The sequence below is a fragment of the Croceitalea sp. MTPC6 genome (assembly GCF_036985525.1).
Taxonomy (GTDB): Bacteria; Bacteroidota; Bacteroidia; order Flavobacteriales; family Flavobacteriaceae; genus Croceitalea.
Genome location: NZ_BTGR01000002.1, coordinates 1 through 55,822, shown reverse-complemented (window position 1 = coordinate 55,822; position 55,822 = coordinate 1). Strand labels below are relative to the sequence as shown.

At 36.6% G+C, this 55,822-nt stretch carries 66 protein-coding genes and 1 tRNA gene (1 of these 67 cut by a window edge); 30 read left to right on the top strand and 37 right to left on the bottom strand.

Annotation, left to right across the window (positions count from 1 at the left end; genetic code table 11):
• Positions 1 to 255, bottom strand: partial view of a universal stress protein gene (locus tag AACP56_RS04670; protein WP_339336314.1) — the beginning only. 543 nt of this gene lie to the left of the window's left edge; 255 of the gene's 798 nt are visible here — the first part of the coding sequence; its start codon is at positions 253 to 255; its stop codon lies off the left edge, out of view.
• 53 nt (positions 256 to 308) lie between these two features.
• On the opposite strand from AACP56_RS04670, the gene AACP56_RS04665 reads away from it, so the two are divergent.
• From AACP56_RS04665 to AACP56_RS04645, 5 genes are all read left to right on the top strand, one after another.
• Complete coding sequence (locus tag AACP56_RS04665; protein WP_339336312.1) at positions 309 to 809, top strand: GNAT family N-acetyltransferase; 501 nt, start codon at positions 309 to 311, stop codon at positions 807 to 809.
• 12 nt (positions 810 to 821) lie between these two features.
• Positions 822 to 2,156: an MATE family efflux transporter gene (locus AACP56_RS04660; protein ID WP_339336310.1), complete on the top strand. Its 1,335-nt coding sequence runs from the start codon at positions 822 to 824 to the stop codon at positions 2,154 to 2,156.
• Positions 2,157 to 2,183: 27 nt separating this feature from the next.
• Positions 2,184 to 2,951 (top strand): enoyl-CoA hydratase/isomerase family protein, encoded by a 768-nt coding sequence (locus AACP56_RS04655; protein WP_339336308.1) that lies wholly within the window; start codon positions 2,184 to 2,186, stop codon positions 2,949 to 2,951.
• 12 nt (positions 2,952 to 2,963) lie between these two features.
• Positions 2,964 to 3,440 (top strand): DUF4199 domain-containing protein, encoded by a 477-nt coding sequence (locus AACP56_RS04650; RefSeq protein WP_339336306.1) that lies wholly within the window; start codon positions 2,964 to 2,966, stop codon positions 3,438 to 3,440.
• 215 nt (positions 3,441 to 3,655) lie between these two features.
• Complete coding sequence (locus tag AACP56_RS04645) at positions 3,656 to 4,441, top strand: UDP-2,3-diacylglucosamine diphosphatase (protein WP_339336304.1); 786 nt, start codon at positions 3,656 to 3,658, stop codon at positions 4,439 to 4,441.
• A gap of 224 nt (positions 4,442 to 4,665) precedes the next feature.
• On the opposite strand, the gene AACP56_RS04640 is transcribed toward AACP56_RS04645, so the two are convergent.
• The 4 genes from AACP56_RS04640 to AACP56_RS04625 are packed head-to-tail and all read right to left on the bottom strand — an operon-like array spanning position 4,666 to position 8,469.
• A complete protein-coding gene (locus tag AACP56_RS04640; RefSeq protein ID WP_339336301.1) occupies positions 4,666 to 5,925 on the bottom strand; it encodes an MFS transporter in 1,260 nt (419 codons plus the stop codon).
• 6 nt (positions 5,926 to 5,931) lie between these two features.
• Positions 5,932 to 7,620 carry a single-stranded-DNA-specific exonuclease RecJ gene (gene recJ, locus AACP56_RS04635; protein ID WP_339336299.1) on the bottom strand — a complete coding sequence of 563 codons (1,689 nt, stop codon included), beginning with the start codon at positions 7,618 to 7,620 and terminating at the stop codon, positions 5,932 to 5,934.
• A 34-nt stretch (positions 7,621 to 7,654) separates the two neighbouring features.
• On the bottom strand, positions 7,655 to 8,005 hold the full coding sequence (locus AACP56_RS04630) for a four helix bundle protein (RefSeq protein ID WP_339336297.1): 351 nt from the start codon (positions 8,003 to 8,005) through the stop codon (positions 7,655 to 7,657).
• Positions 8,006 to 8,043: 38 nt separating this feature from the next.
• Positions 8,044 to 8,469, bottom strand: coding sequence for an OsmC family protein (locus AACP56_RS04625; RefSeq protein ID WP_339336295.1), 426 nt, complete (start codon positions 8,467 to 8,469; stop codon positions 8,044 to 8,046).
• Positions 8,470 to 8,527: 58 nt separating this feature from the next.
• Here AACP56_RS04625 and AACP56_RS04620 point away from each other — a divergent pair, with 58 nt between their 5' ends.
• Positions 8,528 to 9,130 carry a carboxymuconolactone decarboxylase family protein gene (locus tag AACP56_RS04620; protein WP_339336293.1) on the top strand — a complete coding sequence of 201 codons (603 nt, stop codon included), beginning with the start codon at positions 8,528 to 8,530 and terminating at the stop codon, positions 9,128 to 9,130.
• 6 nt (positions 9,131 to 9,136) lie between these two features.
• Here the strand turns inward: AACP56_RS04620 and AACP56_RS04615 are convergent, their stop codons facing one another.
• The 4 genes from AACP56_RS04615 to AACP56_RS04600 form a co-directional block, all read right to left on the bottom strand.
• A complete protein-coding gene (locus AACP56_RS04615) occupies positions 9,137 to 9,700 on the bottom strand; it encodes a uracil-DNA glycosylase family protein (protein ID WP_339336291.1) in 564 nt (187 codons plus the stop codon).
• Positions 9,700 to 10,371 carry a 16S rRNA (cytidine(1402)-2'-O)-methyltransferase gene (gene rsmI / locus AACP56_RS04610; RefSeq protein ID WP_339336289.1) on the bottom strand — a complete coding sequence of 224 codons (672 nt, stop codon included), beginning with the start codon at positions 10,369 to 10,371 and terminating at the stop codon, positions 9,700 to 9,702. Before rsmI ends, AACP56_RS04615 begins: the two co-directional genes overlap by 1 nt.
• Before the next feature lie 104 nt (positions 10,372 to 10,475).
• Entirely contained in the window at positions 10,476 to 10,829 is a 354-nt protein-coding gene (locus AACP56_RS04605; protein ID WP_339336287.1) for a DoxX family protein, read from the bottom strand.
• Positions 10,830 to 10,876: 47 nt separating this feature from the next.
• A complete protein-coding gene (locus tag AACP56_RS04600) occupies positions 10,877 to 11,560 on the bottom strand; it encodes a hypothetical protein (protein WP_339336285.1) in 684 nt (227 codons plus the stop codon).
• Between the two features lie 160 nt (positions 11,561 to 11,720).
• Between AACP56_RS04600 and AACP56_RS04595 the strand changes: the two genes are divergently transcribed.
• The 3 genes from AACP56_RS04595 to mscL all read left to right on the top strand — a co-directional run bounded on the left by AACP56_RS04595 (position 11,721) and on the right by mscL (position 13,945).
• Positions 11,721 to 12,365: a thymidine kinase gene (locus tag AACP56_RS04595; protein WP_339336283.1), complete on the top strand. Its 645-nt coding sequence runs from the start codon at positions 11,721 to 11,723 to the stop codon at positions 12,363 to 12,365.
• Positions 12,358 to 13,464 carry an alanine racemase gene (alr, locus tag AACP56_RS04590; RefSeq protein WP_339336281.1) on the top strand — a complete coding sequence of 369 codons (1,107 nt, stop codon included), beginning with the start codon at positions 12,358 to 12,360 and terminating at the stop codon, positions 13,462 to 13,464. The genes AACP56_RS04595 and alr overlap by 8 nt, the downstream gene beginning before the upstream one ends.
• Positions 13,465 to 13,543: 79 nt before the next feature.
• The gene (mscL, locus tag AACP56_RS04585) at positions 13,544 to 13,945 is read left to right on the top strand and encodes a large-conductance mechanosensitive channel protein MscL (RefSeq protein WP_339336279.1); all 402 of its coding nucleotides are present in this window, start codon (positions 13,544 to 13,546) and stop codon (positions 13,943 to 13,945) included.
• 292 nt (positions 13,946 to 14,237) lie between these two features.
• On the opposite strand, the gene AACP56_RS04580 is transcribed toward mscL, so the two are convergent.
• Together AACP56_RS04580 and AACP56_RS04575 are read right to left on the bottom strand one after the other, a co-directional pair.
• A complete protein-coding gene (locus AACP56_RS04580) occupies positions 14,238 to 14,969 on the bottom strand; it encodes a LytR/AlgR family response regulator transcription factor (protein WP_339336276.1) in 732 nt (243 codons plus the stop codon).
• A complete protein-coding gene (locus AACP56_RS04575) occupies positions 14,966 to 15,997 on the bottom strand; it encodes a sensor histidine kinase (protein ID WP_339339855.1) in 1,032 nt (343 codons plus the stop codon). Before AACP56_RS04575 ends, AACP56_RS04580 begins: the two co-directional genes overlap by 4 nt.
• A gap of 221 nt (positions 15,998 to 16,218) precedes the next feature.
• Here AACP56_RS04575 and AACP56_RS04570 point away from each other — a divergent pair, with 221 nt between their 5' ends.
• From AACP56_RS04570 to arfB, 7 genes are all read left to right on the top strand, one after another.
• A complete protein-coding gene (locus tag AACP56_RS04570; RefSeq protein WP_339336272.1) occupies positions 16,219 to 17,502 on the top strand; it encodes a DUF5686 family protein in 1,284 nt (427 codons plus the stop codon).
• Positions 17,503 to 17,665: 163 nt separating this feature from the next.
• Positions 17,666 to 18,655: an aspartate-semialdehyde dehydrogenase gene (locus AACP56_RS04565; RefSeq protein ID WP_339336270.1), complete on the top strand. Its 990-nt coding sequence runs from the start codon at positions 17,666 to 17,668 to the stop codon at positions 18,653 to 18,655.
• A gap of 1 nt (position 18,656) precedes the next feature.
• The gene (locus AACP56_RS04560) at positions 18,657 to 18,956 is read left to right on the top strand and encodes an antibiotic biosynthesis monooxygenase (protein ID WP_339336268.1); all 300 of its coding nucleotides are present in this window, start codon (positions 18,657 to 18,659) and stop codon (positions 18,954 to 18,956) included.
• Between the two features lie 130 nt (positions 18,957 to 19,086).
• Positions 19,087 to 21,237 carry a prolyl oligopeptidase family serine peptidase gene (locus AACP56_RS04555; RefSeq protein WP_339336266.1) on the top strand — a complete coding sequence of 717 codons (2,151 nt, stop codon included), beginning with the start codon at positions 19,087 to 19,089 and terminating at the stop codon, positions 21,235 to 21,237.
• 71 nt (positions 21,238 to 21,308) lie between these two features.
• A complete protein-coding gene (locus AACP56_RS04550; protein ID WP_339336264.1) occupies positions 21,309 to 22,295 on the top strand; it encodes an ABC transporter ATP-binding protein in 987 nt (328 codons plus the stop codon).
• Positions 22,296 to 22,378: 83 nt separating this feature from the next.
• A complete protein-coding gene (locus AACP56_RS04545) occupies positions 22,379 to 23,185 on the top strand; it encodes a hypothetical protein (protein ID WP_339336262.1) in 807 nt (268 codons plus the stop codon).
• Between the two features lie 36 nt (positions 23,186 to 23,221).
• A complete protein-coding gene (gene arfB, locus AACP56_RS04540; protein ID WP_339336260.1) occupies positions 23,222 to 23,626 on the top strand; it encodes an alternative ribosome rescue aminoacyl-tRNA hydrolase ArfB in 405 nt (134 codons plus the stop codon).
• Here arfB and AACP56_RS04535 read toward each other — a convergent pair.
• The 9 genes from AACP56_RS04535 to pdxA form a co-directional block, all read right to left on the bottom strand.
• Positions 23,623 to 23,994 (bottom strand): SnoaL-like domain-containing protein, encoded by a 372-nt coding sequence (locus AACP56_RS04535; protein WP_339336258.1) that lies wholly within the window; start codon positions 23,992 to 23,994, stop codon positions 23,623 to 23,625. The two genes, arfB and AACP56_RS04535, sit on opposite strands and share 4 nt — an antisense overlap.
• A gap of 85 nt (positions 23,995 to 24,079) precedes the next feature.
• Positions 24,080 to 24,523, bottom strand: coding sequence for a 3-oxoacyl-ACP synthase (locus AACP56_RS04530; protein ID WP_339336256.1), 444 nt, complete (start codon positions 24,521 to 24,523; stop codon positions 24,080 to 24,082).
• Positions 24,524 to 25,636 (bottom strand): NAD(P)/FAD-dependent oxidoreductase, encoded by a 1,113-nt coding sequence (locus AACP56_RS04525; RefSeq protein WP_339336253.1) that lies wholly within the window; start codon positions 25,634 to 25,636, stop codon positions 24,524 to 24,526. It lies immediately after the preceding gene.
• A gap of 33 nt (positions 25,637 to 25,669) precedes the next feature.
• Positions 25,670 to 27,022, bottom strand: a complete 1,353-nt coding sequence (accC, locus tag AACP56_RS04520; protein ID WP_339336251.1) for an acetyl-CoA carboxylase biotin carboxylase subunit — start codon at positions 27,020 to 27,022, stop codon at positions 25,670 to 25,672.
• 91 nt (positions 27,023 to 27,113) lie between these two features.
• A complete protein-coding gene (gene accB, locus AACP56_RS04515; RefSeq protein ID WP_339336249.1) occupies positions 27,114 to 27,602 on the bottom strand; it encodes an acetyl-CoA carboxylase biotin carboxyl carrier protein in 489 nt (162 codons plus the stop codon).
• A gap of 24 nt (positions 27,603 to 27,626) precedes the next feature.
• Positions 27,627 to 28,619, bottom strand: coding sequence for a beta-ketoacyl-ACP synthase III (locus tag AACP56_RS04510; RefSeq protein ID WP_339336247.1), 993 nt, complete (start codon positions 28,617 to 28,619; stop codon positions 27,627 to 27,629).
• 173 nt (positions 28,620 to 28,792) lie between these two features.
• Entirely contained in the window at positions 28,793 to 28,993 is a 201-nt protein-coding gene (gene rpmF / locus AACP56_RS04505; protein WP_339336245.1) for a 50S ribosomal protein L32, read from the bottom strand.
• A gap of 6 nt (positions 28,994 to 28,999) precedes the next feature.
• On the bottom strand, positions 29,000 to 29,530 hold the full coding sequence (locus AACP56_RS04500) for a YceD family protein (protein ID WP_339337024.1): 531 nt from the start codon (positions 29,528 to 29,530) through the stop codon (positions 29,000 to 29,002).
• A gap of 100 nt (positions 29,531 to 29,630) precedes the next feature.
• Positions 29,631 to 30,683 carry a 4-hydroxythreonine-4-phosphate dehydrogenase PdxA gene (pdxA, locus tag AACP56_RS04495; protein WP_339336243.1) on the bottom strand — a complete coding sequence of 351 codons (1,053 nt, stop codon included), beginning with the start codon at positions 30,681 to 30,683 and terminating at the stop codon, positions 29,631 to 29,633.
• 59 nt (positions 30,684 to 30,742) lie between these two features.
• Between pdxA and AACP56_RS04490 the strand changes: the two genes are divergently transcribed.
• Positions 30,743 to 31,333: a riboflavin synthase gene (locus AACP56_RS04490; RefSeq protein ID WP_339336241.1), complete on the top strand. Its 591-nt coding sequence runs from the start codon at positions 30,743 to 30,745 to the stop codon at positions 31,331 to 31,333.
• Here AACP56_RS04490 and AACP56_RS04485 read toward each other — a convergent pair.
• Together AACP56_RS04485 and AACP56_RS04480 are read right to left on the bottom strand one after the other, a co-directional pair.
• Entirely contained in the window at positions 31,330 to 32,415 is a 1,086-nt protein-coding gene (locus tag AACP56_RS04485) for an acyltransferase family protein (RefSeq protein ID WP_339336239.1), read from the bottom strand. The two genes, AACP56_RS04490 and AACP56_RS04485, sit on opposite strands and share 4 nt — an antisense overlap.
• 9 nt (positions 32,416 to 32,424) lie before the next feature.
• Positions 32,425 to 34,233 carry a sodium:solute symporter family protein gene (locus AACP56_RS04480; RefSeq protein WP_339336237.1) on the bottom strand — a complete coding sequence of 603 codons (1,809 nt, stop codon included), beginning with the start codon at positions 34,231 to 34,233 and terminating at the stop codon, positions 32,425 to 32,427.
• Between the two features lie 112 nt (positions 34,234 to 34,345).
• Between AACP56_RS04480 and AACP56_RS04475 the strand changes: the two genes are divergently transcribed.
• The 7 genes from AACP56_RS04475 (at position 34,346) to AACP56_RS04445 (ending at position 40,168) form a co-directional block, all read left to right on the top strand.
• On the top strand, positions 34,346 to 35,089 hold the full coding sequence (locus AACP56_RS04475; protein ID WP_339336235.1) for a sulfite exporter TauE/SafE family protein: 744 nt from the start codon (positions 34,346 to 34,348) through the stop codon (positions 35,087 to 35,089).
• Positions 35,090 to 35,145: 56 nt separating this feature from the next.
• A complete protein-coding gene (locus AACP56_RS04470; protein ID WP_339336232.1) occupies positions 35,146 to 35,526 on the top strand; it encodes a TonB-dependent receptor in 381 nt (126 codons plus the stop codon).
• Positions 35,527 to 35,776: 250 nt separating this feature from the next.
• Positions 35,777 to 35,953, top strand: coding sequence for a hypothetical protein (locus AACP56_RS04465; protein ID WP_339336230.1), 177 nt, complete (start codon positions 35,777 to 35,779; stop codon positions 35,951 to 35,953).
• A gap of 274 nt (positions 35,954 to 36,227) precedes the next feature.
• The gene (locus tag AACP56_RS04460; protein ID WP_339336228.1) at positions 36,228 to 37,478 is read left to right on the top strand and encodes a site-specific integrase; all 1,251 of its coding nucleotides are present in this window, start codon (positions 36,228 to 36,230) and stop codon (positions 37,476 to 37,478) included.
• Between the two features lie 252 nt (positions 37,479 to 37,730).
• Positions 37,731 to 38,486, top strand: coding sequence for a hypothetical protein (locus tag AACP56_RS04455; RefSeq protein ID WP_339336226.1), 756 nt, complete (start codon positions 37,731 to 37,733; stop codon positions 38,484 to 38,486).
• 9 nt (positions 38,487 to 38,495) lie between these two features.
• A complete protein-coding gene (locus AACP56_RS04450) occupies positions 38,496 to 38,864 on the top strand; it encodes a VOC family protein (RefSeq protein WP_339336224.1) in 369 nt (122 codons plus the stop codon).
• Between the two features lie 182 nt (positions 38,865 to 39,046).
• Positions 39,047 to 40,168 carry a helix-turn-helix domain-containing protein gene (locus tag AACP56_RS04445; RefSeq protein ID WP_339336222.1) on the top strand — a complete coding sequence of 374 codons (1,122 nt, stop codon included), beginning with the start codon at positions 39,047 to 39,049 and terminating at the stop codon, positions 40,166 to 40,168.
• A gap of 26 nt (positions 40,169 to 40,194) precedes the next feature.
• On the opposite strand, the gene AACP56_RS04440 is transcribed toward AACP56_RS04445, so the two are convergent.
• From AACP56_RS04440 to AACP56_RS04425, 4 genes are read right to left on the bottom strand one after another with little or no spacing between them, the layout of a single operon-like run.
• Positions 40,195 to 40,530: a hypothetical protein gene (locus AACP56_RS04440; protein WP_339336220.1), complete on the bottom strand. Its 336-nt coding sequence runs from the start codon at positions 40,528 to 40,530 to the stop codon at positions 40,195 to 40,197.
• 17 nt (positions 40,531 to 40,547) lie between these two features.
• Positions 40,548 to 41,216 carry a CPBP family intramembrane glutamic endopeptidase gene (locus tag AACP56_RS04435; RefSeq protein WP_339336218.1) on the bottom strand — a complete coding sequence of 223 codons (669 nt, stop codon included), beginning with the start codon at positions 41,214 to 41,216 and terminating at the stop codon, positions 40,548 to 40,550.
• A gap of 6 nt (positions 41,217 to 41,222) precedes the next feature.
• Complete coding sequence (locus AACP56_RS04430) at positions 41,223 to 41,591, bottom strand: DoxX family protein (RefSeq protein ID WP_339336216.1); 369 nt, start codon at positions 41,589 to 41,591, stop codon at positions 41,223 to 41,225.
• Between the two features lie 11 nt (positions 41,592 to 41,602).
• On the bottom strand, positions 41,603 to 42,472 hold the full coding sequence (locus AACP56_RS04425; protein ID WP_339336214.1) for a TolB family protein: 870 nt from the start codon (positions 42,470 to 42,472) through the stop codon (positions 41,603 to 41,605).
• 149 nt (positions 42,473 to 42,621) lie between these two features.
• Between AACP56_RS04425 and AACP56_RS04420 the strand changes: the two genes are divergently transcribed.
• On the top strand, positions 42,622 to 43,152 hold the full coding sequence (locus AACP56_RS04420; protein WP_339336212.1) for a hypothetical protein: 531 nt from the start codon (positions 42,622 to 42,624) through the stop codon (positions 43,150 to 43,152).
• A gap of 285 nt (positions 43,153 to 43,437) precedes the next feature.
• Here the strand turns inward: AACP56_RS04420 and AACP56_RS04415 are convergent, their stop codons facing one another.
• From AACP56_RS04415 to mce, 9 genes are all read right to left on the bottom strand, one after another.
• Positions 43,438 to 44,439 (bottom strand): alpha/beta fold hydrolase, encoded by a 1,002-nt coding sequence (locus AACP56_RS04415; RefSeq protein WP_339336210.1) that lies wholly within the window; start codon positions 44,437 to 44,439, stop codon positions 43,438 to 43,440.
• Positions 44,436 to 44,801 (bottom strand): VOC family protein, encoded by a 366-nt coding sequence (locus tag AACP56_RS04410; RefSeq protein ID WP_339336208.1) that lies wholly within the window; start codon positions 44,799 to 44,801, stop codon positions 44,436 to 44,438. The genes AACP56_RS04415 and AACP56_RS04410 overlap by 4 nt, the downstream gene beginning before the upstream one ends.
• Before the next feature lie 9 nt (positions 44,802 to 44,810).
• Positions 44,811 to 45,671, bottom strand: coding sequence for a TolB family protein (locus tag AACP56_RS04405; protein WP_339336206.1), 861 nt, complete (start codon positions 45,669 to 45,671; stop codon positions 44,811 to 44,813).
• Positions 45,672 to 45,776: 105 nt separating this feature from the next.
• Positions 45,777 to 46,595, bottom strand: a complete 819-nt coding sequence (locus AACP56_RS04400) for a relaxase/mobilization nuclease domain-containing protein (protein ID WP_339336204.1) — start codon at positions 46,593 to 46,595, stop codon at positions 45,777 to 45,779.
• Positions 46,553 to 46,849 carry a mobilization protein MbpA gene (gene mbpA, locus AACP56_RS04395; protein WP_339336202.1) on the bottom strand — a complete coding sequence of 99 codons (297 nt, stop codon included), beginning with the start codon at positions 46,847 to 46,849 and terminating at the stop codon, positions 46,553 to 46,555. The genes AACP56_RS04400 and mbpA overlap by 43 nt, the downstream gene beginning before the upstream one ends.
• Complete coding sequence (locus AACP56_RS04390; protein WP_339336200.1) at positions 46,846 to 47,796, bottom strand: toprim domain-containing protein; 951 nt, start codon at positions 47,794 to 47,796, stop codon at positions 46,846 to 46,848. Before AACP56_RS04390 ends, mbpA begins: the two co-directional genes overlap by 4 nt.
• Positions 47,797 to 47,807: 11 nt before the next feature.
• The gene (locus AACP56_RS04385) at positions 47,808 to 48,095 is read right to left on the bottom strand and encodes a helix-turn-helix transcriptional regulator (protein WP_339336197.1); all 288 of its coding nucleotides are present in this window, start codon (positions 48,093 to 48,095) and stop codon (positions 47,808 to 47,810) included.
• A gap of 372 nt (positions 48,096 to 48,467) precedes the next feature.
• A tRNA-Ile gene (locus AACP56_RS04380) sits at positions 48,468 to 48,541 on the bottom strand.
• 35 nt (positions 48,542 to 48,576) lie between these two features.
• Complete coding sequence (mce, locus tag AACP56_RS04375) at positions 48,577 to 49,008, bottom strand: methylmalonyl-CoA epimerase (protein ID WP_339336195.1); 432 nt, start codon at positions 49,006 to 49,008, stop codon at positions 48,577 to 48,579.
• A gap of 40 nt (positions 49,009 to 49,048) precedes the next feature.
• On the opposite strand from mce, the gene rbfA reads away from it, so the two are divergent.
• Together rbfA and AACP56_RS04365 are read left to right on the top strand one after the other, a co-directional pair.
• Positions 49,049 to 49,441 (top strand): 30S ribosome-binding factor RbfA, encoded by a 393-nt coding sequence (gene rbfA, locus AACP56_RS04370; protein ID WP_339336193.1) that lies wholly within the window; start codon positions 49,049 to 49,051, stop codon positions 49,439 to 49,441.
• 2 nt (positions 49,442 to 49,443) lie between these two features.
• Positions 49,444 to 50,652 carry an ABC transporter permease gene (locus AACP56_RS04365; protein WP_339336191.1) on the top strand — a complete coding sequence of 403 codons (1,209 nt, stop codon included), beginning with the start codon at positions 49,444 to 49,446 and terminating at the stop codon, positions 50,650 to 50,652.
• 4 nt (positions 50,653 to 50,656) lie between these two features.
• On the opposite strand, the gene dusB is transcribed toward AACP56_RS04365, so the two are convergent.
• Entirely contained in the window at positions 50,657 to 51,649 is a 993-nt protein-coding gene (gene dusB, locus AACP56_RS04360) for a tRNA dihydrouridine synthase DusB (protein ID WP_339336189.1), read from the bottom strand.
• Positions 51,650 to 51,725: 76 nt separating this feature from the next.
• Between dusB and AACP56_RS04355 the strand changes: the two genes are divergently transcribed.
• The 3 genes from AACP56_RS04355 to AACP56_RS04345 all read left to right on the top strand — a co-directional run bounded on the left by AACP56_RS04355 (position 51,726) and on the right by AACP56_RS04345 (position 54,245).
• Positions 51,726 to 52,484 carry a prolipoprotein diacylglyceryl transferase gene (locus AACP56_RS04355; protein WP_339336186.1) on the top strand — a complete coding sequence of 253 codons (759 nt, stop codon included), beginning with the start codon at positions 51,726 to 51,728 and terminating at the stop codon, positions 52,482 to 52,484.
• The gene (locus tag AACP56_RS04350) at positions 52,456 to 53,850 is read left to right on the top strand and encodes a radical SAM protein (RefSeq protein WP_339336183.1); all 1,395 of its coding nucleotides are present in this window, start codon (positions 52,456 to 52,458) and stop codon (positions 53,848 to 53,850) included. Before AACP56_RS04355 ends, AACP56_RS04350 begins: the two co-directional genes overlap by 29 nt.
• 185 nt (positions 53,851 to 54,035) lie before the next feature.
• Positions 54,036 to 54,245: a hypothetical protein gene (locus AACP56_RS04345; RefSeq protein ID WP_339336181.1), complete on the top strand. Its 210-nt coding sequence runs from the start codon at positions 54,036 to 54,038 to the stop codon at positions 54,243 to 54,245.
• A gap of 2 nt (positions 54,246 to 54,247) precedes the next feature.
• Here the strand turns inward: AACP56_RS04345 and AACP56_RS04340 are convergent.
• Positions 54,248 to 55,822 (bottom strand): outer membrane beta-barrel family protein (locus tag AACP56_RS04340; RefSeq protein WP_339339850.1); only part of this gene is annotated, 1,575 nt, incomplete at its 5' end.

Below are 55,822 nucleotides of genomic sequence, written 5' to 3'. Positions count from 1 at the left end.
AATATCTCCATTGTAAGAAGCTATCTTTACGTCAAGTCCTTTTGTATCTATTTTAGCTACTATTTCTTTAATATTCTCCCTACTGCTTTCCGCCACCTTTTGTTGAACATTTCCAAGACTTCCCGTTCCTGAAGTAACGGTGAAAACATCCATTATATAAATATTTGCTCCAAAATCAGCAGCAAAGTCTACTGCGTATTGTAATGTTTCATTTGAATCTGGAGATGTGCCTAAAGGAACCAATATATTATTCATGGTCAGGTTATTAAGATTATACTATAAATTTACAACTTAATCCAAGTCATTTGATGATACGACGTGCAAAGATATCCGATTTAGACGATATCCTATCCATCACTAAGGTTTGTGCTGCATTTATGGTTGCCAATGGAATTTACCAGTGGAATGAACATTATCCTTCCAAAAAAGCCTTTTTAAATGATATAGAACGTAAGGAACTTTATGTACTGACTCATAAAAATAAGGTTATAGGTACCATAGTTATTTCTACACATATGGATGATGAATACCTACCTGTAAAATGGCTCACCAAAAATGGGAACAACAGTTACATTCATAGGTTGGCTGTACACCCAGATTTTCAAGGTAAGGGCTATGCTAGACAATTAATGGATTTTGCTGAAAGCTACTCAACACAAAAAAACTTTGCCTCTGTTAGGTTAGATACATTTTCCCAAAACAAACGAAATCAAAAATTCTATGAAGCTCGGGGATATCAAAAACTAGGGGATATCTTTTTCCCAAAACAAAGTGAATATCCTTTTCACTGTTACGAATTGGTGCTGTAACTTGCGGCCAATTTGAAGACCTCAGTTAACTTAAAGACCATTAACAATCTTGCGATTCCTGCAACTATTTCTGGAATTGCAGAACCTATCCTTTCCATAACAGACACCGCGATAGTGGGCAATATCCCAATTGATGGATTAGAGTCTTTGGCAGCAGCAGGTATCGTCGGCTCTTTTCTATCAATGTTAATTTGGGTTTTAGGACAGACTAGGAGCGCTATTTCGGCAATTATATCACAGTATTTAGGCGCAGGTAGAATAAATGAAGTTTCTGACTTACCTGCTCAGGCTATCTTTTTTAATATTCTTTTGAGTCTAATAATTCTATTTTCTACCATTTTTATTGTTGAGGATATCTTTAAGCTTTTTGAGGCATCCGGTAAGATTCTGGAATACTGTGTTTCCTATTATTCCATTCGTGTATGGGGTTTTCCATTGACTCTGTTCACTTTTGCAGTTTTTGGTATCTTTCGCGGACTCCAAAACACGTATTATCCTATGCTTATTGCCATTATTGGCGCTGCCCTGAACATTGTTCTTGATTTTATTTTTGTTTACGGAATAGAAGGTTTTATCCCCGCTATGTACCTAGAAGGTGCTGCTTGGGCAAGTTTAATCTCCCAAGGTGTCATGGCAATTCTGGTATTTTTCTTACTTAAGGCAAAAACAGATATTAGTTTAAAACTTCGTTTTCCACTGAACAAAGAGCTAAAAAAACTCGTTTTTATGAGTTTGAATTTATTTATTCGTGCATTAGCACTAAATGCTGCATTGATTATTGCCGTTCGTGAAGCCACTGCCCTAGGGGATCGCTATATAGGTGCTCACACCATAGCTATTAACCTATGGTTGTTTTCCGCATTTTTTATAGATGGCTATGGTGCAGCAGGAAATAGTATGGGTGGTAAATTACTGGGCGAAAAGGACTATAATGGGTTATGGAGGCTAGCCAAAAAGATTATAAAATACGGAATGGTGGTAAGCTTTGTTTTGATGGCGGTAGGATTCATTTTCTATTATCCTCTAGGCAGAATATTTTCAAATGAAGAAATTGTACTCCAAACCTTTTATGGTATCTTTTTTATGGTGATTTTAGGACTTCCCATGAATACTTTGGCCTTTGTTTTCGATGGTCTATTTAAAGGTTTGGGAGAAATGAAATATTTAAGAAACGTACTATTATCTGCTACTTTTTTAGGCTTTATCCCATCTCTATACATAGGAAGATATTTTGGGCTAGGTTTTTATGCCATTTGGATTGCCTTTGTGGTATGGATGGCAATCCGTGGTGGAGCTTTGGTTTTTAAGTTTAGGCGAAAATTTCGTCCCCTCTTACAAAACCAGTAATTTTAATAAAGAATAACTAAATCAGCTATGGGTACAGATAGGCAAAATGGAAGTCTTTATACTAATATCAACAACCAAATTGCAACAGTAGAATTTGGACACCCTGCAAGTAATTCTTTTGTTTCTGAACTATTGCAGCGATTAACAAACGAAATAAATCAACTTTCAACAAATGACAAGGTTTCTATTATTGTATTAAAATCTGAAGGCGATAGAGCATTTTGTGCCGGTGCCTCGTTTGATGAATTAGTGGCCATCTCCAATTTAGAAGATGGGAAGGCCTTTTTTAGCGGTTTCGCCAATGTTATCAATGCGATGCGTAAATGTGATAAGCCCATTATTGGGCGTGTTCAAGGAAAAGCTGTTGGTGGAGGGGTTGGACTAGCTTCGGCATGTGATTATGTTTTTGCTACGGAAGCAGCATCAATTAAATTATCCGAAATTTCCATTGGTATCGCTCCTTTGGTAATTGCTCCAGTAGTAGAAAGAAAGATTGGCAAAGATGGACTTGCAGAACTGGCATTTGCCCCTACCGAATGGAAAAACGCATATTGGGCAAAAGAAAAAGGACTCTTCTCAAAAGTATTTGATTCCATTAAAGATCTTGATAAGGAACTTGAAGATTTTAGTTTAAAGCTAGCATCATACAACCCTGAAGCACTAACTATAATGAAAAAAGCGCTTTGGGAAGGTACGGAGCACTGGTCTGAACTTTTAATTGAAAGAGCAAAAAAGTCAGGTAAACTGGCATTATCCAAAGCTACCAAAGCAGCCTTAGCAAAATTTAAAAAATAGAATTTTCCAAACATGAAAAAGTTCGTAACCGAAATAAAATGGGGTATCATTTTTACTATTGCAGCCTTGTTATGGATGGTATTGGAAAAAGCTCTAGGTTGGCATGATACTCATATAGAGAAGCATGCTATCTACACCAACTTCTTTGCTATAATAGCAATTGTAATATTTGTATTTGCCATCCGTGAAAAACGAGATAAAGATTTAGGGGGTAAAATGACTTGGTTTCAAGGTGTTGCTTCTGGTATAATCGTAAGTGTAGTAGTTGCTATTTTAAGTCCACTTTCACAATACCTAACACACGAATTTATAACTCCAGATTACTTTAAAAACGCTATCGCTTATGCAGTTGAAAGTAAAGGTCTGAGTCAAAAAAATGCTGAAACATTTTTCAGCTTCAAAAGCTACCTTATTCAATCAGCATTTGGTGCTTTAGGAATGGGAACAGTTACTTCTGCAATCGTTGCATTATTCTTAAAGAAAAAATAAACGCACACAAAATCCGTTGTTATTTTGTAGTAATTAATGCGTCTTACAGTAATGTTATTACTAACAATAAAACAAAATGGATATACTTTCCGTCCTCAATAGCGATTTAGTGCTCCCAATAGTAGCCTTGCTCGTAATTGCTATTTATATATTTCAGAGAGCAAGAAATAGAAGAAGATTTAAACGTTAAGAAGCAATAGCTATCTTTGCGTTAAATGAATACCCTTACCGTACCAAAAGGCAAAAAAGTCTACTTCGCCAGCGACAATCATCTAGGTGCTCCTACAAATAAAGAGAGTTTGCCAAGAGAAAAAAAGTTTGTGGCTTGGTTAGATAGTATTAAAGATGATGCCGCAGCCATTTATTTAATGGGGGACTTGTTTGATTTCTGGTTTGAGTATAAAAAAGTTGTCCCTAAAGGATTTACACGCACACTTGGTAAATTGGCAGAGCTTTCGGATTCAGGAATAGCCATTACTTATTTTGTGGGCAATCATGACCTATGGATGAACGGTTATTTTGAGGAAGAGCTTAACATTCCTGTTTTCCATAAACCACAACAACTTAAAATTAATGACACTTCTTTTTTTATTGGTCATGGCGATGGTCTAGGTCCGGGTGATAAAGGCTTTAAGCGTATGAAGAAGGTTTTTATAAACCCTCTGAGTAAGTGGTTGTTTCGATGGTTACATCCAGATTGGGGAGTTCGTTTAGGACAGTATATGTCCGTAAGCAATAAAATGATTTCTGGTGAAGAAGATGCTGAGTTTTTAGGGGAAGACAAAGAATGGTTGGTACAATACTGCAAACGTAAATTGGAGTCAAAACATTATGACCATTTTATCTTTGGACATAGACACCTTCCACTAGAGATTAAGCTTGGCGAAAAATCGCTTTATACCAACTTAGGAGATTGGATTTCTTATTTTACCTATGCCGAATTTGATGGTGAGAAACTTGAATTGAGAAAGTACACTCCAAAAGACTCATCAATAATATAAATATATTGTAATCTTTTTCCTACAACATATTTTAGCCAATTCACAACAATAATTTAGAAACTTGGCAATCGTGCCATACATTTACAGTGTTGTTAGTTTCAGAGCAGTTCCCAAATCCATACTAACCTATTTGAGGCAGAGCAACGACCCAAATCTTTTTAAAACCTACATTAAAAGATTAGCCCTTCTCCCCAAAGAAGGGCTTTTTTGTGTTAATGATGTTCCTAAGTCTCATTTTCATGCTCCTCTACATCTTTTGATAAATCAAGCTTTCTAAATGTAGGTGAAACCAAAGCGATTGTTCCAACTGTTAACAGGGTCATACATCCGCCAAACACCACTGCGGTAACCGTTCCCAAAAGTTTTGCTGCCAGGCCGCTTTCAAAAGCACCTAATTCATTTGAAGATCCCACAAATATTGAGTTAACGGAAGCTACCCTACCACGCATTTCATCCGGAGTTTTTAGTTGTAAAATCGTTTGCCTAATGATCATGGAAACTCCATCCACTGCACCGCTTAAAAATAAAGCAATAACAGAGATCCAAAAAGAGGTAGAAATACCAAAGACTATAATACAAATTCCGAATGCAAATACTGCCCACAATAACTTCTTCCCTGCATACTTATGTAATGGAAATCTTGTCGAGCCCAACATCGTAATAGATGCTCCAACTGCAGGAGCTGCTCGTAGAATTCCAAAACCTTCAGAACCTACATGTAGAATATCCTGTGCGTAAATGGGCAATAGCGCTACCGCTCCGCCAAAGAGAACAGCAATCATATCTAAGGTTAGTGCACCAAAAACGGCTTTACTATTAAAAACGAACTTTAACCCATCCTTTAAGCTCTGGAGAACAGGCTCTCCAATTTTTGGATTTAAAATGGGTTTCTTTGATATGCGAAAGAGAAACAACAAGGCAAGCACAGCAAACCCAAAAATAACGCACATGGACCAATGCACTCCAATCCAACTAATGGAAAATCCCGCAAAAGCTGGTCCCAAAACAGAAGCCATTTGCCAAGTGGAACTGCTCCAAGTTGCCGCATTTGGATATATTTTTTTAGGAACAATCAAAGCAATCAACGAAAAAATTGTTGGCCCAATAAAGGCTCGTACCAAGCCTCCCAGAAAAACCAATCCATAAATACTATAAAGAATGGTCTTTTGAGCATAGCTTGCCTCTACTGTTGGAAGCGTGATGAAAAAAAGGCCTAAGCTGACCACAGAAAAACCAAGAATACATTTGACCAAAAGATTTCGTTTTTCACTTTGGTCCACGATATGCCCAGCAAATAATGCGATGCTAACTGCAGGAATTATTTCCATTAAGCCAATAATACCTAAAGAAAGTGGGTCTTTGGTTAAGGAATAAACTTGCCACTCAATGACAATAAATTGCATGGACCAGGCAAAAACCATTGCAAAACGGACTCCCAAAAAAATATTGAATTCTTTAAAACGTAAAGCTGCGTAGGGATCCATTACAAACTATCGGAGGTCTTTAAGTTTTAGCTGTAGGTTTACATTGCCTTGCCATTCATTTTCATCTAAAGTAAAAGCAATATCAAAACGATTTTTGATTTTCACCTGTCCTATTTTTTTTCCTAGATTAAAGCCTATGGCACCAATAGGTTTTGAGCCTTTTTGAGTCACTGTTACTTTGAGATGCTTCTCATCCTCTCCAACTCCTTTTCCATACCCTGTATCTTGAACATGTTCTGCCATAAAGGTAGGGGTCATATTCCCCGGTCCAAATGGAGCAAATTGTTTGATTATCCGCATTAATTTTGGAGTAATTTGATTCAGCTCTATTTGGGTATCAACGATAAGTTCTGGAGTTAATAATTGTGGGTCAATAGTTTCAGAAACTACTTTCTCAAACTGTGTTTTAAAATTTTCATATTGCGTTTCTAAAAGTGTCAATCCAGCAGCATATTTATGCCCCCCAAACTGTTCTAAACAATCAGCACAACTTTGCAAAGCATTATACACATCAAAGCCTTTTACAGAACGTGCAGAAGCTGCTAACTTATCACCACTTCTGGTAAAAACAAGCGTTGGGCGATAATAGGTTTCTGTGAGACGTGAAGCTACAATACCTATGACTCCTTTATGCCATGTTTCATCATAAACAACAGAGGTAAAGCGTTTTTCTTCTTTGTTTTCTTTTATCTGCTTTAAAGCTGCTTCCGTAATATCTTGGTCCAAACTTCTCCTATCTGTATTAAATTGTTCTATTTCACTGGCAAAAGTTTCAGCTTGTTCCAAATTGGTTTCTGTCAATAAATTGACTGCATGCTGGCCATGTTTCATTCGCCCAGCAGCATTTATTCTTGGGGCAATGATAAAAACAACATCCGTTATGGTAAGCTCCTTTTTCTTAATTTGGTTGATAATAGCTTTAAACCCAATTCTAGGATTAGAATTTATAACCTGCATTCCAAAATAGGCCAAAATCCGATTCTCGCCAGTTATGGGAACAATATCTGCTCCAATTGCAGTAGCCACCAAATCTAGATAGGGGATTAAATCGTCTATTGTCTGCTCTTTTTTTGATGCTAGGGCCTGTATCAATTTAAAACCAACTCCACAACCACAAAGTTCGTCATAAGGGTATTCGCAATCAACTCTTTTTGGGTCTAAAATAGCGACTGCATCTGGTAATTTTTCTCCAGGACGGTGGTGGTCGCAGATAATAAAATCGATTCCTTTTTCTTTGGCATAATTTACTTGGTCAATCGCCTTAACCCCACAATCCAGAGCAATAATCAACGAGAAACCATTGTCTTCTGCAAAATCAATTCCTTTTAACGAGACCCCATAACCCTCATCATACCGGTCAGGAATATACGTAGCCACATTGGGGTAGGTTTCCAATAAATAGGAAGATAGTAAAGCCACCGCTGTAGTGCCGTCTACATCATAATCCCCATAAACCAATATATTTAGCCCTGCCTCAATTGCCTTTTCTATTCTTGAAACAGCAATATCCATGTCTTTCATTAAAAATGGGTCATGTAAATCGGAAAGCTCCGGACGAAAGAATTTTTTTGCATCCTCATATGTGGAAATCCCACGTTGCAAAAGTAATTGCGCAACCAAAACATCAACCTTTAGCTCAGTGCTTAATCGGTCAATATCGTTTTGTTCCGGTTTGGGTTTTATGGTCCAGCGCATTATTTAAGTTCAAGAGCAAGAATGAAGTTCAACCTCAATTATTTTTATTTTTAATTACCGTTGCAATAATCTTGATTAATTGCTCTACTTCATTCAATAATTGATTTCTGACATCAACTGATCTATAGTTTATTTTGCTTAAAATCTTTAGGTTAACTCGTGATTCTTTTAATTCTTTTAAAGAAATTGAAGCTTTATTTATATAGTCCCTTTTAGTATTAGTTCCCTGGGCTTCGCCAAAGTTTAAAGCAGAACTTCCTCCAGAACGCAATAGTTGATTTCCATAATATTCCCCTGTCATATCGGATGGTAAATCTTTACAAAAAACAGCAACTTCAGCAGCAAAACTTACCAATCTGTCTTCAAGGTCAAATTTTCTGTCCATACTGCTTTTCTTTTGAATTTGAATCTTGAGCTTGAACTTTAGCTGTGAAACAAAACCTTAATCTCCAGTTCCGCAAAGCGTCTAAACATCTCCATGACTCCACAATACTTTTCTACCGACATATCCACTGCTTTTTGAAGTTTTTCCTCTTTCAAATTTGAGCCATGAAAATGATACTCAATCACGACAGAATCATAATATTTTGGGTGTTCGTCAGTAAGGTTTGCAATGGTTTCAATTCGGAATTCATCAACCTCCAACTTCATTTTTTTAATAAGGGAAGCAACATCCAAACCTGAGCAACCAGCTAATCCGGACAACATTAATGCCTTTGGTCTATAACCTTCGCCTTTACCACCATCCTCTGGTCCTGCATCTATGGTTAAATTCAGTCCTGATGGATTATTACTTTCAAAGGCCATTTGACCTTTCCATTTGGTGGTAATATGATTTGTCGTACCCATAATTTTTATGTTTCTTGTAAAAATTAAAAATACACTAACTCTACCAAACAAACACATAATGGCCTTAGTAAATCCCCTGGATCCAAATCACGATAAGGAAACCAAAGAATTAGCAGAATTCTTTAATGAAACTTTGGGCTTTTGTCCTAATTCTGTTTTGACCATGCAGCATAGACCTGCAATATCCAAAGCTTTTATTAATTTGAACAAAGCAGTAATGGCCAATGAAGGTCGCGTAACCTCAGCTTTAAAACGAATGATTGCTTGGGTTAGCAGCAATGCTACTGGTTGTCGCTATTGCCAGGCCCATGCGATACGTGCTGCGGAACGCTATGGTGCCGAGCAAGAACAATTGGATAATATTTGGGAATATAGAACACATGATGCTTTTTCTGAAGCAGAACGTGCCGCTTTGGATTTTTCATTAGCTGCTTCTCAAGTACCTAATACTGTAAATGCCGATATTAAAAAACGTTTACACGAATATTGGAATGATGGTGAAATTGTTGAGATGCTCGGTGTAATTTCACTTTTTGGTTATCTAAACCGTTGGAACGATAGCATGGGAACCGAAATAGAAGATGGAGCTGTTGAAAGTGGTGACCAATATTTAGGAAAATATGGCTGGGAAAAAGGAAAGCATGATGGGAGTAGGTACTAAGACTTACTAGAGTTTTATTCTTTTTTTCAATTCTGGCAAAACCTCACTCTCAAACCAAGGGTTTTTACTTAACCAAAAGCGGTTCCGCGGAGATGGATGTGGTAATGGAAAATACTTAGGCAAATAGTTACGGTAAGCTCTAACAGTTTCTGTCAGGTTCTTTTCCATTTCTCCTTTTAGGTAATAGCTTTGAGCATAAGTGCCAATTAGAATTATTAGCTCCAAATTCGGCATACTATCCCATAATTGTTGATGCCATAAAGGAGCACATTCTTTTCGTGGGGACAAATCCCCGCCTTTTCCCTTACCAGGGTAGCAGAAGCCCATAGGTACTAAAGCTATTTTAGTTTCGTCATAAAAGACTTCATCAGAAACACCCAGCCATTTGCGTAATTGCCTTCCACTTGGGTCGTCCCAAGGCACTCCTGTTTCATGAACTTTGGTTCCCGGTGCTTGACCAATAATTATAATTTTAGCATCAGGGTGAGCAGCAACTATAGGTCTTGGTCCTAAAGGCAAATGTGCTGTACAAACTTCACAAGCTCTTATTTGGGTAAGAAGTTGCTCCATTATTTCTTTCCGCCAACGATAATAACCAATTCTCCTTTAGGTGGCTTTTGGGTGTAGTGTTCCAAAACCTCAGCCACTGTCCCACGCACTGTTTCCTCATATAATTTGGTTAATTCACGAGATATGGAGACTGGTCTGTCTGCTCCAAAATATTCAGAAAATTGCCCTAAAGTCTTCAATAATTTATGTGGTGATTCGTAAAAAACCATCGTTCTGGTTTCTTCGGCCAAAAACTCCAATCTGGTTTGTCTTCCCTTCTTTAGGGGCAGGAATCCTTCAAAAACAAAACGGTCATTCGGCAATCCACTGTTTACCAAAGCAGGTACAAAAGCAGTAGCTCCAGGTAAACATTCAACTTCAATGTTATTTTCTACACAAGCTCTTGTCAACAAAAAACCAGGGTCGGAAATAGCAGGAGTCCCTGCATCAGAAATCAAGGCTAGGATAGTGCCACTTTTTAATTTTTCTATGAGCTTTTCAATACTTCTATGCTCATTATGCATGTGATGGCTTTGCGTGGGTGTACCAATTTCAAAATGCTGTAACAATTTTCCGCTGGTGCGTGTGTCTTCGGCAAGAATAAGATCTACTTCCTTTAAGACCTTTATCGCCCTTAGTGTAATATCCTCTAAATTACCGATTGGTGTAGGCACCAAATATAACTTCCCCATAATGAGTAAACAGCCTCAGGGCAAACCCATGAGACATTCCGTTTGAAAATTCTTAAAAAACGAGACAAACCTCGAAATAAATAAATCTCGATTATCGAGCAAAGTTAAGGTCTTACTTCTTTTCCTGTAAAATAAGATGCCAAAACTGCAATAAAAGCTATAACTGCGCCCATATGCTCTCCATCACTTAACATATAATGTGCAAAAAACGCCAAAAGCGTATTAAAGAAAAAACCGGCATAGGCCCATTCTTTTAACCATTTGGAAAAATTGCCCCAAACAGCTACTAAGCCTAAAATCTTTGCAATTGCCAAAGGATAAATCAGGTAGGTGGGATAGCCCATATTTTCAAAGAAAGCCACTATAGCAGCATTATTGAAAAAGTAGTTGTAGACGGAAAAAAACATAATGAGCGTCAACATTCCAGTTGAGACCCAATAGATAATCTTTTTTACCATGAGAATATATTTAGTTGGTTCAACTAAATGTACTACAATTTGAAGAATTAGGCGAACTTGCGCTCTATGAGCGACATAAAGCGAGTTTCATACTCATTTTTTCCTTCCCAGTTATTGTACTCTGGCTTCACCATATTATTGATAAAAGCAATGGAACGCTCTTCTGTATCAATAGTATTCAATTGTGAAAGCACACGATTGTAATCTTCCACATTATCACGGAAAAGGTGTTTTACAAAAGCCAATTTATCATTTAGACCTATTTGAAGTTCTTTGGTCAGTTTATCATTTAAAGATTTTGCCTTTGGGGTCTTATTTTCCAACTTTGATTCAGGCGCAAGAATTTCTTTTTCGTTCTTCATCGTTTCTGGCTTTGCAATGAAATCTCCAAATATATGTTCTATTGCCTCGGTTGGCATTTCAGAAACCATATCCTTTATGGTATCCATACCGGGATGTGTTATAATATCCTCTTCATGAGGGTTGTTTTCAGGAACTCCTGTATTCCCGCTCATCACAGAGCTAGCTAACTTTTCAAAACGAGACGCAAGCACGTTTTTAGAAACATCCACCTCAACATCACTTAGCTTTTCATCTATAAACTTTAAAACCGCTAACTTTTCATATAACTCTTTAGCTACTTCATACAACTCGGCAAGTTCCCTGTCTTCACGAGAAGTTATAATATCAGTAGACAGCTTTATCAATTGTTCCCTTATCTGTCGTTTCATCCAATTAATCTTTAACTATATAAATGTACTACCAAAATCTATGCCCCTTTTAGAACAAAAGGTTAAATTTTATTGTAAAGTTGAGGCATATTTTTTTAGTAATTTTACTGCTTCTGTAACAAGAACGAATAAACCTCTTATTTTCGTTTAAAAGTACAATATGTTTCTCGAAAACACAGTAAACCATAAAGAACAGTTTGGATGGATAGAAGTCATCTGCGGTTCCATGTTTTCTGGAAAGACCGAGGAATTGATTCGAAGGCTTAAACGCGCCCAGTTTGCCAAACAACGTGTAGAGATTTTTAAACCACAAGTGGATACGCGATATAATGAGGAAATGGTAGTCTCGCATGATGCCAATGAAATACGTTCTACGCCCGTCCCTGCAGCAGCAAACATTCGTTTACTGGCTGATAATTGCCAAGTAGTGGGGATAGATGAAGCTCAATTCTTTGATGATGAAATTGTTACCGTATGCAATGATTTAGCTAATCGCGGGGTTCGTGTTGTTGTTGCTGGATTGGATATGGATTTTAAAGGAAATCCTTTTGGTCCTATGCCAGCTTTAATGGCCACTGCAGAATATGTGACCAAAGTACATGCAGTATGTACTAGAACAGGAAATCTTGCCAACTACAGTTTTCGAAAAGCTGATAATGATAAATTGGTTTTATTGGGAGAATCTGAAGAATATGAGCCACTCAGCCGTGCGGCTTTTTATAAAGCTATGCTCAAAGAAAAAGTGAGTCAGATGGATGTTGATGCCGAAGAAATTACTTCTAAGAAAAAAGCGGCCAATGGGTAATATTGGCGAAACTACCCTAGAAATTGACCTTTCCGCACTGGAACATAATTTCAATTTTCTTAAAGCTAAGCTCAAAAAAGAAACTAAATTCTTGGCGGTTGTAAAAGCCTTCGCTTATGGGAGCGATATGGTAACCGTGGCAAAAAAACTGGAAAGTTTAGCCGTTGATTATTTTGCCGTCGCATATGTAAAAGAAGGTGTTTTATTAAGAGATGCAGGAATAAAATCACCAATCTTAGTGTTGCATCCCCAACCTACAAATTTTGGAGAACTTATCGACCGTTGTTTGGAGCCAAGCCTATATTCTCCAAGAATTTTAAAGTCTTTTCTAAAAACCGCTCAAGAAAAAGGACAAATCAATTATCCAGTTCATTTAAAATTCAATACCGGTCTTAACCGACTTGGATTTTGGGAAAATGATGTCGATTATATCTTAGAACAGCTAAAAAACAGGAGTGAGGTTAGAATTGCATCTGTATTCTCCCATCTTGCGGCTTCTGAAGACGAAAACGAGCAAGAGTTTAGCCTCAACCAAATTGAAAATTTCAAGAAAACAGCTACCCAACTGAGCAAAAAATTAGGTTATGCCCCAATTCGACATATGCTCAACACCTCTGGTATCATAAATTATCCAGAGGCGCAATTTGAAATGGTTCGTAGTGGTATTGGACTTTACGGATATGGAAACCATCCAGAAATTGATGCTAAACTAAAGCCGGTAGCTTCTTTAAAAACTATTATTTCTCAAATCCATAAAATTGAGCCAGGTGAAAGTGTAGGTTATAATCGCGGTTATAAATCAGATGGTTATAGAACTACTGCTACCTTACCAATTGGTCACGCAGATGGCATCTCTAGACAATATGGTAATGGGAAAAGTTTTGTTTCTGTAAAGGGTGAAAAAGCGCCTATTATTGGGAATGTGTGTATGGATATGATTATGATTGATATCACTGGAATTGATTGCAAAGAGGGTGATGAAGTGCTCATTTTCGGAGAAAATTCATCTGCGGAGAACTTTGCAAATGCAGCAAATACCATTTCTTACGAAATATTGACTGCTATCTCTCAAAGGGTTAAACGAACAGTAATTGACTAGCTTTTAGTCACCACAAATTGACAACAAGCATTTTTTTAACTACTTTGTAGCTCTATTAACCACATAAACTATAAATACGATGCTTAAAGAATTCAAAGAATTTGCAATGAAAGGAAACCTGGTAGATATTGCCGTAGGTTTCGTAATGGGTGCTGCTTTTAATAAAGTAGTGGCTTCTTTCACAGGTGGAATTGTTTCTCCACTTATTGGATTGTTATTTGATGCAAACTTTAATGACCTAAAATATGTTATAAAAGAAGGAGCTATGAACGACGCCGGAGAAAAAGTAGGTGAGGTCGCTGTACTTTACGGAGAGTTTTTAACTAATGTGATTGACTTTATTATTGTTGCCTTTGTAATGTTCATGGTCGTAAAAGGAGTTAACAAAATGAAGAAAAAAGAAGAGGAAGCTCCAGCAGAACCTGCAGGACCGACTCAAGAAGAGTTGCTAATCGAAATTCGCGATGCTTTAAAAAAGTAATACAACTTAATTTCTGAATCTGGTTCAGGAACATACCGCTGCACCACGTTCAACTTAAAAACCGCCAATTTGTTTCGCTAACAAGTTGGCGGTTGCTTTTTTAATTCCTGCGTCGCAGGAACCTTATTTGATGTGCTATCTTAATTACGCACATAAAAGAAATATAAATCATTTATGCTATTATAACCAATTTTACAAACGAGCTACGAGTTTAGTTATTTAACACAAAATCAAACCTTTAGATTTATTGTTTGAAAACAAAAAGAATAAATAATCATCACTTTAGTAAAAACTAGACTATGAGTTTCCTGATATTGTCCAAGTAGCTTCTACTAACCTTGACTATATCGCCACTGGTCATTATAAGCTCATAACTCGAAGGGTAACTGTATGCTTCCTTTACATTATTGATATTGATGACCGTGGAGCGATGTACCCTGATGAACTGTTGCGGGTTTAGCTTTTCTTCCAACTTTGATAAACCGTAGCTAGTTAAATGCGAGCTTTTTTCAAGAATCAGTTTCGCATAGTTGCCATCAGCCTGAATATAGATGATATCGTTTACGGGAATATTGATGAGTTTATTCCGTACCGATACCAAAATATTGGTCAGATGGGTTTCCTGTTCGTTCAAGCCATTGACCAAAGTTTGTATTTGATTGAGATAGCTCTTATCGTTGGTCATAATCTTTTCAATGGCCTCGTCAAAGCGTTCCTGCTTAAAAGGTTTGAGCAGATAATCCACGGCGTGTACTTCAAATGCCTTGAAAGCATACTGGTCATAGGCAGTGGAAAATATAATCTGGGGCATTTCATTCAGTCGCTGTAAGACCTCAAAACCTGTAAATCCTGGCATCTGAATGTCCAAAAAGACCAAATCCGGTTTAAAGGTATTGATGGCCTTTACGGCATCGACCCCGTTGTTACATTCCTCGATGATGACCAAGTCTTTGTGGGATTCCAAAAATTCTTTAATCAACTTTCGAGCTGGGGCTTCGTCATCTACGATAATTACTTTTTTCATTGTTGTTCTAATGCTGTATTTATTGGAATCGAAAATGAAACGCAAAGTCCCGAAGGCTCATTATTGTTCAATTCAAGTCCTTTTCCATATAGTTTTATAAGTCGTTCGTTGGTGTTTGAAAGTCCGACACCTTTTTTCAATAATTTCGAATGTTTTTGTCCATCGATTCCCCTGCCCGTATCACAAATCGTAAAATTCAAGTTCTCATTAAGACGGCTCACTTCAACTTTTATAAGTCCACCTTTTATTTGGGGCGAGATTCCGTGCTTTATAGAATTTTCGACAAGGGGTTGGATAATCATAGGAGGTATCAAAACATCCTCTAAACCTTTTTCAATATCAATTTCATATTGAAGGCGTTCGCCGAAACGCTCTTTTTCCAAATCGAGGTATTTCTGGGCAAATTCCAGTTCTTCTTTTACGGCAACCATATCTTCACGAGAAACCTTTAATTGATATCGGAACAAATCGGACAGTTCATTGACCATATTCCGCGCATTTTTTGCCGTTGCGGGTATCGCCGAATTAATCGTATTGAACACGTTATATAAAAAATGAGGATTGAGCTGTGCCTTTAATGCAGATAGTTCGCTCTGCGCATTGAGTTTGCTCAGTTCTGCCGATAGCAATTCCTGTTTCTTCAACTTTTTGGAATACATATAGAGGTGAAAAAAACCAAACTGAATGCTATAGAAAAGTATGGTCAAGTACACATCCCATACTTCCCGGGAACCGCGTAACCTAAAAAGACCAAAACTATCACAGAGTGCATAGTATATAACAATCCAGACGTATATAAAAAGAGGCATAGTAACTAGGTGTAACAATCCTATTTTCCAAATGGGGTATTCGTTCAGTTTTTTAAAGTAGAGCCATAATAACGGAATGGTCAACACTGCTTTGAGTACATAGTTTAAGAATACCCAGGAAAGCCCGAGCCACTTCCCAATATCAATGGCTGACGTGGCGTATTGTAAAATGCCCATTACAATGTAAAATGTCAATATGAGTATGATTTCTTTTTTCAATTTTTCCAAATCTATTTATGTGACAAAATATTAATAATTGACTGAACGACAAATATTTAAAATAAATAGAGTTAGTCCTATTAGAATCTTTTGAACTGCAATATAGCGTGGTGAACGTACAATTGCAGTTTACAAGATTATATGTCCGTTCAACACAAAACGCTTCCTTACCCCTCGAATCCGTCATTCCTTTGCGGAGTCAATTATTAAATCGAATTCTTATGAAAGCAATTAAAAAGTATCGCAATAATGTATATGCCGTTTTAGTTTGTATTCTTTTTACACAAATAACACAGGCACAAAATGAAGATGTGCCTCAAAAAAAAGGAACGAATAAGATTAGTGTCCCACAGGTTCTTTTCAGAGGTGTATTATTTGAGAATCAAGAGAAAAACCAAGTTTGGTACATTCCAAATGTCTTTGAACTGTTTCCTGCAAATACGGTAGAAGGGTTTGTATTTAATCCACAAGTAAAGTTTACCCAAAACTATGAGAATGGTCGATTTTTAAGCTTGAATCCGAATCTTAGATACGGATTCGGAAACGAGCGATTTCAAGCGCAGTTAAAATCTCAATACTATTACAGCCCAAAAAACTTTGGGTTATTGGAACTCTCTGGAGGGCGAGCCATAGAACAATTGTACAATGAGAGTACACTAAGTGCTTTTAACAACACCTTGTCAACTTTCGCTTTAAGCGAAAACTTCCTAAAAATTTATGAACGTACTTATGTAGAATTAGGTCATACGTTTTCACCATTAAAGAATTTTCTTTTTACGACATCCGTAAGCTGGAACGAGCGAAACCCGTTAACCAATCTTGAAAAATATGAAAACGATGAGGATTTTACGCCAAACGCCCCCGAAAACCTAGAATTGGATAATACCGCTTTCGCGAAAAATACTGCTGTGCTTTTTGATGCAAAACTAAGATGGCAACTAGGTCATCGCTTAGAAAGACAAAGGGGGCAACTGGTGTCCAAAGGAAAATACCCAGCGTTGACCCTTTCGTATGCAAATGCCACTGACGACATTCTTGGTGGAGACGTATCGTATCAAAAACTGGCTTTTAGTGTTCAGGATGATTTTGAAATTGGTGATTATAGCTTTGGAAAGGCATTTGTTGAAGTTGGGGATTTCTTGTCCCAAGACAACTTGACCTTTGTGGATTTCAACCATTTTAAAGGCAAGGAAACCGTTTACGGAGACTATGATATCGACCAGTTTCAATTATTGGAGTACTATCAAAACAGTACTGCAGACTTTTATGTTCAGGCACACTATGAACATTATTTCCGTCCCTTTTACTTTATCTACGATGAGCTTAATTATAGACCCGTTGCAGGCATTCGTTACCTATACACCGAAGCAGGTGGCCACTATGCCGAATTGGGGATTGGAATGGACAAAATGTTCAATGGCAATTGGCGAGTAGATGTATACAATAGCTTTCGAGACGGGGAACACGAGAGTTTTGGGGTGAGAGTTGGGTTTAACATTGAATAAAATTCAGCTAATTACTACGCTGTAAAACAAAAGTTTATGTGCAATGTTAAGAAATACTTGTTGTTGCAAATAAAACATTTTGTTATATTTTAATATTTATTATCTCATTTGCTTGCCAATCTAAAATTCAGAATTACCTTTGTTTGCTCAAACTTAGATTAGAATGAAAGTAGCAGTTGTAGGCGCCACTGGAATGGTTGGTGAGGTCATGTTAAAAGTATTGGCAGAACGTAATTTTCCAATTACAGAATTGTTATTGGTTGCTTCAGAACGTTCTGTGGGCAAGAAACTGTCTTATAAGGGTGAAGATTTTACTATTATTGGCTTAGAAACGGCGGTTGCTGCCAAACCGGATATTGCTATCTTTTCAGCCGGCGGTGACACTTCAGTAGAATGGGCTCCAAAATTTGCAGAATTAGGAACTACCGTGGTAGATAACTCATCTGCTTGGCGTATGGACCCGACCAAAAAATTGGTGGTTCCAGAAATAAATGCTCAAGAATTAACAGCAACCGATAAAATTATTGCCAACCCTAATTGCTCTACCATACAATTGGTAATGGCATTAAATCCACTGCACAAAAAATATCAAATGAAACGTGTGGTTATTTCTACCTATCAGTCAGTTTCTGGTACTGGTGTAAAAGCGGTTAAGCAACTGGAAAATGAAATGGCCGGGGTACAAGGCGAAATGGCCTATCCGTACCCCATCAACAGAAATGCACTGCCCCATTGCGACGTGTTTTTGGAAAACGGCTATACCAAAGAAGAAATGAAACTGGCTCGTGAGCCACAAAAAATATTGGATGACAGGACTTTTTCTGTTAGTGCCACTGCCGTTCGCATTCCAACAGCTGGCGGGCATTCTGAGTCCGTAAATGTGGAGTTCCATAATGATTTTGAGCTTTCAGAAGTTCGTAAATTATTGAGCGAAACACCTGGGGTTGTGGTTCAAGATAATCCAGATACCAATACCTACCCTATGCCCATTTACGCGCATGACAAAGATGATGTTTTTGTAGGACGTATTCGTCGTGATGAAACCCAACGAAACACTTTAAACATGTGGATTGTTTCTGATAATTTAAGAAAAGGAGCCGCTACCAATGCGGTACAGATAGCAGAATATTTGGTAGAAAATAAATTGGTGTAATATGACAGCTCGTATATGGCACGGGGAAACTTCAGCTAAAAAATTCAATGATTACACTGAATTTCTTAAAAAAGTTGCTGTGCCAGATTACCAAAAAACCAAGGGTTTTGTATCGCTTACTTTTCTAAAGCGTGTTGAACGTAATATTGGTCATTTTACATTAATTACTTTTTGGGAAAATCTAGAAGTCATTAAAAATTTTGCTGGAGATGATTTTGAAAAAGCAAAATATTATCCTGAGGACGATAATTTTCTTTTAGAGTTTGAAGAAAAAGTAGTGCATTATGATGTATTTGCTTAGCTCTCCTTTCACTTTTTTTAAGCCACAGGATTTAATGTTCGCCTAATAGTTAAAAAAAGTTAAGCCTTTTCGCTTTTCTCTAAATTTCAATTCATTTATGGTATTTTCGGAAGATTAAATCCACCAAAAAATGAGAAAAATCACCTTCCTATTCGCTATAGTGCTTTTGGCATCTTGCGAAACTAAAAAAAAGAGAGACCCTATCGTTGTGAACTATCCTACCACTCAAAAAGTTGATACTGTAGACACGTATTTTGGAACTGAAGTAAGCGATCCATATCGTTGGCTTGAAGACGATAGAAGTCCAGAAACAGAATCATGGGTAGAAACCCAAAACAAAACCACTTTTGGGTACTTAGATAGTATTCCATTCCGTGAAGATTTAAAGAATCGCCTCGAAAAACTTTGGAACTATGAAAAACTAGGTTCTCCATTTAAAGAAGGCGAGTATACCTACTTCTATAAAAATAATGGGTTACAAAACCAATATGTGGTTTACCGAAAAAAAGGAGATGGCGATGAAGAGGTATTTCTAGACCCCAACACCTTTTCCGAAGATGGAACTACTTCTCTTGCCGGACTTAGCTTTACAAAAGATGGTTCTTTAGCCGGCTACTTAATTTCTGAAGGTGGTAGCGATTGGAGAAAAGCCATCGTAATTAATGCCAAGACCATGGAACAGGTAGAAGATACCTTAGTGGATATTAAATTCAGTGGAATCTCTTGGAAAGGAACAGAAGGATTTTACTATTCTAGTTATGACAAACCTAAAGGCAGTGAGCTTTCTGCCAAAACTGATCAACACAAATTATATTATCATAAAATTGGCACCCCACAGTCAGAAGATAAATTAATATTTGGAGGAACCCCAGAAGAAAAACATCGTTATGTTGGTGGCTACCTAACTGAAGATGAAAGATATTTGATAATTACAGCTTCTACCTCAACTTCTGGCAACAAACTATTCTTGAAAGACCTTTCTACAGATGGAGACTTGGTTACTGTTTTGGACCATACAGATTCTGACACTTACGTCATGGAAAACGAAGGCTCTAAACTTTGGTTGGTGACCAATATGGATGCACCCAACAAAAAAATTGTGGTTACAGATGCTTCCAATCCTAATTCAGACAATTGGAAAGATTTTATTCCAGAAACCGAAAACGTATTGACTGCTGGCTCTGGTGGAGGTTATTTTTTTGCTGAATATATGGTAGATGCAATTTCTAAAGTGTTGCAATACGATTTTGAAGGAAAACTGATTCGTGAGGTAAAACTACCGGGGATTGGTAGTGCTGGCGGATTTGGAGGAAAGAAAGAGGATAAAGAATTCTACTTTTCGTTCACCAATTATAATACGCCCGGTTCATCTTACAAATACAATGTGGAAACTGGGGAATACGAGCGATATTGGAAACCAGATATCGATTTTAATCCAGCAAATTATGAGTCGACACAAGTTTTTTATGAATCAAAAGATGGCACAAAAGTGCCCATGATCATTACCCATAAAAAAGGGGTTGAGCTTAACGGAAAGAACCCTACAATTTTATATGGTTATGGTGGGTTTAATATTAGCCTTACGCCTTCTTTTAGTATTGTAAATGCTGTTTGGATGGAACAGGGTGGAGTTTATGCCGTACCAAACCTTAGAGGTGGTGGAGAATATGGCAAAAAATGGCATAATGCTGGGACAAAAACACAAAAGCAAAATGTGTTTGATGACTTTATAGCCGCTGCAGAGTATTTAATTGCAAACAAGTATACATCTAAAGAATATTTGGCTATTCGTGGTGGTTCTAATGGTGGTCTACTAGTTGGCGCTACCATGACGCAACGTCCAGATTTAATGCAAGTGGCATTACCAGCTGTAGGGGTTTTAGACATGTTACGTTACCATACATTTACTGCAGGTGCTGGATGGGCCTATGATTATGGAACAGCGGAAGAAAGCCAAGAAATGTTTGAATATTTAAAGGGTTATTCCCCAGTACATAATGTAAAAGAAGGAGTTGAATATCCAGCAACCTTGGTTACAACAGGTGATCACGATGACCGTGTGGTTCCAGCACATAGTTTTAAGTTTGCTGCGGAACTTCAAGAGAAGCAAGCAGGCACCAATCCTACTTTAATTCGTATTGAAACCAATGCAGGTCATGGTGCAGGCACCCCGGTAAGTAAAACCATAGAACAATATGCTGATATTTTTGGTTTTACCCTGTTTAATATGGGCTTTGACGAATTGCCTAACCAAGCAGTGCTAAAAGAGTTTAAAGACTAGGTTTCTTTGTTAAAATAATAGTTGTTTAAAATCCGTTTCTTTAGAAGCGGATTTTACTTTTTTAAACGTACATGCTAAGTATAAAAGACATCTCTTTTTCTTACCAAGACACTAAGGTTCTTGAGCAAATTTCTTTTTCACTGGAAAAGGGAAGTCATCTTTCTGTTATGGGCGAAAGTGGCTCGGGAAAAAGCACGTTACTTAAAGCAATTTATGGGCTGCTTCATTTAGATTCTGGAGAGATTTTCTGGAATGATCAAAAAGTATTGGGGCCTAATTTTAATCTGGTCCCAGGTGAAAAATATATGAAATATGTAGCTCAGGATTTTGATCTAATGCCATTTACATCAGTTGCTGAAAATATTGCCGAGTTCCTTTCTGCTTTTGACCAAGAAAATCATCAAAATCGCATTAACGAGCTTTTAGAAGTTATTGAAATGACAGATTTTGCAAAGGTTAAGGTTAAAAATCTTAGCGGCGGTCAAAAACAAAGAGTGGCACTAGCGCGTGCCTTGGCTCAAGAGCCAGAAGTACTTCTTCTAGATGAACCCTTTAGCAATATAGACCAATTCAAAAAAACCCAGCTTAGACATATTCTTTTTCCTTATTTAAAAGAAAAGGGAATTACCATTCTAAATGCCACCCATGACCCCGAGGATGTACTATCTTTTGCAGACAGCATACTTATTTTAAGGGATGGTAAAATGACAGCCTACGACACTATTGAGCATTTGTACCAAAAACCAAAAGAAAAATATATTGCCTCACTTTTTGGTCAAGTAAACGAATTGCCCATCTCCCTTCTTAAAGAATATTTAGAGGTTGAAGCATCAATATTAATCTATCCACATGAATTACAAATTTCAAAAGATTCTGGCTTTGAAGTTTATGTGATCAACAATCATTTTAAAGGTGGTTACTATTTAATTGAGGCAGTAGCTGAAAATGGGCAAACTGTATTCTTTAAAAACCTTCATACACTTAAAGCTCATGCCAGAGTTTATCTTAATCTCTCACTACAATTGGTAAATAAAAGAATCAACATTAAATCGAAGTAGTATTTTGTCGAAAACTGCTAAATAGTAATACCATTTTCTTTTTTTTCTCCGTTAGCTTTTTAGAACCCCAAAATGCTATTAAAATGAAAATGTTAATCTTGCCCTTTTTTATATGCTTATTTCTGTTTCAAATCTCATGCTCTACAGAAAACGATGTTGATGAAGAAAGTCCTACGGAAGATTCCACTAATTCAGATGAAGACACCAATTCTGAGGATTCCAATAGTGGTGAAAATTCTGGAACAATAGAATTGACTGCTAGCCCAGATATTTTAACAAATGATGGTGAGGGAAGCCAATCTTGGAATGACGATGTTACGCTTACCGCTAAAAAAATAGATGGTTCTAATGGAAGGGTAGTTTATGAAAATCGTTTTACTGATGATGGTTTTGGTGTAGCCGGAGGTAGATGGGAACAGATTGATTATTATTACGAATATCAAGGTGAAATAGTTAAGGCCAGCGAACAATTGATTATCAATTTTAGCAGTCCTGTAAACAATGTAACAATACAGGTTGGGCAAATGGACCCAAGGGAAGGCAGACAGGCAAAAGAAGGGACATCTTGTGAAGATAACGACACAACTAGGGTGGATGAATCTGGAAAGTGGACTGCTTTCAATGCAGATAGAGAAGAAATTGGAAGCGGAATTCTTTTGGATGAATACTCCATTGAAGGAAAATTACCAGATTCTATGGGTTCCTACCGTTTTAAATTAGAAACAAAAAACATCTCTACCATTGTAATCGAGGCCACACAATGGGGTGGAGAAGAGAGGGGCTGCCCTACCTACAGGTCTAGCTATGCCAACCAGTCCCTAAATGACAGTGGCAATACAGAGAATAATTCAGAATTTAATTTAATGGCTTTAAGCTATCAAAAAAATTAACCTATTGTCTTGGTTATCTTTGTGTAAAACTATCTTTTGCAAAAAGAAGTCATCTTAAAGGAGCTTAAGTTTAAAGCTGTTCGCAGTAGCGGTGCCGGTGGCCAGCATGTTAATAAGGTCTCTTCAAAAGTTGAGCTCAGTTTTGATATTTTAAATTCTGAAGGTTTTTCTGAAATTGAAAAAGAACGGTTGTTTTTTAAACTAAAAAACCGCCTTGCTAAAGATGGAACTTTAGTTCTCCAATGTGATGAAGCCAGAAGTCAACATAAAAATAAAGCGCTAGTAATAAAACGTTTCTTTGAAGTACTAAAAAAGGCTTTGCACATTCCTAAAAGAAGGAAACCTACTAAGCCTTCTAAATCTTCAATTGAAAAGCGATTAAAATCTAAAAAAGCTGCTGCTTCAAAAAAAGCAAATCGGCAAAAGCCAAGTTTAGATTAACCCATTGTTGGGACTTCATAAAAATATTGGGCTTTTTTAATTTTTCCGTTTTCAACCTCATACATACACAATTCATCAAACGCCCATCTGCCTTGATTTTTAAAGGTGGCGTCCATGGACATTGGAACTACAAAATGGTTAGCTGCAACAACTGGCTCCCCCACAGATCCTCCGTGCATTTCTTCTATACCTTCTGCCCATTTAAGGTATCCATTCCAAATATTTTCTTTGCCCTTAGTTACTTTTTCACCGGGCATACCGTCCATTTCAATGCTTACCGCATCATCTGCATATAAATTATAGGCGTCCTCATACTTATTTTCTCTACAAAGAGATACCAGTTTGTTTGCTACTTCCTGTGTTGTCATGTTATTTTGTTTATTGATTAGATTTAAATATAAGAAAGAAAATAGCACTAAATTTTAAGAAAAAGTTAAATGAAGTTGACTATTACTAATTGATTTCCAGTATTTTATGTTCATTTCCATTAAACACAAATGTATCTCCTTGTGATTGCCCCATTAGCAATTTTCCTATTGGCGTGTTTGCCGAAATACAGTAAATAACATCACCCATATTTTCAAACTTCCCTGCTGAAATTGCAATGTAATATGTGCCATTTGTAGTACTCACCAAACTGCCTAAAGATGCAGAAGATGAAGTCTTAGTAACACTTACTTTTTGAAGTAATTCTAAAGTCTTTTCAGCCTCTAATAGTTGCTGCCCCAATTTCTCTCTTTCCAATTGGAGCATTGCCCGCCCAGTTTCATGTTTGTCTCCAGCACTACTTTTAGTTTCTGAGCTTAACGAATTTTGAACTTCTTGAATGTTATTTTTTATTCGTTCAAATCTGTCAAAAATATATTGCTCGCAAAATTGATATACTTGTTTTTTCATTTATGCTAACGCTGCTAATTCTTTTCCTACCAAACTTCCAATCGCAATACCCATCCCGCCCAAACGAACCCCACAAAATACATTATCAGAAACTTGTTTTATAATTGGTTTCTTTTTGTTTCCTATCCCCATAATTCCACTCCAGCTTCTATCCAGTTCAAAGTTTGTGTCAGGTAAAATTACTTCGTTTAACAATCTTATTAATTCATTTTGGACCAATGCAGTTTTTCCAAATTCATCCGTTTCTTCAGCTTTATAATCCAAATTTCTGCCACCACCGAAAAGAATACGATTGTCAACATTTCTAAAGTAATAGTATCCTTCATCAAAATGAAAAGTGCCTTTAATCTCTAGGTTTGGAATCGGTTTTGTTACTAAAACTTGGGCTCTTGCTGGCTTTACATTCTCATTTAAAAGTTGCGAAACAAAACCATTTGTGGTTATAAAAAGCTTTTGAGTTTTAAATTCTAACTGGTTGGTCTTAACTATAACTTCTTCTTTATCATTCCTAAAATCGTTAACGCTTACTCCATTTAAAATTGCTACTCCCTCTTTTTTGGCTAATCTTAAAAGACCTTCCATCATAGCACCAGTGTCTATTTGACCTTCGAATTTTTGAGTAATAAAAGAATTGTTTACTCCCTTGAACCCAAATTTGTTTTCTGTAATATTAAATGCTTCTTCTTTAAAAACAGAAAGCAAGAGCTTATTTAGCATTGGTAGTTTATCACAACAAGTGTAAAATAATGCTTTATCCTTTTCTAGAAACAGTTCATGGCCACCATTTTGTTCAAAATTAAGAGTTCTATCTCCTATTAGTCCTCTAAGCTCTTGAATACCTTTCCAACGTTGTTGTACAAGTCTTAGGACTTCTTCTTTGTTATGGGCTTTTAAATCAGAAAGTAATTCAGAAGCACTTCCAAAACATGCAAAGCCGGCATTCTTAGTACTCGCTCCTTGGGGGAGTATTCCCTTTTCTATTATTAGGATTTTGGCTTTAGGGAATCTTTTCCTTAATTGAAGAGCTGTGGTCAAACCCACAATACCACTCCCAACAATGGTGAAATCAATGTTGGAGAGCCATGTTTTATATTCCCAATAACTTAATTCCATAAAAACATAAACCCCGATAAATCGGGGTTTATTTTAGTAATCATATTTTTCATCCATTTCAAAATCTTCCATGAACTTAGTAGTGTAGTTGCCAGCTAAATAATCTGGATGATCCATCAATTGTCTATGAAATGGTATCGTAGTCTTAACCCCTTCTATCACAAATTCATCTAAAGCACGTCTCATTTTATTAATGGCTTCTTCACGAGTTTGTGCCGTGGTAATTAATTTGGCCACCATAGAATCATAGTTAGGTGGTATAATATAACCTCCGTAAACATGTGTGTCCAAACGAATACCATGCCCCCCAGGGGTATGCAATGTAGTTATTTTGCCAGGAGAAGGTCTAAAGTTGTTGTATGGGTCTTCTGCATTGACCCTACACTCAATAGAATGCAGCTTGGGAATATAATTTTTACCTGAAATTGGTACTCCAGCCGCCACTAAAATCTGCTCACGAATCAAATCATAGTCCACTACCTGTTCTGTAATTGGATGCTCTACTTGAATACGGGTATTCATTTCCATAAAATAGAACTTTCGGTGCTTATCCACTAAAAATTCTACTGTCCCCGCTCCTTCGTACTTTATATATTCTGCAGCTTTTATTGCAGCTTTACCCATGGCATCCCTTAATTTATCTGTCATAAAGGGAGATGGTGTCTCTTCTGTTAGTTTCTGATGCCTTCTTTGAACAGAACAGTCACGTTCCGAAAGGTGACAAGCTTTTCCATATTGGTCACCGACCACTTGAATTTCTATATGGCGTGGCTCTTCGATAAGTTTTTCCATATACATTGCTCCATTACCAAAAGCAGCAGATGCTTCTTGGACAGCACTATTGTATAGCTCTTCCATCTCATCTTCGCTCCATACAGCACGCATACCTTTTCCACCGCCACCAGCGGTAGCTTTTATCATTACAGGGTAGCCCATTTTTTTAGCCGTCTTTTTGGCGTCCTTCACATCTTTAAGAAGTCCGTCTGAGCCTGGTACGCAGGGAACTCCTGCTTTTTTCATGGTTTCCTTTGCAGTAGCTTTATCTCCCATTCTATCTATCTGTTCGCCTGAAGCCCCAATAAATTTAATTTGGTGCTCTGCACAAATCTTAGAGAATTTAGAATTCTCTGAAAGAAACCCATAACCAGGGTGAATAGCATCCGCATTGGTGATTTCAGCGGCAGCTATAATATTTGGAATTTTCAAGTATGATTCACTACTGGGAGCTGGACCTATACAAACCGCTTCATCCGCAAAGCGCACATGCAAACTTTCCTCATCAGCTTTGGAGTAAACAGCAACAGTTTTAATGCCCATCTCTTTGCACGTTCGTATAACGCGAAGTGCGATTTCTCCCCTATTGGCAATCAATATTTTTTTGAACATGTTCTTTTAGTTTAAGAGTTTACGGTTTAGCAGTTTATTTGTTTAAAAGCATTTGCTTTAAACTTTAAACTTCAAACTTCTAAACTTAAAATTATGATGGGTCAACCAAGAATAATGGTTGGTCAAATTCTACCGGTGAGGAATCATCGACTAAAATTTTAACGATTTTTCCTGAAACCTCAGATTCAATATCATTGAAAAGCTTCATAGCTTCAATAACACAAAGTACATCCCCTTTTTGTATTTCTTTACCAACCTCAACAAAGTTTGGTTTGTCTGGTGCAGGCTTCCTATAAAAAGTACCTATTATAGGAGATTTGATAGTGATGTATTTAGAGTCATCTTCTGAAGTTTCTGCGGCTGGAGCAGGGGCAGCAGCTTCTGTAGGGGCAGCAGGAGCAGGGGCAGCAGCAACAGGGGCTTGTGCCATAGGTATTTGCTGAACAATTGTTGTCTCTGGAGAGTTGGATTGATCACCAGTACGGATAGTAATCTTAATATCCTCCATTTCCAACTTCACTTCACTTGCGCCAGATTTGGCCACAAACTTGATCAAGCTTTGAATTTCTTTAATATCCATTGAATTTGATTTAGTTATTCTATATTAGTTATATGCCCACCTTAAATAAATTGACCCCCAAGTAAATCCGCCTCCAAATGCAGCAAAAACAAGGTTGTCCCCTTTTTTTAGTTGGTCCTCATAGTCTGCTAATAAAAGTGGTAAAGTAGCAGAAGTAGTATTTCCATAACGATGAATATTCATCATGACCTTATCTTCAGCCACTCCCATTCTATTTGCAGTAGCATCAATAATTCTTTTATTTGCTTGATGGGGAACTAACCAATTTACATCATCATGTGAAAGGTTATTCCGCTCCATGATTTTAGCAGAAACATCTGCCATATTGGAAACTGCAAATTTGAATACCGACTTACCATCTTGAAAAACATAATGCTGTTTGTTCTTTACCGTCTCCTCAGAAGCAGGTAAAATTGAACCCCCTGCATCCATTTTCAAGAAATTTCTACCAATTCCATCTGATCTTAAATATTCATCTTTCAGCCCTAATCCCTCATCATTAGGCTCAAAAAGTACGGCTCCTGCGCCATCACCAAAAATGATACACGTAGTTCTATCCGTGTAATCAATAATGGACGACATTTTATCTGCTCCAATTAATAAAACTTTCTTGTAACGACCAGATTCAATGTAACTGGAAGCCGTTGACATGCCGTATAAAAAACTGGAACATGCGGCTTGCAAATCATATGAAAATGCATTGGTTGCCCCTACTTTGGAAGCTACGTAAGCTGCTGTTGATGCTACCATCATATCCGGCGTAGCGGTTGCCACTAGGACCAAATCGATTTCTGATGGGTCAAGATTTGTTTTTTGAATTAAATCTTCTGCAGCTTTTATGGCAAGATAAGAGGTTCCTTCGCCTTCTTTCTTTAAGATTCTTCTCTCTTTTATACCGGTTCTGCTGGTAATCCATTCATCATTGGTATCCACCATTGTTTCCAATAGTTCATTGGTAAGAATGAAGTCTGGAACATATGCTCCTACAGCGGTAATCGCTGCTGTTTTTTTTGTCATGCTAGTGTCCGTTTTTTGTCAAAAAAGATAAAAATTGACCAAAAAGTGGTGAAAAATAGTGATTTTTCGCGACTTTTTATGCCAAAACTGGTCGCTTTTAAAAAATCAATTAAACCCATAAAAAAACTCCCAACATAAAAGTCAGGAGTTAATAAATCTCTTAAAACGACAAATTAAGCCGCTGTTTCTTCTTCTGTTTTATCAACTAAAACTTGACCTCTGTAATACAATTTACCTTCGTGCCAGTGAGCTCTGTGGTATAAGTGCATTTCTCCAGTTGAAGAGTCCTTAGCAATTGTAGGAGCAACCGCTTTATAATGCGTACGTCTCTTGTCTCTTCTAGTTTTTGATATTTTTCTTTTAGGATGTGCCATCGTTGCCTATTTATCCGTTAATAATTTTTTTAATACGTTCCACCTAGGGTCTATATCTTCTTTTTCTTTCTTTGTTTCTTTTGGTTCTAACTCTTCTAGCATGTCCAATGCTTCAGATTTTAAAGTTCCGTCGAGCACGCCTGGGTGCACTCTTTTTTGCGGAACTGCCAAAACCAGCATTTCATAAACATATTGAGCAATATTAAATTGATGTTCCCCATGGGGCAATATCAAAATCTCATCATCTTCATCATTATACTCCTCCCCAAACTTAACCACCAACTGTAAATCAGAACTAATTTCTTGATTGTAGGGTTCACTGGTTAAATCACAATCGACATTTACGCTACCAGATGCTTTGATGTCCAATTCCATCATGGTGTTCATCTTGTTCAAAGCAGCTTTTAAGTCAATTGCTACAGCGTTAAACTCTTGATAGCCAAAAGATTCAAAGAACTTGTTGTCAATCGTGTACTCAAACTCGTGTTTTCCTAACTTCAATCCTGAAAAAGGAATAAAAAACTCCTTCAACTCCATCTTTTTAACTCGTAAGGTTTGTGTACCAGCCCATAAGGCGGGTGCAAAGATACTATTTATTTGCAAAAAGCCAATCTTTAGCTAAAAATATAATGCTCTTTTACGCAGAGCGTTTTACTTTTTGTTTTTGAAGGGGGTTTTTCGTCAACTCTTCATACTCTTTTCTATTTCTGAAGATGCGTATTGCTGCAAAAACAGCTTCTTTAAAAGAGCTTTCATCTGCCTTTCCCTGACCTGCAATTTCGTAAGCCGTACCATGGTCTGGAGAGGTCCTAACTTTAGATAGACCAGCCGTAAAATTTACTCCCTTACCAAAAGAAAGTGTTTTAAAGGGGATGAGTCCTTGATCATGGTAAGCTGCCAAAATAGCATCAAATTTCTGATGTCCGTTTGAGCCAAAAAAACTATCTGCCGAATAAGGACCATAAACCAGACTGCCTTCATTAAACATTTTTTGGATTATTGGCTTCATAATTTTCTCATCTTCCTCTCCAATTGTACCGTTATCCCCACTATGTGGATTTATCCCGAGCATTGCTATTTTGGGCCGTCGGATACCAAAATCCATTTGGAGCGATTTGGACATGGTCATCACTTTATCCTTGATTAGTTTTGAAGTAATGGCATTAGCAACATCCTTTACGGCTATATGATCAGTTAATAGCCCTACCCTAAGCTCGTCCGTTACCATAAACATGAGGCTCTCCCCATTGAGTTCTTGGGCCAAATAATCCGTATGTCCAGGAAATTTAAAATCCTCAGCTTGAATATTGTTTTTGTTTATTGGTGCGGTAACCAACACATCAATACTGTTGTTTTTTAATGCATCAACAGCTGCTCTAAGCGATTTAATTGCGTATTTTCCTCCTTCTTCAGTGGCTTTTCCAAATTCAGTTTTTGGTGTTTCTTTCCAAACATTCACCACATTGATTTTTCCATCTATAGCTTTACTGGCATCGTGGATTCCATTAAAGCTCATTTCAATATTCAGTGTCTGTTTTTGATGGGATATCGTTTTGTTGGAAGCAAACAAAACAGGTGTGCAAAAATCCAGCATCCTATTGTCTTCAAAAGTTTTTAACGCTACTTCACAACCTATTCCATTTAAATCCCCAACCGAAATGCCCAAGCGTATTTTTTTTCTTCCTTCCATAAAATCTGTGTTCGAATAGCTACTTTTACACTACAAAGCTAGGTAATTTATATAAAGACATGTTCACAGGTATTATTGAGACTTTAGGAGAGGTAAAACACTTAGAGAAAGAAGGCGAGAACCTTCATATCACAATAAGCTCCAAACTAACTGCAGAGCTTAAAATAGACCAAAGTGTTGCTCATAACGGGGTTTGCCTAACAGTTGTGGCTATTGAAAATGATACCTATACTGTTACTGCCATTCAAGAAACCTTAGCCAAAACAAGCCTTGGAGAATTAAAGATTGGAGATAAAGTGAATCTGGAACGAGCCATGGTTTTAGGGGCTCGTTTAGATGGCCATATTGTACAAGGGCACGTAGATCAGACAGCAACTTGCCAAAGCGTTGAAGAAAAAGATGGTAGTTGGATTTTTACCTTTACCTATGATGTAAGCCTAAATAATGTAACCATAGAAAAAGGCTCTATAACCATTGATGGGACTAGTCTCACTGTTGTGGATTCAAAAAAAGATTCTTTTAGTGTGGCCATCATACCCTACACTTATGAGCATACAAGATTCAATACCTATGAAAAGGGAGCAACGGTAAATTTAGAGTTTGATGTTATTGGGAAGTATGTAGCTAGATTAATGGACTTGAAAGATTAAACCTTTATAAAAATCTTGCGTTTATATAGCACATAGGCCAACAAGCAATAAAAGGCAACAACACTTAGTCCATAAAGCAAAGAAGAAAGTTCTAAAGACATAAAATCCTTTACATATACGTTTTGGAATAACCAACCATGCAATGAGGTTTCTCCAACCTTAATCATACCCATTATTTTACTAATAAAACTTGACAAAAAGTATAGTACAATCGCATTTGCACCAGCATATCTAAAGATACTGCCAAATTTGATTTTCTTACTATCGGTTAAATAGTAGATTAAAGCCAAAACCACATTTGCCCAACCTGCCGTTACCAATACAAAACTACTGGTCCAAAGTGCTTTGTTTATTGGAAAAACGAAATCCCATAAATGACCCAACAATAACAAAGAGCCTCCTAAACCAAAAAGAATCGTTGCTTTTTTCTTTTGTTTTGAAGTTAAAATAAGTCCAGTGAATATGCCCAATAAAGAGCTTACAATTGATGGTATTGTACTCAACAATCCTTCAGGGTCATAGTCTGGCTTGTAGTTGTGGGTTCCAAATACTTTTACATCTAACCAATTTGCAAAATTATTTGGAGCACGGTCCAATGTGGATTCTATTCCGTTAACTGGAACCAATGTCATTAACAACCAATACCCTATTAAAAGTAGTACAGAAACTCCGATAAGTTTTTTCCAATCCAAGTTTATAAAGAGAATTGCTACAAAAAAGAAAACTACGCCTATTCTTTGCAAAACTCCAGGGAATCGAATCTCGGAAAACTCTTTTATAAATGGAAAACTTAATGTGAAAGCTCCCAAAAACAGACCCAAGCCTATCAACTTTAGACTTCTTATAGTAATTTTTTTATAAGTGCCCGAATTGATTGTTTTATTTTGATATGCAAAGACAATAGATGTCCCAACGATAAAAAGAAAGAACGGGAAAACTAAGTCCGTTGGTGTATAACCGTGCCATTTAGCATGTAAGAAAGGTGAATATACATTTGACCATGTTCCAGGAGTATTTACCAAAATCATTAAAACAATGGTCATTCCCCTAAAAATATCAACCGATAGTATCCTGTTTTTCATCGTTTCTGGTTATAAAATGTTTTCTTTCATCTTGCCCCAAGCGCGTATAAGTAAAAAGCCAGCTACAAGAGCTACACCAGTAAGAACCAAGGCTAATTTAGTTTCTCCATATATCCAATACCCGGTTGCAAACATAATAGTGTAAATTAAAACAACTCCCAATAGCATTGCGCCAATACCAGATGGCACACTCCATTTTTCATTCGAGCTTGCTATCTCAACACCGTCTTCTTTCGCTTCATTAACAATTTTGGCCCATCCAGGACCACCTGGCTGTATTTTTCTATAAAAACTTTGAAGCACTTCTTTGCTTTCAGGTTTTGTAAGAAAAGTGGTTGTTACCCAAACAACTGTCGTTAAAAATACTGCTGTTGGTATTTGCAACCAGCTCGGGAATAATCCGTCGTCAATTCCAAAAAAATATGCTCCAATAGGTGTTAGCTTTAATAAAATTGAAATAATCCCTGAAGAGAACATAGCAGAAATTTCACTCCAAGCATTTATACGCCACCAAAACCACCGTAAAATAAAAATTAGTCCTGTACCTGCTCCGAATAAGATTATAATATCAAATAACTGTTTGGCATCTTTTAGAACTAGTGCAAAAAGTGCACTAAAAACCATTAGTGCAACTGTAGAAATTCTTCCAACAGATACTAGTTCTTTTTCCGATGCTTTTTTCTTTTGTTGCTTATAAAAATCATTAACGATATACGAAGAGCCCCAATTAAGGTGTGTTGATATAGTGCTCATATAAGCTGCTACCAATGATGCGAGCACCAATCCCAATAATCCGCTTGGCAGTTTTGCTAACATCGCTGGATATGCCAAATCATGGCCTAGTTTGTCTTCGGTCACGTTGGGAAACGCTTCTTGTATGCTAGCTAAATCTGGAAAAACCACTAATGATGCCAATGCCACCAAAATCCAAGGCCATGGACGTAGCGCATAGTGCATGATATTGAAAAAGAAAGTGGCTCCAATTGCGTGGTTTTCATCTTTTGCCGCTAGCATCCGTTGTGCAATGTAGCCTCCTCCTCCTGGTTCAGAACCCGGAAACCATGAACTCCACCATTGCACCGCTAAAGGAATTACCAGTAAAGTAATAATGGCTTCTTTATTTCCAAAATCTGGTAGTATAGATAATTTATCTGTTACATTTTCATTGGTGACCAATGCTTCTATACCTCCAACTTCAGGAATATTTACCAAGTATACCGCAGCCCCTATGGCACCCCCCATTGCAACAAAAAATAATAGGAAATCTGTGTAAACTACACCTTTAAAACCACCTAAAGCACTAAAAACTACGGTGACTAAACCTGCGCTTATTACCGTTTGCCATGGCTCTAAGCCCAACATAATACCTCCTATTTTTATAGCCGCAAGCGTAACACCCGCCATGGCAAAAATGTTGAAAACTACCCCCAAATAAACAGCTCTAAATTTTCTTAGAAATCTTGCTGGAGCTCCACCAAACCTTAATTCATAAAATTCAATATCCGTATTAACACCAGATTTTCTCCAAAGCTTAGCATAAATAAATACAGTAAGTAAACCCGTAATCAAAAATGCCCACCATTCCCAGTTGCCAGAAACCCCATTTAGTCTAACTAAATTGGTCACAAAATTAGGGGTGTCCGTAGAGAAGGTGGTAGCAACCATTGAAACACCTAAAAGCCACCAAGGCATTGTCCTACCCGATAAAAAATATTCCGAAGAGCTTTTTCCTGATTTTTTTGAAACGTAAATGCCTATAAAAAGTACAATTGCAAAGAACCCAAAAATGAGTACATAGTCTAGGGTTTGTAAATCCATAATTTGGTATTGGTTGATTTTTAAAGATATAGTTTTTTAGAATAGTTTTACTTTTGATTCGCTCAACCTCAACTGCGCCCCTACTAACAACATTGGAAATTACTATTACAGCATGGATATTGAAATTTCTCTTTTAGGGTGGGTGTTAGCAGCAATAGCTTCCTTTCTTTTAGGAATTTCAAAAGCTGGTCTCAAAGGGCTTTCCATTTTCAATGTAACCTTAATGGCTATTGCCTTTGGTGCAAAGCAATCAACAGGCTTAATTATGCCCTTGCTTTTAGTGGGAGATGTATTCGCTGTCATATACTACAATAGACACACTCAGTGGAAGTATATTATCAAGTTTTTACCTTGGATGTTATCTGGTATCCTAATTGGTGTTTTTCTAGGCAAGGATTTGCCTGAAAAGCAATTTAAAATAGGAATGGTCATCGTGATATTAATCAGTCTGGGGATTCTTGTTTTCTGGGAAAGGCGAAAATCCAAATCAGTTCCTAATCATTGGGCATTTGCTGGCAGCACAGGCATTTTAGCTGGGATATGCACTATGATAGGTAATCTTGCAGGCGCTTTTACCAATCTTTTCTTTCTGGCGATGCGTTTACAAAAAAACGAATTTGTGGGAACAGCCGCTTGGCTATTTTTAATTACCAATCTTTTTAAACTCCCTTTTCATTTATTTGTTTGGGAAACAATTTCTGTTGAAACGCTAACCATAAATTTAAAACTGGTTCCAGCAATATTATTAGGTCTTTTTACTGGAATAAGATTGGTAAAACTGATAAATGAAAAGCAATACCGTGTTTTTATTTTGATAGTTACAGCTATCGGTGCGGTTACAATTCTATTTAAATAGCTCACTAATTTTCAACTATTTAGCAACTTTTTTGTACATTTAATAAAAATGAAATCATGAAAAAAATACTTGTTCTTTTTATATTATTTGCGTTTGTTTCATGCAAGTCTACAAACGACTCTGTGAATGTCTATAAAGCTGAGCGTGAGGGCGTAGGAAATACTCAGGTTTCGCTGTTAAATATGATTAGAAAAGTTCCGGGGGTTATTTTAAGAGGGAACACCCCTGTTTTAAGGGGTACTGCAAACTCCGTGAATACCCCTGTTGCTGAGCCATTATATATTTTGAATGATTATATCGTGGGGCAATCTTTCACCTCTTTAGACCAATTGATAGATGTATCGGTGGTAAAGAAAATATCTGTTCTAGATTTATCTAATGCCGCAATTTATGGTTCAAGAGCCGCAAACGGTGTTATTGTTGTAGAGACCTTCTAAAAATTTGGTTAGAAATACAAGAGCGGACTTATTGCTTCTTTAGCAATGGTACAGTGCGTGCCATGTAATTAGCACATCATATGCATTGGTTTAAAGACCTGTTTCTCCATGCTACAATCAAGCCCGAAATAATTAAAAATAAGGTCTTTGGCTTCTTTAGTAGGCTTGTTAGCAGTTCTTTATATTTGTTAAGGATTTGTTAATCTAAATTTTTTGAATTACTTTAGTTAACTAACTTAACTATAATTAAATGAAAACCTCTGATAAATTACTTCCGACGAGAATCTTAATTTGGTCTCTTATCATTGGCTGCATGGTTGTAGGTTATACCGTTTACACACAATATTCTTCTGAAATCAGCCAAGAGGTTACCGATGCAATTGTAGGGGCTTTACCAGACTTGGATAATGCTGTTGCTAAGCTTTAAGGGGTTAATTCCTAATTAAGTCTATTTTAAAGTTGTAAAACAAAAAAGCCCTAGCTTTCGCTAAGACTTTTTATCCACTTTCGTGGTCCCACCTGGGCTCGAACCAGGGACCAACTGATTATGAGCGCAAAAAAATTGCTTTTCATTTGGTTTCAATATCCTTCTTTCTTACTGATTTTCAGTATTTTATGAAAATTTTCTTGGCAACGCTTTGCATTTTACTTAACTTTAATTAACCAGTTGTTGTACTATAGTTGTACTCATTTTTTAATCTATGGCAAGCGTAAAAACAGTCTTAAGAAAAACGATATTGGCAGATGGCACCCACCCAATTTACCTTCGGGTTACCATGCATAGGCGTACAAAATATTTCAAGACACTGTATAATGTCAATAAAGATAATTGGAACAAAGAACTGGGTAATTTCAACAAACGCAACCCCAACTATATCCAATTTAACCGCCTTCTTTTAAACCTGAGAGATAGAGCACTTCGAATTTTATCCGAACTGCAGATAGATGATCCAGATTTTACCTTAGAAGATTTTGAAAAACAGTTCCGTATTATCAATAATCCCGAGAGCCATAATTTTTTCAGGTTCTGGGAGGAAATCATCGGAGAACAACTAGATGCTGGGAGAACCGGTACCGCTAGGGCAAATACTTGTACGTATCATTCTTTTAAGTCATTTCATAAACATACACGGCTTAGCTTTCGCGAACTTACTCCTAGGCTTTTACACAAATATGAAGTTTATCTGCGCACAAGAGGGGGAACCGATGGAGGTATCGGTGTGCGCATGCGCTCAATCAGAGCTATATATAATCAGGGAATAAACAGAGGTCTTGTTAAAGAAAAATACTATCCTTTTAAAAAATATAAAATTTCACGGTTTAAAAGTAGCGGCTTTAAACGTGCATTAACCATGCAAGAAGTTTTTCGCATTGTTAATCTAGACCTTACCGACCATCCTTTTTTAATTAATAGCAGAAATTATTTTGTGTTTAGCTTTTACACTCGAGGAATGAACTTCGCTGATATGATGAAGCTTCGTTGGGCGGACATTAGTAATAATAGAATCTACTATACTAGGTCAAAAACGCGAAGTAATTTTATCATTAAAATTCTACCTCCCATAAAGGAAATTTTGGACTACTATAAAGAAAATGATAATGGATTGCCTTATGTATTCCCTTTAATTGTTAATGCCGAATATACCCCAGCACAATTAGAAAACAGGAAACATAAAACCATTCAACGCTATAATAAAGAACTAAAAGAAATTGGAAAGCTATGCGGAATTGTAGGGAAACCTATGAGCAGTTATGTGGCAAGACATAGTTATGCAAATTGCCTAAAACAAAAAGGTGTGCCCACTGATATTATAAGTGAATCAATGGGACATCAAAATTTAGTGATTACACAAACCTATCTTAAGGCTTTGGACAGCTCTCATCTAGATAATGCAATGGAAGTTTTACTTCAGCCAAAGCGAACCATATATCCAAATCTTAGAATTTGTTGAGCTTAATTATACTCTTTTTAGATAAAGAATTCTATTAGATTATAAAAGCTTATCTCTTTAACCAAAGTTTTTGACATTAAGAATATCAGAAAAAAATTTAGTCTTATTTCTATTAAATTGGTGTTATTAATCCAAAACATAACGCTAAGCAGTTAAAGAAAAATTCCTGAAACTTATCCTTTCTTATAAGTTGGTATTAAATTTTTCAAGTCTCATTTTAAATAACGAAACATGTATGGCTACTTTTATGCAATGAAGAGACGCACATTTTCAAAAAAGCTAATGGCTTCAATTATGAGCTTTGCTCTATTAGAATCCATTTTCAAGACTGAGGCAACTGGGAAAACTATCTCGCCACTTGTCAAGCACTGGGCGATTCTTCTTAATGAATATTGTAATGATTTAAAGACCGAAACAATTACACAAGTAGAGTGGCAATTTTTGGTATCGGAACTTTTTCGAAGCATTGAGCTAGAAGAGATTTTGAAATTTATTGATACTGAAAAGTTGTTTAAGAATTTCGACTTTCCAGATTTAGGAACAGGAAACAAATATGTTATGTTTCCTAGATTAGAGGGGCTACCTGAGAATACGACCTATATCAAAAAGATATTTGGAATGAAAAAAGGCCGTGCAATAATTCCACATGGGCATAGTAATATGACTTCTTCGCACCTGATTTTGTCAGGTGAAATGCATCTTAGGAACTATAACACTCTAGAAAAGCAAGACAATCATCTAATAATTAATAAAACAGTAGATAAAATTATAAAACCAAGTGAGTGTTCGACCATTTCGGATGATAAAGATAACGTTCATTGGTTTATAGCAAATTCTGAAACAGCTTTCACTTTTGACGTGATTATGCTAGATCTAAACCAAGAGCATTACGACATTTATAATTTGGACATTTATGAAGGTCAGAAGTTAAATAAGGATAATCTGCGAGTACCTATATTAGATGTTGGTATGGCACTTAAGAAATATGGAAAGACGCACCATGACTAACCTTCAAAAATGAAACAACTTTTATCCCATCAAGCTACAATTCTTCCAGTTTCAAATGTTGAAAACAGCATTATCTACTATACCACAAAATTGGGTTTTACTTGCTCTTTTAAATGGGAAATACCAGCAAGTTATGCTGTGTTAAAAAGAGATGGAATCACCATAAACTTGACTTTAGAAGAAAAAATAAAAGATTTGGAAAATGCCTCGATTTGTATTTTTTGCCATGATGTTATAACCGTTTATGAAGAGTATTTAAAGAAAGGTGTTGCTTTTGCAGAGCAACTGAATTCCACGGATTATAGCATGAATGAATTTGTGATTGTAGATATAGACAATAATAAAATAATATTTGGTCAAGGCAAAGATGATAGCTAATGATAATTCCCCTAATAATCCTTATCAAAGCCTCATTGTAATATGTTAATTGCTTTGGGGCTTATTTTTTAAAATACTGACACACTTTTCTTGAATACACTATCATTTGACCGATAAAATTATAAACTAATTATAAAACAGTTACTACAAGCAAATTTTATTAATTTACATAATTATTAGATTTGAAATTCGATTTATACAATATACTTCTACTTTTTGCTTCATTTAGTGCTGGCAACATAGGATTATACTACCTAGTTAGAGCAATTAGGGAAAAGAAGCGGTTGTATCTTCCACTTTCATTATTAATTGTTTCGCTATGCGTGTTTTTCGCTTTTTTTGAGCTTAATGCGCTATATCTCGACTATCCACACTTAATGTGGTTAACAGGGCCCTTACTTTTTGCCATTGGGCCGTTGTTTTATTTACAAGTAAAGTCTAAAGTATCCTGGTTGGATTTGTTGCACTTTTGGTTAGTGCCACCCATCTATATGAGACTTATGCCTTTTTACATCGAGTCCAGGGCAGATAAAATAGAAATCTTACAACAATATTTTGCCAACCCTGAACCAGGTTTGGGTGACTTTAGGCTTTATTTATATGTATTTCATATCGGCTTATACACTTTGCTTGGATTCAACGTATTGAAAAAGCGGCATAAAGAAATGGCCGAAACAGAATCAGATTATGCGTTATTGTATAAAAACAAGAGGCTTCAGGCGCTCTATCTGTTAATTACGGCTTTTGCATTTTTAAATTGCATCAGCTATTTCTTTTTTGATAACTACGGTCTAAGAGGAAATGCTGCTTTCGCATATTCGTTGTTGTTGTTTGTGTTACTTATTCTGTTTCTTCAGCTGTATTTCACCGCAAGCGGTCTGTCAACTAGTGACAGTCAAAACATACAGCCCTCAACAGAAGAGAATCAAGAAAATGATTTAGAGAAAGAGCAGTATCACAAATCCATTATAGAAAAGCTTGATTCGTGTATGAATGCTGAAAAACTCTATCGGAACCAAGACCTAAAGCTTCCAGATGTGGCTAAGTTCATAGATATTTCCCTTCACGATATATCAGCTGCCATTAATTCCCAAAAAAAGATGAATTTCTTCGATTATGTAAATAGGTTCAGAATTGAAGAGCTAAAAACTACACTTTTGTCAAATGAAAATAACAACCTAACACTTTTTGCCATTGGGGAAAAGGCTGGTTTTAAAAGTAATAGTTCTTTCTACAGGGTCTTTAAAAAATACACAGGAATAACACCAAAACAATATATTGATAAGTATTCTAAGAAAGATTGATTCTTAACCAAGTATAATTAGTACATCTAGATTTCCATAAAAACATTAGTGCCAGTATCATTTGAGTTTTCTGTTTGCATTTTAAAGCTTTCAGTCATCATTATTTTGCTTGTATTGGGATCTTTCGAAAGCCTGCATTTTGATATACCGTGGTCTGTTTCACCTGTTATTCTAAGCTGGCAATAACTAAATTTTAAAATAGAATCTTCTAGTAAACCTACTAGATATCCCTTTTTAATTTTTCCACCAAAATAGCTAGCGTCTACTGTTTTACCGCTTTGTTTGAAATGGAAAATAGTCTCTTGATTTACTATCCCATCTTTAGCCGTTTTAGTTACATTCATCTTTATGTTGTTCAACATCACCTATTGTTTAAAAATTATGCCCCCATAAAATCTTCTAAAAATGAAAGTGTATCTATGATACCGTGAGCAATAATCAAAGGCCAAAGATTCCTGCCAAACCTTATGTAAAGAATACCCAGAACAATGGCAACCGTAAAGATGGTAAGACCGCCAACGATTCCCCTGTTGTAGAAATGGACCAGCCCAAATAGAAATGCCTGTGCAATAATGGCCAAGACTGTTGCCCACTTACTACGGTCAAAAAGTTTTTCAAAATTATTGAGTAGAAATCCCCTAAAAATCATTTCTTCAAAAAAGCCACCAACGACCCACCCAATGACGACCCACATCACGAACATTGGAATGTTACCTTCCATACCTTCAAACCTAGTCTGGGCAATTGCGTTGCTATCAAACAAAGAACCGAATACCTTACTGGCCAATACACCCGCTGCAATAGTAAGAACCATAACCAAGAGTACTTTCCAAAGCAGTCTTAGCGGTTTTTTCGGCTTTAAAAGGCCATACTCAGACCATTGCTGTTTTGAACTTTTGATAAGCACTGTACAAAGTATGATTAGTATAGTAGCTGTTATAGGGCCTGAGTAATCGGGTAAAAACTGATAGGTCAACCTGTTTAGAAAGCAGCCAGAGAGTACTACAATCCATAAATTCAAGGATGCTTTATTCTGTGTGTTTAGCATAATAGTTTAATTTACAGGCTTCAACTTTTGTAATGTCTTATTGGTAAAAAATAAACCTACAGTTATTCCCAATATGACAAGGTTTACTATAATAAAATGGTTTTCATCATTTACAAAATGCGTAATTATTGCCCCAAGCATTAAGAGTGCCAGCATAAACAATCCCATTTTTATGTTTTTGAATAGTAGAAACACTATCAGCAATTCATATAAAGCAATTGAATACATAATGAAATAAGGGAAGCCCCAATTAGCTGCATTTTCGAGATGTGCTTCAATCTTAAAAAACTTACCAATGGCTGATGCCAAAAGAATCAGGCAAAGTAGCCCTAATTGTAACCAAAATAGAACTTTGAAAATCATTTTTTTCTTCATAATTATTTATTTTAAAATGAGTAAAAGTGTGGTTCGTAATCCCTAGAGGACGAATCAACAATTTTTCTTATTTGTCTTGATTGATAGTCTAGGTAAATGATGTCCCAATCATTATGATTCTTCTCTTCTGAAGCATAGAGAATACCCTTGACCCCTTTTTTATCATAGACGTAACACGGTTTAAAACCATCACCACTAAAGTTGGTCAGTTGTTTTTGATTAGTACCATCGCGGTTCATTTCCCAGATTTCAGAACGACCTGTCCGCTCTGAATGAAAGAGAATTTTATCCCCTTTTTTATTGAACGTAGCCCAACCGTCACGTCCTTTGGCTTGGGTGAGTTGAGTGACTTTTTTAGTCTTAACGTCTATCTTAAAGACTTCTTCGTTTCCATTTTTTTCACCACTATATACTACATATTTTCCGTCTTTTGAAAATGATGGCCGCCAGTCGTCATAATCATTATCCGTAAGCTGTTCAACCTTTCCGGTCTTTAAATTCTGAATGAAAATTTCATCGTCACCATTTCCTTCCCTGTTCGAATAAAATACCAGACTTTTACCATCGGGTGACCAGTTTCCACCGCCTTCATTGAAATTGTTGTTCGAGAAATTCTGCTCATTGCTGCCGTCTATCTCAATGGTATAGATTTGATACTTTCCGTCTCTTTCTGATTCAAAGGCAATGGTTTTGCCATCTGGCGATAGTTTGGGCCTTCTATTATCGTCCTTAAACGTTAGCTGTTTAATGTTACCATTATTGAAAGTATAAATCTGACTGTACCCTGTTTGCTTTGAGACAAAGACAAATTTATCAATTGGGTTTTGACCGAATATTGATAATGTACTTGCAAGTGTAACTGCTAATGGAAATATTTTCATAGCTAACAAACATCGTGTTTTTTGTAGCTGCTTTTTGTCCCATTGCGCAAAGCTTTATTTCAACTTATAAGATGACATTAAACCCTCTTACTTAAATGGGGCATCATTATCTAACTACTCTATTTTTGAGCCTCAAACAATTTTAGAATATGAAACACATAAAGACCTTACTGAGACTTTTTGTTATTCTTTTTTCCTCTTCAATGGTATTTGCCCAATCTGAAGGACTTAAGAAAATTGATTTTTTTATTGGCGAATGGGCAATTGAGTCGGTTGATATACGTACTGATGGCAGCTTTAAAAAGGGTAGGGCAAAATCTCAGGTTAAATACATATTGGACGGTTACGCAATGCAAGATGATTATTTGACACTTGATGAAAATGACAACATCGTTTTCCGGGGGACTAGTATTAGAAGTTACAATCCAGGGTCTGGAAAATTCCAAATCGTGTGGATAATGCCAGGGTATAAAGGCTTAACGGATATTGTTGCTGAATGGAAAGATGGAAAATTGATAAGTACTGGAAAAGGGTATGATTACCAAGGCGGTTTCTTGGAACGCTTTGAATACTATGACATTCAAAAAGACTCTTATAAATTTAAAATGGACAGGTCTTATAACAATGGAAAGACTTGGATAGAAAAGTTTGCCCGTTTTACTGCAACCAGAATTAAATAAAAAATGAACTAAAATGATTGTAAAATTAAAAAAATGTATGCGCTGTTTAATTCTACTTATTGGTTTTTAAGCCTTTTGTTTCCGATAAGATTATTAAAAATATTGAAACTAAAGATTAAAATTTAAGGAGAAGCTGACCAAATCAATAATTAGATTGGCGCTTTTAACTACCAGCTTTATTTTTTGGAACCATTATTTGATAGGGTTTTATTATTAATATTAAAATGACAATCTTGCTATAAGATTATATTGAAAGTATTAAAATGAAAAATTAAAACAAATCAATTAGTTTATGTTATTAATAGTTTTGTCATTGAAGAATTCGTTAGTCATTTTAAGTGTCAATGCATTGACTTCAATGTGAGGCATATGCCCAATACTATCCAATAAGACCATTCGGGCGTTAGGCATTTCATCGACTATTTTTTGTGAATATTTCGTTGGTATCGGGTCATATTTACCGTGTATGACCAATAATTGATTCTTCAGAGCTGTCAATTCAGGGTAGAAATTAAAATCTTTATCTCTTAATTCTTTCCAAACCATAACATTTACCTTGGTTTGTAACTTTGCTGTTCTTACATCAATATTAGAATTAAACTTTTTTAAGATGGTTGAATCTTTAACATAGGCCTTATATAATAATTTGCCTTGCTTATCTTTAATTTTAGTAATGTTGTCATCCGTTATGGATTTTTCTAAAGCTTGAAATTGATTAAAATCATCCTGATTTAATCTTTCACTAATGCCTTTGTTTAAATCTGCAAGAAAAGCTTCTTCCAGACCAGCTGTACCGATGAGAACTATTTTATCAACCCTTTTAGGATTTTCTATTGTGTACATCATACTTAATAACCCACCCCAAGAAACGCCTAACAAATTAAATTTTTCTAATTTCAGACTGTCAGATAAGACACTTATATCATTGACGAATTGAGCTATATTGATTTCAGATTCGTTAATATTGCACTCGGATTTTCCCGTTCCTCTTTGGTCAAAGAATATCATTCTATGGTTTTTGCCCAAATCTTTTAAATAAAGATAATCGTGATTGAAGTAACCACCAGGACCACCGTGCAAAACAACAATGGGCTCACCTTGCCCAATGGACTTGTAAAATAACGTCGCATTGCCTGATTTCACGTAGCCAGAGTCTATCTGAACTGTTCCAGCATAATCCGGCACTCTTTCCTTGCTTTCTTTGGTATTATTACAACTTAATAGCGTAATCACTAATACTATTGAAAAAAGTGTTTTGAATAAGGTGAGAGATTGTTCTTGTTTCATTTTAGTTCTTGTCCAAAAGTTATTCTATGTCCATCAATGGTTTTTAAGGGGAACTCACGCATTCCCCAGGGTTTGTCTTCCGGTGCGTGCCTAATTTGAGCACCTTTAGATGAAAATTCATTGTAGATGGCATCGATATTGTCAACCTCAATGTAGGCGAAATAAGAGTGGTCGCCCAATTCAGAAGGTGGGATGGCGTCTTTGCATTCACCAAGCATCAACATACAACCATCTCGTTCTGCAAAACGCCATCCTGGGTCACCAATCTTATAAACATCAAAACCCAACACTTCTGAATAGAATTTAGCGGATTTTTCTAAGTCGTGTACTGCTAAAACGTATCTTGATTTAATAATCAGCAATTTTAAACATTAATTCGACGGTATCCATTCAGGTTCACCGTGGTAAGCATCAGCCGTGGTCAATTGCTTTTCATTTTTACCATTTATGTCTATGGTATATAAATGGTCTTTACCATTTCTTTTGGCGTGGAATACTATTTTTTTCCCATTTGGCGAAACATCAATTTCTTGATAGAATTTCTTGTCATTTGTTATTTGGTGCTTCTTCTGTGATTCAATACCAATGGAAAAAATATCGTTGTGCTCATTATCTCTTTCATCTGAATAATGGTAGGTATAAACTATGGTTTTGGAATCTGGCATCCACGAGGTGTATTTTTCACTTTTCTCTGAATTGGTCAATCTCTTTGATTTGCCAGAAGCCAAATCAAAAACATATAGTTCATTGTTACCATCCCTATCGGAAATGAAACTAAAATGTTTGCCATCGGGTGACCAATCTGGTCTGCCATTATAGGAAGGATTTGAAACTAAAAGATTGTTGGTTTCTTTTTTTGGGTCAAACAAACCAATGTATCTGTTCTTATTATCTTTTAAGGTGTAGAGTGCTTTGGTTCCATCTGGGGAAAGGATAAACTCTTCCATACCCTTGGTGTCGAGCTCAACTTGCTTTCCATCTTTATCAACTGCCTTGATTGAAAACTTGTTGAGGGTATCATTAGAGTTGTGAATGATGGCTTGAATTTTCTCATTCCATTTAGGCGACCAATCCCAGCCTTTGTTTATAGTAAGTTGTTTTTGGTTTTTTCCATATTCATCAATGATATAAATATCAAAGTTTCCGGATTGGTTAGTTAAATACGCTATCCTGTGTTGTGCAAAAAGAGTAGAACAAAATAATAATAGAGCAATGGAATTAAGTGCTTTCATAAATTTTTTCTTTAAAGATAAAGAAGTGCCCAAAATCAGTATTCAAGTGAAATAATCCATTTGTCCTAAACTATAAGATGATAGTAAATTTTATAATTTTCCTTGTCAAGAAGCCTTTAAGCCTTTCCTTTTTTTCTTCTTAGGGGTGTTCATATTTTCCTGTTCATTTTCCTCTATTTGGTTTCCTAGGTTTTTGAACGACAACAATCTGGATATTTCACTTCCTTTAAAATTATCATTACCATACTGGAACCGAAAACCCTGTAGTTCTTTTTGGCTATTGAAAGAAGGAATGACCTTGATGTCCTTCTCTCTCATTTTTGCAATGTACACTTCAAAAGAAGTTGGCCTTTTGGTGAGCATGACCCAGTCATGGGCTAGTTTAATACTAGTTTTTGTAGTAACTGAGTTTCTGTTCTTTTCTTCCTGTATCTGTTTAGCAGTGGTCAACCCCGCGGTCAGGGCAACCTTCTCCGCTGCCCGCTGCGCCTTTTTTCCAATGTAGTTGTCCTTATATGCCTTGCCGTTGAAATCGATTCGGTTCACATAAATATGGATGTGGAGGTGTGCCTTGTCTTGATGTAGAAAACCAATCGCTTGGTGCTCTTCCAGCCTCATTTCCTTTAGAAAGGCTTGTGATAAGTATTTCAGTTTATGAAAACCCAGTTTGTCCCTATCGGTTATTGCAGGACTGAGCACGAAACTAAAGGTGTTCTTTTTGCACCTTTTGTTCATGGCCTGCACCATTTGGAACTCCTTGGTGATTTCCTTCGGGTCCAACCCGACAATGTACTGTCTTAATACCACCTTGGCATCCTTCTCTTGGTTCCAGCCATAACCAAGTGATGCCTTGGTGTGGGATATGGATTTGCCCAGGCCTATCATGGCCGGAACCTCTCTAAATGTTTCCTTATCGTAGCGCACAGTTTTTTTGCCTCCATCGATAAGTTCGGATTTCGTTTGCTGAACATATTGGAGAGCAGCCTAAAATTGTTATGGTACATTGCCAAGGTCTTGTATTGTTCCACTTCATCATCGGTCAATCTTCTAAAAAGCTTTTGTCTTAATGCCGTACTTCTGCAATACTCGCTCAAGGTCAATCCCGTGCTTTCCGCTTTTTTTCTCATCAGCAGTTTCTCCTTATGGGTGCACCTAAATTTTACCAAGGCCTCCTTCATGGCCTTTTCCCTTTTCGACCTTTGGGAGAAAAGCAAGGTGGTCTTTGTGTGCACAAAGACACATCTTGAATTGCAGAACGAAACCGTCGGTCTCCCAAACCAGCCCTGAATACATTTACATCCTTATGTGCCTTATATAAATGGGATTCGTCAATACCATTCTTGGTGTTTGCCATAAGCTCCGTTGTTGCTTTTTTGCCCGTATCATCATTATCCAAGAACAGCTGTGCCGTTGTATATTCCTTAATGATAGGTATAGTTCTTTTGGTAAAGGCCGTGGAGTTCATCACCAAAATATCATGGGTCTTCTCAAGGCTTGGGTTAAGCTCCAAAAGGGACAACATATCGAACATCCCTTCGGTAACAATCAACTTTTTCTTTCCATTCTTTAAAAAGGTAACATCCTTGGGGCTAGCTGAATTTTTAAAATATTTATTCCGAAGCTCCCATCCTCCCGAACGGTTTTCAAGTCCTATGGAGAAATGACTCCTTCCATCTATTTTGTAGATGACTTCTTTACAATATTGTCTCGCAAGGTGTAATGGAATATATCTTTCCATTAAATACTCAATTAATGCTGGATGGTTGATTTTCTTGATGTCCAAAATCTCGATTCCCTTCTTTTCGTACATTACATTTATGGGAAGTGGAGGCATTGAAATTTTAAAATGTTCTCTCGATAAAATTTTGAGTGCTTGCTTTACATCTACATTCGCCATCAGACAGACCAGGTCTATCACATTACCTCCCTTACCGATACCATGGTCGTACCATCTGTTCAGGTTTTTGGAAACCTTAAAAGAGGCTTGGTGCTCGGAGCGCAGCGGACTGAGGTACCAAGCTTCTTTTGTATTCTCCCTTTGGGGACTATGGCCGAACTTTTCGAGTACTTCCAGTACCGAAATGTTACGGGCTTCTTCGCATTTGAGTTTTTTCCTTCTCTCCATCTTCCCCAACTTTAAAACCTTCTGCTTCCTTGATAGAGCTTTCTGTCCATCTCGCGTTCGAGTTCCTTATCCGTTTTGGTGGTATTCTCCAAAAGCCATTCATCGATACGTTGCCTGTCAAAAAAAAGGGAGCGTCCCGTGGGTTTGGAAAATGGGATTCTTCGTTTCGAGGTCAGTTTGTAGATCATGCTCTGTGAGAAACCCGTGTAATTGGAAAGTTCTTTAAGGGTCAAAATCTTTTTGCTGAAGGAGAGCTTTTGCTCAATCCTGTCCAACTGCTGTTCAATCGTTGTTTTCATAGTACTTGTTTTAGAATTTCTTCTCAAGTACCCAACAAACACCACTTTTTACAAGAAAAGGTATGACAACATATGTTGCAAAAAGAGGCCAACTTTTTGTATTTCAAATTGTTTAGTAGGAAAAGATTGCAATAAGAATTCTTTTCGGCAAAACTTAATCTATATGCTCCCTTTTGCTATGAAAAAACACCAAAAAAATAAAAATTAGATGATTTTAGCCTATTAATAATTTATAAAATCAGTAGAAATACAATAAAAAATTTAATGATATAAACACATTTTTGAGAATACGGCAGCGATTGTTGTACTTATGTTGTACCGAAGAAAAAACAAGGGGCAACCGAAATCTCGGAAGCCCCGTGTTTAAAGGCGTGGTCCCACCTGGGCTCGAACCAGGGACCAACTGATTATGAGTCAGCTACTCTAACCAACTGAGCTATAGGACCCATTTTCTAGGGCAGCAAAATTAGGATATATTTTTCTATACACCAACATTTTCTTGCCCTTCATTTTTATTGATTTCTTGGCAAAGCTCTACCAATACTCCGTTTGTGGTTTTAGGGTGCAGAAAAGCGACCAGCTTATTGTCCGCGCCTTTTTTGGGCTCTTCATTCAAAACTGTAAACCCTTCATTTTTTAATCGTTCTATTTCTTGTTTAATATCTTCAACAGCAAATGCAATATGGTGCACTCCTTCTCCTCTTCGCTCTAAAAACTTAGCTATTGGACTATTCTCATTGGTTGCTTCAAGTAGTTCAATTTTATTTGGTCCAGATTTAAAAAAAGAGGTCCGTACTCCTTCCGATGCTACTTCTTCTATTTTGTAATGGGAAACTCCAAAAAGCTTCTCAAATAATTGATTAGAGGCATCTAAATCTTTAACCGCTATTCCTATGTGTTCTATCTTTTCCATTTCTCGGCTAAGATAGCATTATTAGCTTATTTTTGCAGTTATGGAAACACAGCGCCAGAAAAAAATAGCAGGAATTATTCAAAAAGATATGGCAGAAGTGCTACAAAGGGCAGCTACTGATGGTGGCTTAAAAGGCACTATAATTTCCGTCTCAAAAGTTTATATTACCTCAGATTTATCTATAGCAAAGGTATATGTGAGTATTTTTCCCAATGATAAGGCCGCTGAACTGTTGGAAGGTATGAAATCCAATGAGCCACTCATAAAACATGAACTGGCGCAGCGAACAAAAAATCAGCTGCGTCGTGTTCCCCATTTGAATTTTTATTTGGACGATTCCCTTGATTATATTGATGGGATTGAAAAATCCTTAGAAGGTGATGAAAACCCCATCGAGAACAGAGATTTGCTTGATAAACGAAAGAAATCTTAAAATTGAACTTTTCTTTTTACATCGCCAAGCGGTATTTGCGTTCTAAAAGTAGCCAAAGCGCGGTGAATATCATCAACTTTATCACATTTTTAGTAATTGTAATAGGCTCTGCTGCTCTTTTTGTTGTGCTTTCCGCTTTTGCAGGATTAAAAACATTTAGCCTTCAATTTACTAACACTTTTGACCCCGATTTAAAAGCAATTCCTACTACTGGAAAGTTTTTTTCTATTTCCCCGGAAAATGAAAAATCACTATCACAATTAGAAGGAATAGCAAACTATTCTAAAGAAATAGAGGAGCGCGTGTATCTCACTTTTCGTGAAAAAGGTGATTTAGCTTATATAAAAGGAGTTGATGAAAACTACCGCTCAGTTACAGGGATTGATAGTACTTTATACTTTGGGAATTGGGGCGTAACAGAATATAATGCAGTGTTGGGCATTGGCATTTATAATTCCCTTGGAGTTCCTATGAAAAATTATAGAACCCCATTACAGGTTCTTGCGCCAAAACCAGGAAAGGGTTCATTCTCGCCTCAATCCTTGAATACAAAACTATACAATGATTTGCCCCTAGTTATAAGCGGGGTTTATGCTATTGAAGAGGGTTTAGACAAAAAATATGTGATTGCACAGCTCCATTTAGTACAAGGGCTTTTGGAAAAAGACAGCACTAAAGTCTCTGGAGTTAATTTTAAACTTAATGGAAGTATTCCATTGGAAGATGCTCGTTTAAATATAAAAAATGCCCTTGGTGAAAAAGCAATTGTTCTAACTCGGCGTGAACTAAATGGTACACTTTATAAAATGCTGAATACTGAAAATCTTGCTACATATTTAATTTTTACTTTGGTTTTAATCATTGCCTTGTTCAATGTTGTTGGTGCAATCATAATGATGATTTTGGACAAACAACAAAACTCCAAAACCTTCTTTGCTTTAGGGACAACAATTAAAGAACTTCGACGAATCTATTTTGTACAAGGGGTATCTGTAACTACTATTGGTGGATTAATTGGAGTCCTAATTGGTTCCATTCTAATTGGTTCCCAACTAGCGTTCGAATGGTTAAAAATCACTCCATCACTAGCTTATCCTGTAGAGTATAGTTTTGCAAATGTGCTAGTAGTCTTAGCTACAATTGTGGTCTTAGGTTTGATTTCTTCAAGAATTGCAAGCAGTAGAATCAGTAAAAAATTGGTGGAGCTATAATTGGTTAAGCAAATTCATAATCCCCAAATTTTTCCAAAACTTCATCAAAAGCGGCAAACACATCGGTAGCTTCATCACTAGTGACCATTTTCATTCGGTATTCTTTAAAGTTAGGAATGCCTTTAAAGTAATTGGTATAATGCCTTCGTGTTTCAAAAACTCCAAGTTTTTCACCCTTCCAATCAATGGACATTTGTAAATGTCTTCTAGCTGCTTCAACACGCTCTAACATAGTTGGTGGAGCCAAGTGGGTGCCTGTTCTAAAATAATGTTTTACTTCCTTAAAAAACCACGGATAACCAATGCTTGCCCTACCTATCATTGCGCCATCCAAGCCATAATCGTCACGCATTCTCATAGCAGCTTCTGGGGAATCCACATCTCCATTGCCAAATACTGGTATATGCATTCTTTGGTTGTTTTTCACCTCTGCAATTGGTTTCCAGTTTGCACTTCCTTTGTACATCTGGGCTCTTGTGCGCCCATGTATGGCAATGGCCTTACACCCCACATCCTGCAAACGTTCGGCAACCTCAACAATTTTAATGGAGTCATCATCCCATCCCAATCGCGTTTTGACAGTTACAGGGAGCTTGGTATGCTCCACCATTGCTTTAGTAAGCGAAACCATTAAATCGATATCCTTTAAAATCCCCGCTCCAGCTCCTTTAGAGACCACCTTCTTTACTGGGCAACCAAAATTAATATCAATTATATCCGGTCCTGATTTTTCTACAATCTCTACAGATTGCAACATGGAATCTAGGTTAGCACCAAAAATCTGAATCCCTACCGGACGCTCTTTTTCATAAATGTCCAACTTCATAACACTTTTAGCGGCATCACGAATCAATCCTTCAGAAGAAATGAACTCGGTATACACTACATCGGCACCCTGTTCTTTGCACAGCGCACGAAAGGGAGGGTCGCTTACATCTTCCATAGGTGCAAGAAGTAAGGGAAATTCAGGAAGCTGTATGTCTCCTATTTTTGGCATGGGGCAAATTTACGACATCCTAATAAGCTGATAAAATAGCAAATGAAGCTATATTCGTTGTGAATACCACATAACTATGCTGCCCTTTGAACCTATTATTTTCGGTGTAAAAATTAACGTTCACCTTATACTGGAATATCTTGCGTTTTTTATTGGGTTTAGATATTATGTTGTACTTCGCAGAATAAGTGGCGATAGCATCTCTTCCAACAACCGCCTGTCCATACTCATTGGAGCGGTGTTTGGTGCCTTGTTATTTTCCAGATTAATTGCATTTTTGGAAAATCCAGAGCTACATTATCAACAAGGCTGGCTTCATATTTTAAATAATAAAACTATAATGGGAGGTCTTTTTGGTGGGCTCTTAGGGGTGGAGCTTGCCAAGAAAATAATAGGAGAAAAACAGTCTTCTGGGGATTTGTTTACCCTTCCTATTATTTTAGGGGTTCTAGTTGGTAGAATTGGCTGTTTTCTAGCTGGAATTAAAGAGTTTACGTATGGAGAAGAAACCTCATTTTTTTTGGGAATGGATTTAGGTGATGGTATTTATAGACACCCTATTGCGCTATATGAAGTCACTTTTCTAATCATTCTTTTCATTTGTATCTTAAAGCTTTATAAGAAAAGGAAGGCTCTTGAAAGTGGAATGCTTTTTAAGATTTTTATGCTTTCATACTTCCTATTTCGTTTTTGTATTGAGTTCATAAAACCAAATACCTTTTTGATTATTGGTTTAAGCAGCATCCAATATTTATGCTTAATTTGTTTGGCATACTACTCAAAAACCTTAAAAAGAGGACTTTTATATGCCGGAAAGAAGTTACACGTATTATGATTTTACATTAAGTCTTTGTCCAGAATGTCTTCGGCGAGTAGATGCCAAAATCGTCTTTGAAAATGAGAAGGTATACATGCTCAAAAACTGCAAGGAGCATGGAAAAAGTAAAGTGTTGATAGCAGATGATATTGAATACTACAAAAACATAAGAAACTACAATAAAGCCTCAGAATATCCAAAAACTTTCAATACCAAAACACATCACGGTTGTCCTTATGACTGTGGCTTGTGCCCTGATCATGAACAGCATTCTTGCCTAACTGTAATTGAAATGACAGACAGATGTAACCTCACCTGCCCTACATGTTATGCGGGGTCTTCTCCTACCTATGGTCGCCACAGGACACTAGAGGAAATTAAAAAAATGCTGGACGTTATCGTTAAGAATGAAGGTGAGCCAGATGTGGTGCAGCTTAGTGGTGGGGAACCAACGATACATCCACAATTTTTTGAGGTTTTAGATTACGCCAAAACACTCCCCATTAGACACTTAATGGTAAATACCAACGGCATTGAAATTGCCAAAGATTTTAATTTTGCCAAAAGATTGGCAAGCTATGCTCCTGATTTTGAAATCTATCTTCAGTTCGATTCGTTGGACAATACGGTGCTCCAAACATTACGCGGTGCAGATTTAGCAGATATTCGCTTGAAAGCTTTAGCGCATTTAAACCAATTAAATCTCTCCACAACTTTAGTGGTCACTCTACAAAAAGGCTTAAATGACCATGAAATGGGCAAAACGATTGATTTTGCCCTTAAGCAAAAGTGCGTTCGCGGTGTTACTTTTCAACCCACACAGGTAGCTGGGAGGTTAGAGAATTTTGAAGTTAATGAAAATAGGATTACACTAACAGAGGTTCGTAGGAAAATTTTGGAGCAGTCCCCAATTTTTGAACCCGATGATTTAATTCCCGTTCCCTGTAATCCAGATGCATTGGTAATGGCCTACGCTCTAAAATTGGGTGATGAAGCAAGTCCTTTAACTCGTTACATTAATCCAGATGATTTGCTAAATGATGGCAAAAACACCATTATTTATGAGCAGGATGAGGCTTTACATGGTAAAATGATTGAGTTGTTCAGCACTGGGAATTCTGTGGAAAAAGCTTCTGAAAACCTAAATAGTATTATGTGCTGCTTACCAGAAATTGACGCTCCAGAATTAGGCTATGACAATTTATTCCGAATTATAATCATGCAGTTTATAGATGCACATAATTTTGACGTTAGAGCCATTAAAAAATCATGTGTACATATTGTAAACAAGGATTATAAGATTATTCCTTTTGAAACCATGAATCTATTCTATCGTGATGATAAAATTGGACGGTTGAAAGAATTACAAAACGAACCGTTATGATTATCATCTTACTCTTATTATTTGGTCCAGCACTTCTATTCTTAATGCTTGGTATGCATTATAGAGGAAAGGATAAAAAAAAATCTTCGATTTTTTTTATTCTGACTGGGGTTTATCTATTAATCAGCTTAGGAACGTGTGGAATAATGATGGCTAATTTTAGATTGCATTAAATCTTAGAAACTATGTTTTTAGAACCAGGTAATTTAGACGGGCTTATAATATTGATTTTCTTAATCATGTTTGGCCCAGCTCTTTTATTTTTAATAATTGGAATAATCTTACTTGTTAAACAGAAGAAAAAAGCGGCTAAAATTTTCTTTATCCTAACCGGAGTTTATCTTTTGATAAGTCTGGGGGTCTGTGGCATACTTGTCGGAGGTGGGCAATTATAAGTTTATTGTTCTTCGAGCCTTTCCCTTTCTTTTTTGTCAATTCCCCTTTCGTTATCCTGTAGTCTAAAGTTTCCGAAATTATATGTAAATCCTACTCTAATGAATTGAGTTTCTGGTCTTCTACGGTAAAAATTATCTTGATTTAGATATTGTGACGTGTAAGTAGGCACATATTTTTCTAAAATATCTTCGGCAGCAATTGATATTACAGCTTTATTATCCCATAGACTCTTTCTAAGACCCAATGTAAGGTTCAGCTGTTCATCAGAAATATAAGATCCAAATATAAAATTAGAGAAATAAGTTAAGGCCAGTTCTCCAGAGAAAGTACCATCCTTTGATAGCGTTAAGTAGTTTGCCAAATAAACATATATACCATCAACATCAACAGTAAATTCTTGATTTCCACTTTCTTCTGCCAAAAAAGTATTGTCTTCGTAAAAAAGCGACGTATATGCATACACATACCATGGGTCAACAATTCCTTTGCTAAAAGTTAAGTCCAGACCATAGGACACACTTTCAGTGGCATTCTGTTTTAACTCTCTTAAGGTCAAATTGGTATTGTCTTGAAAAACATAGTCACCTATTATCCTTCCATTGTTTCTGTAGTATGCATCCACAAAAAACTCACTATTGTAGGTATAGTTTAAGTTGAAGTTATTTGAAAAGCTCGGTATTAGTCCTTGATTACCCTGTTCAAAATCATTTTCATTAATAAAATTCCTAAAAGGGTTTAAATCATTATAGCGAGGTCTATCCACTTTTCTTCCATAATCAAGCGAAAAGCTGTGTTTTTCTGAAGCTGTGTATAGTAAATACAGCGATGGAAAAACTTCAAAAAAGTCTTGGGTATTAGTTTGGTTTAAAGTAAGTGATGTGCCTTGTGAATCTGTAAGTTCTCCACGCAAGCCTAATTTCATTGACCATTTTTCCCAGTTTTTTACCACGCTTAAATATCCTGCATAAACTTTTTCATCATAAAGAAAGTCATCAGATAAAGAAGTATCCACTACATCACTGCTCCCAGAAAAGTTTAAATAATCAATAGAGTTTTCTGAGTCTATGGAAGAATATTTTAATCCCGATTCAAAGGAAGCACTGCCCAAGGGTGTGGCAAAGTCCACTTGTCCAGTAAAAATTTTAATATTCTGGTCCGCATCAGTAGTAAATCCAAAATCTCGTATAAAGCTTTCATTCGCATCAAAATAGCGTGAATCTATTCTTTGCAGAAACTGTCCATCAAAATTTGTAAAATGTCCATTAAAAGATAATTGCGAACCTTCCTTATTTAATTTTTTAATATATGAGAGGTCAAAGGCTAAATTAGTGTTATCTGCTCCAATAAGATTATCAGTGACAAAGGTAGAGTCGATTTGATTTTGACCATTCCTTATATCTGTATTGAGTCTGCTGTCCCATTCCTGATTGGGGTTAAAAGATAGGTTTGAAGTGAAATTTAAACTGTTTTTATTGTCAAAATCATAATCCAAAATAAAGGTGCCATTATGTACCATAGTCTTTTTGACTTCCTCATTATTTGTGTCCCAAATGGAAAAGACCGAATTTGTATCATC

Bases quoted from the DNA above. Each gene is read 5' to 3' on its own strand.
- AACP56_RS04665 (WP_339336312.1), top strand. From the start codon at position 309: ATGATACGACGTGCAAAGATATCCGATTTAGACGATATCCTATCCATC.
- AACP56_RS04655 (WP_339336308.1), top strand. From the start codon at position 2,184: ATGGGTACAGATAGGCAAAATGGAAGTCTTTATACTAATATCAACAAC.
- AACP56_RS04650 (WP_339336306.1), top strand. From the start codon at position 2,964: ATGAAAAAGTTCGTAACCGAAATAAAATGGGGTATCATTTTTACTATT.
- AACP56_RS04645 (WP_339336304.1), top strand. From the start codon at position 3,656: ATGAATACCCTTACCGTACCAAAAGGCAAAAAAGTCTACTTCGCCAGC.
- AACP56_RS04640 (WP_339336301.1), bottom strand. From the start codon at position 5,925: ATGGATCCCTACGCAGCTTTACGTTTTAAAGAATTCAATATTTTTTTG.
- recJ (WP_339336299.1), bottom strand. From the start codon at position 7,620: ATGCGCTGGACCATAAAACCCAAACCGGAACAAAACGATATTGACCGA.
- AACP56_RS04630 (WP_339336297.1), bottom strand. From the start codon at position 8,005: ATGGACAGAAAATTTGACCTTGAAGACAGATTGGTAAGTTTTGCTGCT.
- AACP56_RS04625 (WP_339336295.1), bottom strand. From the start codon at position 8,469: ATGGGTACGACAAATCATATTACCACCAAATGGAAAGGTCAAATGGCC.
- AACP56_RS04620 (WP_339336293.1), top strand. From the start codon at position 8,528: ATGGCCTTAGTAAATCCCCTGGATCCAAATCACGATAAGGAAACCAAA.
- AACP56_RS04615 (WP_339336291.1), bottom strand. From the start codon at position 9,700: ATGGAGCAACTTCTTACCCAAATAAGAGCTTGTGAAGTTTGTACAGCA.
- rsmI (WP_339336289.1), bottom strand. From the start codon at position 10,371: ATGGGGAAGTTATATTTGGTGCCTACACCAATCGGTAATTTAGAGGAT.
- AACP56_RS04605 (WP_339336287.1), bottom strand. From the start codon at position 10,829: ATGGTAAAAAAGATTATCTATTGGGTCTCAACTGGAATGTTGACGCTC.
- AACP56_RS04600 (WP_339336285.1), bottom strand. From the start codon at position 11,560: ATGAAACGACAGATAAGGGAACAATTGATAAAGCTGTCTACTGATATT.
- AACP56_RS04595 (WP_339336283.1), top strand. From the start codon at position 11,721: ATGTTTCTCGAAAACACAGTAAACCATAAAGAACAGTTTGGATGGATA.
- alr (WP_339336281.1), top strand. From the start codon at position 12,358: ATGGGTAATATTGGCGAAACTACCCTAGAAATTGACCTTTCCGCACTG.
- mscL (WP_339336279.1), top strand. From the start codon at position 13,544: ATGCTTAAAGAATTCAAAGAATTTGCAATGAAAGGAAACCTGGTAGAT.
- AACP56_RS04580 (WP_339336276.1), bottom strand. From the start codon at position 14,969: ATGAAAAAAGTAATTATCGTAGATGACGAAGCCCCAGCTCGAAAGTTG.
- AACP56_RS04570 (WP_339336272.1), top strand. From the start codon at position 16,219: ATGAAAGCAATTAAAAAGTATCGCAATAATGTATATGCCGTTTTAGTT.
- AACP56_RS04565 (WP_339336270.1), top strand. From the start codon at position 17,666: ATGAAAGTAGCAGTTGTAGGCGCCACTGGAATGGTTGGTGAGGTCATG.
- AACP56_RS04560 (WP_339336268.1), top strand. From the start codon at position 18,657: ATGACAGCTCGTATATGGCACGGGGAAACTTCAGCTAAAAAATTCAAT.
- AACP56_RS04555 (WP_339336266.1), top strand. From the start codon at position 19,087: ATGAGAAAAATCACCTTCCTATTCGCTATAGTGCTTTTGGCATCTTGC.
- AACP56_RS04550 (WP_339336264.1), top strand. From the start codon at position 21,309: ATGCTAAGTATAAAAGACATCTCTTTTTCTTACCAAGACACTAAGGTT.
- AACP56_RS04545 (WP_339336262.1), top strand. From the start codon at position 22,379: ATGAAAATGTTAATCTTGCCCTTTTTTATATGCTTATTTCTGTTTCAA.
- AACP56_RS04535 (WP_339336258.1), bottom strand. From the start codon at position 23,994: ATGACAACACAGGAAGTAGCAAACAAACTGGTATCTCTTTGTAGAGAA.
- AACP56_RS04530 (WP_339336256.1), bottom strand. From the start codon at position 24,523: ATGAAAAAACAAGTATATCAATTTTGCGAGCAATATATTTTTGACAGA.
- AACP56_RS04525 (WP_339336253.1), bottom strand. From the start codon at position 25,636: ATGGAATTAAGTTATTGGGAATATAAAACATGGCTCTCCAACATTGAT.
- accC (WP_339336251.1), bottom strand. From the start codon at position 27,022: ATGTTCAAAAAAATATTGATTGCCAATAGGGGAGAAATCGCACTTCGC.
- accB (WP_339336249.1), bottom strand. From the start codon at position 27,602: ATGGATATTAAAGAAATTCAAAGCTTGATCAAGTTTGTGGCCAAATCT.
- AACP56_RS04510 (WP_339336247.1), bottom strand. From the start codon at position 28,619: ATGACAAAAAAAACAGCAGCGATTACCGCTGTAGGAGCATATGTTCCA.
- rpmF (WP_339336245.1), bottom strand. From the start codon at position 28,993: ATGGCACATCCTAAAAGAAAAATATCAAAAACTAGAAGAGACAAGAGA.
- AACP56_RS04500 (WP_339337024.1), bottom strand. From the start codon at position 29,530: ATGGAGTTGAAGGAGTTTTTTATTCCTTTTTCAGGATTGAAGTTAGGA.
- pdxA (WP_339336243.1), bottom strand. From the start codon at position 30,683: ATGGAAGGAAGAAAAAAAATACGCTTGGGCATTTCGGTTGGGGATTTA.
- AACP56_RS04490 (WP_339336241.1), top strand. From the start codon at position 30,743: ATGTTCACAGGTATTATTGAGACTTTAGGAGAGGTAAAACACTTAGAG.
- AACP56_RS04485 (WP_339336239.1), bottom strand. From the start codon at position 32,415: ATGAAAAACAGGATACTATCGGTTGATATTTTTAGGGGAATGACCATT.
- AACP56_RS04480 (WP_339336237.1), bottom strand. From the start codon at position 34,233: ATGGATTTACAAACCCTAGACTATGTACTCATTTTTGGGTTCTTTGCA.
- AACP56_RS04475 (WP_339336235.1), top strand. From the start codon at position 34,346: ATGGATATTGAAATTTCTCTTTTAGGGTGGGTGTTAGCAGCAATAGCT.
- AACP56_RS04470 (WP_339336232.1), top strand. From the start codon at position 35,146: ATGAAAAAAATACTTGTTCTTTTTATATTATTTGCGTTTGTTTCATGC.
- AACP56_RS04465 (WP_339336230.1), top strand. From the start codon at position 35,777: ATGAAAACCTCTGATAAATTACTTCCGACGAGAATCTTAATTTGGTCT.
- AACP56_RS04460 (WP_339336228.1), top strand. From the start codon at position 36,228: ATGGCAAGCGTAAAAACAGTCTTAAGAAAAACGATATTGGCAGATGGC.
- AACP56_RS04455 (WP_339336226.1), top strand. From the start codon at position 37,731: ATGAAGAGACGCACATTTTCAAAAAAGCTAATGGCTTCAATTATGAGC.
- AACP56_RS04450 (WP_339336224.1), top strand. From the start codon at position 38,496: ATGAAACAACTTTTATCCCATCAAGCTACAATTCTTCCAGTTTCAAAT.
- AACP56_RS04440 (WP_339336220.1), bottom strand. From the start codon at position 40,530: ATGTTGAACAACATAAAGATGAATGTAACTAAAACGGCTAAAGATGGG.
- AACP56_RS04435 (WP_339336218.1), bottom strand. From the start codon at position 41,216: ATGCTAAACACACAGAATAAAGCATCCTTGAATTTATGGATTGTAGTA.
- AACP56_RS04430 (WP_339336216.1), bottom strand. From the start codon at position 41,591: ATGAAGAAAAAAATGATTTTCAAAGTTCTATTTTGGTTACAATTAGGG.
- AACP56_RS04425 (WP_339336214.1), bottom strand. From the start codon at position 42,472: ATGAAAATATTTCCATTAGCAGTTACACTTGCAAGTACATTATCAATA.
- AACP56_RS04420 (WP_339336212.1), top strand. From the start codon at position 42,622: ATGAAACACATAAAGACCTTACTGAGACTTTTTGTTATTCTTTTTTCC.
- AACP56_RS04415 (WP_339336210.1), bottom strand. From the start codon at position 44,439: ATGAAACAAGAACAATCTCTCACCTTATTCAAAACACTTTTTTCAATA.
- AACP56_RS04405 (WP_339336206.1), bottom strand. From the start codon at position 45,671: ATGAAAGCACTTAATTCCATTGCTCTATTATTATTTTGTTCTACTCTT.
- mbpA (WP_339336202.1), bottom strand. From the start codon at position 46,849: ATGAAGGAGGCCTTGGTAAAATTTAGGTGCACCCATAAGGAGAAACTG.
- AACP56_RS04390 (WP_339336200.1), bottom strand. From the start codon at position 47,796: ATGGAGAGAAGGAAAAAACTCAAATGCGAAGAAGCCCGTAACATTTCG.
- AACP56_RS04385 (WP_339336197.1), bottom strand. From the start codon at position 48,095: ATGAAAACAACGATTGAACAGCAGTTGGACAGGATTGAGCAAAAGCTC.
- mce (WP_339336195.1), bottom strand. From the start codon at position 49,008: ATGGAAAAGATAGAACACATAGGAATAGCGGTTAAAGATTTAGATGCC.
- rbfA (WP_339336193.1), top strand. From the start codon at position 49,049: ATGGAAACACAGCGCCAGAAAAAAATAGCAGGAATTATTCAAAAAGAT.
- dusB (WP_339336189.1), bottom strand. From the start codon at position 51,649: ATGCCAAAAATAGGAGACATACAGCTTCCTGAATTTCCCTTACTTCTT.
- AACP56_RS04355 (WP_339336186.1), top strand. From the start codon at position 51,726: ATGCTGCCCTTTGAACCTATTATTTTCGGTGTAAAAATTAACGTTCAC.
- AACP56_RS04350 (WP_339336183.1), top strand. From the start codon at position 52,456: ATGCCGGAAAGAAGTTACACGTATTATGATTTTACATTAAGTCTTTGT.
- AACP56_RS04345 (WP_339336181.1), top strand. From the start codon at position 54,036: ATGTTTTTAGAACCAGGTAATTTAGACGGGCTTATAATATTGATTTTC.